Source organism: Paenibacillus sp. PL2-23 (assembly GCF_040834005.1).
Taxonomy (GTDB): Bacteria; Bacillota; Bacilli; order Paenibacillales; family Paenibacillaceae; genus Pristimantibacillus.
In genome coordinates, this window is the sequence record NZ_CP162129.1 from 7,501 (window position 1) to 65,171 (window position 57,671).

The following is a 57,671-nucleotide window of genomic DNA, read 5'->3' on the forward strand; positions in this document are numbered from 1 at the left end:
GCCAGCTCCTGGGCTTTGGCAATCGCTTTGTTCGTGCTTGTCCAGCTTACGTTCTGAACCGAATTCAGATAGACAGCCTTCTCATCCTTCAGGTTCAGCTTCACCGAAGCTTGCTTGATCACCTTGTAGGACTTGCCGGACACGTTCTCCAGCACCATGACTTTATAGTCGCCGTTGCCGAGCTGAAGGGGGAACTGCTCCGTCTTCTTGCCGGCCGGGAGGTTGTACGTATAGCTTTCCTTGCCCTTCGTAATCATAACCTTGGTCTTCACATTCGCTTTCACGTCGTAGGATACCGCTACAACCCCTTGCGCAAGCTTCGTGTTATCCAGCCAAGCTGTCGCCGACGCGCTTGCATCAGCCCCAGTTGCATGTACCGGCGCGAACAAGACGAATGCTGCAATCAACATCAGAACGAATTTTCTCATTCGACAAAACTCCCTTCGGTGGCCAGGCTGCCATCTTGTTAGAAGGCCCTATAGCTTTGCGTCCCTACCTTTCGATAGGTTTGCCATTGTCGTGTAAAGTTGTCTAGTCGTTCAATAGGGTACTAGATTTGTTCAATATAGTCCTATAAATAAACAAAAAGCATATCCATTCGGTAGCTGGCTGCCATCAATCGGAAGGCCCTGTAGCTTTGCGTCCCTATCTTTCGACAGGTTTGCCGTTATCGTGCATTGCTTCTATAGGTCTTATATTACCACGTTTTGCTAGTAAAACAAGCCTAAATTCATAGATTCTTAGGAGGTATGGACGATCGTTCACCATATCGAACACCCCATCCCAAAAAAGACCTCCAGCAAGTAAGTCGGATCTCCCCGAACCCACAAGCCGAAGGCCTAATGAGATGATGCTTAGCTAAAAAAACTACATCCCCGCCAGTGCTCTGCCTGCTGCCAGCTCTGCCTCGAACGCTGAACGATACTCCGCAATCACAGCCGTGCTGTAGCCGTTCGCCGTCAGCTTCGCGCTGGTATCCGCGAGGACTGCTTCGAACTGGACCGTGCAGCTTGCCAGCTCCTGCTCCGCCTGCGCCTTCACCGTGACTTTCCCAGCGGCGTCAGCATTCAAATAGCTGACCGCCAGCGACATCAGCGTGCTCTGGCAGCCCGCTTTCAGCGACTGGAGGGAGGCTTCCGCGCTTGCCGTAATCTGCTCGTATGTAGGCTTAACCACCGAGCCACCGCCACCGCCGCCTGCTCCAGGAATCCCGCCGACAACGCCGTTACCCGCATCCGCTTCCTTCTTCTCATCCGTCTTCTCTTCCTTGGCCTTCTCTTGCTCCGCCCGATACACGGCCGACTCTCCCGTCACCGTTCTCGTCAGGGGGTCCCAGCCAATGTCAGTTCCGATCGACTCCGCCAGGAAGCGCAGCGGCACATAGATCGAGCCCTGCAGGATGAACAACGATTGACCAGCCGGAAGCTTCTTCGCCTCCCCGTCGAAGACCAGCGAAGCCGCCTTCACCTTCATCGTCAACGTCTGCTGCTCCTTGGCAATCGCTTTGCCCGTTGCGAGCTTCAGATTCTTCTTCAGCTCCAGCAGCTCGTCCTCCGTCGGCTCCGACACCGTCACTTCATTCTTCTCGCCATTCCACACCACCTGCTTCAGCAGCGCGTAGGACAGATAACGAATCGGCACATACGTGCGGCCCTGGTGGATAAAAGAATGCTGCCCTTCCGGAAGCGACAGCTCCTGCCCGTCAAATACCAGCTTCACCGCCTGCGTCTTCACCTGCACCGTCGTCGCAGTAGTCGTCGTGGCGGCCGCCGCTTGAAGCGGCAGACTCGCAGCCAGAACCATCAACAGCAAGCCGAACATTGCCCAAGATTTCATCTTCATCGCCAATTCTCCTCTTCATCCCGTATAAGCTTGTCTATTGCAAAGCGCCGGCAATCTCCACCAAAGCCTTCGACCGAGCCTGCACCTTGGCGCTCTCGTAGGCGGTGGACCAATCCGGCAGCTCGCTGGCCAACAAGCCCGCTTCCTGATACTGCGCCTTCGCGTCGCTCACCAGCCCGGCGAACTTCGCGTCGCATTCCGCTTCTGCCAGCGCCACCTTGCCTAGAAACTGGCTCGTAATCGTCTCAATCGTCGCATCCGGATTGGAGGCGAGCTCCGCCTTAATGTCCGCGACAAGCCCGGCGCTCTTGGAGCTGCACGCAGCCCGCAGCACCTCCATATCGGCCTGCACGTTCCCGTCGATGGCCGCCTTGCGCTTGCTCGCATCATCCGGCGCGGGCGAAGCTCCCCCGCCGGCTTGGCCGCCGGAGCTTGTTGGCGCAGCCGTCGCCGCCGGAGCCGCAGGCTGCCCGGCAGGCTTGTCAAACGCTGGCGCGGGGCGCGCCGTCTCCACGCTGGCGGGGCGCTTGCTCGCCGCAGGCGCAGTCGTCTCCGCCGGGGCCGACCCCTCCTCCGCTTCGGCGCCGGAGGCTGGCTCCGATGCCGCGGGGACGGGCGAAGCGTCCGGTGCCACGGAGCTGCTCGCTAGATCAGCGGCGGATAACTGACCGTTTAGCTGGTTGACTTGATTTATTTTGGCCAGTAGACCGACCGTGCCATAAGCGGCCAGACCCAGCACAGCCAGTGACGCCACAACAATGATGGATATTCTCTGAGCTCTCGTCATGCTATGATGGCTACCTCCCTACTCTAGCTGTCCCACTATGAAACAAAAAAAGCGGCTATTCGCCAGCAGACCTGCCTCTCATGCGCGCAACCCACTTGTAGAGGCCCATGCCAATAACCGCTCCGGCGCTGTCAATCAGCACATCCTGGACCTGAGCCCCTCTCCCAATCACGAAGAGCTGATGCACCTCATCCGACACAGCGAACAATACACAGAGGAGCAGCGTCACCGCCGCGCACCGCAAGCCCTTCATGCCGAGCTTAGTCAGCGTGCCCATAACCAGAATGCCCAGCACCAGATAGATCAGGAAATGAGCATTCTTCCGCACCATATGATGAAGCTCCACTGCATTCAGCTCCACGCTCGGCACCAGAAGCTCTACGAACGCGACAAGCCGCTCGGTCACGCCGTAGCTCAGCTCGTTCGACGACGTCGCCGTCTGATGCGAGAAGCTGATAATAACAGCCATCCATAGCAGGACGACTGCTCCGTACATCCATTTGCGCATGAGACCAATCCTTCTTATTGAACGCCGTAATAGCTCACGTACCAATCCGCGAACTTCTGCAGGCCTTGCTCAATCGACGTCTCCGGCTTGAAGCCTACCGCTTGCTGCAGCTGATCCGTCGAGGCGTACGTAGCCGGCACATCGCCTGGCTTAATCGGTTCGAACACCTTGTCGAAGACCACCTCTCTGCCGGTGGCTCTGCTCAAGCACCTCTCCAACGTCTCGATGAAGGTTATCAGCTTTCAGCTGGCCTGCCAAATATTTGATTGCAAATCCAAAATACGCCATGTCCGGTTTAGCACCTTTTCTAGCAGGTACCGCGGTTAGGATTTCAAGGCGCTCGCAATTTGTTTTATGGCACTTGAGCGGGCATCCGCTTTAGATTTGGAATACTGTGCATTCCAATTCGGAAGATGGCTTGAGCCAATGCCAGCATCCTGATATTCCATCTTTGCCTGGCTTAACATTAATTGAAAGCTCTGGTCACACTTTGCTTCCGCTTTTGTCACTTTACTCAAATACTCCGCCTGAATAGCTTCAAGTGATGAATCTTTGTTGGCATTTAATTCTGCTACAATTTGACTGACTAACGAGTTGCTACTCGCTTTACAAGAAGCGGCCAGCTCGTCCATTTTGAACTCATAAGCTGTATCAATCATATTTTTTGCCTTTAGTTGATTATCGGTCAATACTTGTGACGGTGAAGGATTTGGTGTCAATTCAGGTCCATCCTCACTACTAGGCGGGGTTGTTGTGTTGGAACCCGTTGCCGTATCCTTAATCCCCGTGCTTCCAGATCTTTTATTGTCCGCCTGTATTCTCGCCCATGCTTCTTCATTCTTCTTTATCTGCTCCGGATCCGTCTCACCTACGAACTCAATCGGATACTCAGGATTCAGAATAACGAGTCCTTTGCCATACTTAATCGTTATACTGCGCAGCAATTCAATCTCTTCTGGACTCAGCTTCTCGAGCAAGAGATTGCGTATCTTTTGCTTTTCTTCATTGGACAATTCATAAGAAGCGTTTCCTTGAAGATAGGATATTTCTTTCAGAGACAATCCAGAATTTAAAAGAATAGCCGCGATATCCACCGCATCTTGACTGTTAATCTCTTGGCCTCCAATTAAATCGCTGGCTTTTTCGACAGGTTTCTTTATTACAGCAGGCAGATCAGCTGATTCAGGCTTCTCCACTTCAGTTTCAGCAGCCTCCGTTGTCTGATGCCTCTCTGCTATTTCGTTCAAGCTAATTGATTTAATATAAGAATATACGTATATTGCAAAAGACAATCCAATTAATAAGACGGCTGCAACGGTGCCGACCACCCACTTCTGCCAACGTTTCCAGCGTTTTCTTTTCTGCGCTTGTCTAACCACACTCTCACCTTCTCTCTCTTAAATTTCTCATACCAAGAATTCACTAGAGTCTACTTAAGCAGTGTTCTTGAATCTGCTTCCAGTCTAATAGCAGTCGCGTAACATCTTCTTCAATTAACTCACTTCCAGATTGGACCTCTATGAACTCCATATCACTAGACGCATAAACAGCATGTTTTGTTCCAACGGGAATATGCCAAACATCTCCTGCCTTAACGGGAATTATACGATCATTAATGACAATCTCACCTGTTCCTTTAATAAATGTCCAAACCTCGGAGCGTTTATAATGAATCTGATAACTGGAGCTTTTCCCTTCTTGCACACAGATTCGTTTGGTTAGTACTTCTTGCCCCTCCTCATACCTTGTATAATCCAGTACCTTATACCAGCCCCAGCGACGTTCTTCGTACATAGGTCTTTCTTCATAAGAACCAATTAACTCCTTAATTCGTGGACTCGCACTTTTATCCGTTACCAATATTCCATCTGGACTCGCAGCGACTACTATATTAGACAGGCCTAGCACAGTCACTGGGACATCGAGCTCATTTACAATATGTGTATTATTCGAATCTGTACTTATTATTCCTTTTCCTAAGACAGTTGTCGCCATTTCCTCAGTTAGTGTATTCCAGGTCCCAAGATCCTTCCAATACCCTTGATATGGTATGGCAATAATATCATTCGCCTTCTCCACTACTTCGTAATCAAAGCTAATCTTAGGCAAACTAGCATATTGTTTGAGAAGTTCTTCGTAATGTATGGGCCAACTCTTTGATTCAAGCAAAGAGATGATATATCCTAATTTAAATGCAAAGACCCCACAGTTCCACATGGCTTGCTGTTCAATTAGTTTCTCTGCCTGGGATTCTGTTGGTTTCTCTTTAAAACTTTTGACTCGAATATAATTATTAATACTTGTTGGATCATCGGGCACAATATAGCCATACTTCGATGACGGATACGTTGGCTTGGCTCCGATTAGAGCAAGCTCAGTATTACTATTTGTTACTAACTGCTCTAAATCCTGAATACGATTAAAGAAGTGAGGTTCGACATATGGGTCGACAGGCAATACTGCTATCACTTCATCTAGGCTTGTGTTTTTTATAGAATAAAGATATGTTGCCGCAAGAGCAATTGCCGGAAATGTATCCCTGCGCTCTGGTTCTACAAGAAGCGGCACATCTGAGGAAAGCTGGTTTTGCATGACGTCGACCTGCGCTTTACCAGTTGCAATAATCGTATGCTGTGCCAGATTGGCTTGATTAATTTGCCTCCAAACTCGCTGGACCATCGACTCATTATGATTTGAATGTGCAAGAACTTTAAGAAACTGCTTCGAACGTGCATCATTGGATAACGGCCATAACCGCTTGCCAGAACCTCCGGACAATAAGATAAGTTTCAATATTAACGACCCCCTTACTAAATTTAATGCAAAATAAAAAGTCACTTAAAAAATAACCCGGATGACTTTAAAATTACATATTATAAATGACTTCCCTTCCAATTGAGTCATAAATAATGCGTGTTTCTCTAGCCTTCTGTAGTTCGTAACAATTCCTTCCATCCAAGACAATGGGTGTTCTCATTAAGTCGCTGTAATAAGTGAGGTTTAACTTCTTTACATCGTCCCATTCCGTAAAAATAAAACAGATATCTGTATCCCTAAGCGTCTCAAATATTGAATCACAATAATTAACACCAACTGGGTATAATTTCTTAAAATTGTCCACTCCAACAGGGTCCCACGCTTTTACATTGGCGCCTTCTTCAAGCATAAATGGTATATTTACGAGAGTGGGCGCCTCTCTTAAGTCATCTGTACCTGGCTTGAAGGTTAATCCTAATACAGCAATATCCAACCCTTTCAAACTGTCAAAATATTTTCTAGACTTTTTAATAAGCTTTAATTTTTGATTTTCATTGACATCTATAGCTGCTTTCACCGTCTTTAGCTCGTAATCATGGAAGCTGGCTAACCAATGCAATGCTTTGGTGTCTTTTGGAAAACAAGAGCCGCCGTAACCTATCCCTGCATTTAAAAACTTATTACCGATTCGACTGTCATATCCCATTCCAATTGCAACATCCTCAATATTAGCCCCGATAACCTCGCATAGATTGGCAATTTCATTGATAAAGGAAATCTTTAACGCGAGAAAATCATTAGATGCATATTTAATCATTTCTGCACTTTTTCTATTTGTAATGACAAGTGGACATTCATAACTTTTATAAACTTCTCTTAACACTTCAGCAGCATAACTGTCCTCTACCCCAATTACAATTCTTGAAGCATGTAACGTATCCTTTACCGCAGAGCCTTGAGCAAGAAATTCGGGATTAGAAACAACATGTACAGTAACGTCATTCTTAAGATTTGATCTAATTAATTGTTCGATTTTATCATTCGTACCTATTGGAACAGTAGACTTGACGACAACTACGCAACTTCGTTCAATACTTTGCGCAATTTGTACAGCTACTTCATATACATAACTTAAATTTGCTGAACCATCCTTCTTTTCGGGCGTTCCGACACCTATAAATATTACCTCCGCATCCTTATATGCGGTGTTATATTCCGTTGTAAAGTGTAATCGGTCCATATTTCTAACCATTAACTCTTCAATGCCAGGTTCAAAAATGGGAGATTTCCCAGCATTCATTGTCGCTACTTTCTGTTCATTTATATCAACACAAGTAACGAAATGACCACGATCTGCCATACATACTCCTGTTACTAAGCCAACATATCCTGTTCCGGCTACTGCAATTTTCATATTTTCAGCACCTTTTAAGTAATTAAATAAACAGTGAAATTTAAATGGACTTTCAATTAATTTTTCTTAATAACAGTTGTGCTCCTGAATTTATATTTAATAATCTGTATACACCTGATTGCATACACATTCCTAAATATTAATAATGATATAAAATAGATTATAAGTCCTCCTAATAAGGAGAAAATTAGGACATATACATCGCTATCGATATAGTAATTTAGAATTTTAAGAAACAAAATTAGAAAAACAGTAGACACAATTGTTTGCCATATGCTTTTGTAATTATTTTTAATATTAATTATTTTGCGGCTATAATATACAACAATTGCACATACCATAAGCTCGGAAAGCACTGTTGTTATTCCTGCGCCGTTTTCTTGTAGCGAGGGTATGAAAAAAAAATTAGCTATTATGTTCGTTGATGCTGCTAATAATGTTGCTTTCAATATCAACGATTCTTTGTTTGCTGGAAGAAGCACAAGCTGCATGAAGAAATAGGCGATAATAGCAAAGAAAATTGCAATGCATTTTATCTTTAAGGTTAAAATTGCATCAGAATAGTGTGGACCGGCTAGTATATTAACGATATTCGTACTTAAGGTAAACATCCCTGCCATTAGCGGAACCGCGAGTATTATAATAATGTTGTATACGTCGTTAGTCATCTTTTCGTATTTTTCTTTTGTTTCATGCATATACATATATGAGAATCTTGGAAGGCATACAATTACGATGGCAAATAAAAGTTGTTTAAATATAGTGTATATTTTACTTGCTGTGCTGTATATCCCAACACTGTAATCGTTAATCATCACACCTAACATTGTTATGTCAGCAGTTGAGTAAAGTGTTGATGCCACGCTCGTAAAAAAAAGAATTAAAATGGGTACTATATGCTTTTTAAAATTACAATTAAATATAAATACTCTCGAACTATATCTCTTTGTATAAAAATAGTTTATAACACCAGCCCCAGCACTTGAAACTACTACACATAATGAATATAATACGTAATCGTTTCTATCCTTAACTAATATAAAAATCATCAATAACGCGATTATTTGAAATGCGATCGTACGAATAGTTATATATAGATAGTCTTCAAATATGGAATTAATCCAATCAGCACCAATCAGTGAAAGCGGGATTGCTAAGCTCAATACCCAAAGAAGCTTATGATAGCCATCAAAGATATCGGTAAACAGAATCAACACTGTCAATAAGCCATAGGCAAACAATGAAGTCAAGACATTGATACTGTAAACTTCTGAAACAAATTTATTAAGCGCCTCCTTATTTCCTCTTAACCGCGAACCTTCACGAACAGCATATATATGAATACCTAAAGCAGCAATCAGTGAAAAATAGGTCATAATTGAAATAGCATAATTCACTTTCCCAACATTCTCTACAAGTAATGTGCGTGAGATATAAGGGAATGTTATTAATGGAAACAACATTCCCATAGTGGTTTTGATAATATTAAGAATTGCATTTACACCAAGAGACTTTTTCATTTCTTAATTCCTTCTCTAATCCACTTTCTAAGTTTAAATAGCTTTACATATAAGTACGTACTTTTTTTAGCTAATAGCCAAATCATAAGTTTGCTATAGCTTAACCAGTTAGTGCTTATTTTATTATTTTGTTCTATCGCTTCTTGGAACACGCTGAATTCAATAAACTTTCTTAATTCCTTTGCCTTTACATAGTCATTTTGATTATTGTCTACATGTAAATAGCAGCATTTAATTCCTACCATGATATGCATATAAATCTGATAGTGTATATTATTCTTATAATCCTCATGAATGCCACTTGATTTCATGTATTCAATGATTCTATTTGAAAAAGTAACTGCATATTCCGGCATTTTAATATTAAATTTTCGTGTTGAAGAATGTGGATTTTCTTGTACCACATACACATCATTTTCATAGATTGCAATCTGATCCACCGAATTAAGCACTTTAAAATAAAACAATAAGTCCTCGCCTAACCCCATATCTGTGTCAAATGAAATGTTATTATCGGTTATTATTTCTTTGCTAAATATCTTCCCGTAAGGTCCGTGGGTTGATAACCGCATGTGCCTATCATACATCTTGTATTCATCTGATATGTGTGCATCATAATCAAGCAGGACTTTAGCAACTACTTTGCTATCAAATATGTGAACAAATTCGTGTGAATTTATTTTTTCAATTTCCTGACCTCGTCTTAAACCTCCTTGTACCACTTTGCATTTAGTTTTTTCTGCGGTCGTTACTAAAGCAAGGATAGCTCCACTATTGTAGTAATCATCAGCATCAGCAAACATAATCCAACTGCCTGTCACATGTTGAAGTCCGATATTACGGGCATTTGATACTCCTGCATTTTCAATGCTAATAACCTTCACATTATTGAAGGTACTATATTTTGATAATATATTAGCAGTTCCATCTGTAGAACCGTCATCTACAATGATAACCTCAATATTCTCATATTGTTGATTAATTAAGGAGTCTATACATTTAGCAATATTCTTTTCTTCATTGTATGCAGCAATAATAACACTTACATTTGGTAACATGACTCCACCTGCCATTACAATATAATTTTTGTTCTATAGGTATCATTCTGCCCCCATAGCAATTACACAGTTTATAATAAAGTAAAATGTCATGATTGCCTCGGTAGTTAGCATAAATCTCTTAAAATTAATAAAGTACATTCCCTACCTTTTTATGCCCAGCATATAAAAAGAAAAGCAATCTTTCTAATCTGTATATTCTTCCCAGTAATCTTGTCAAAATTAGATCTTTTCTAGAATGCAAGGAGGAGATATCACTTCCCTCTGGAGTTATTAAAGATAAATAGCATCTCCATGACAACCACCAGACAAATAGGATTGAGTGACTCTCAAGCAGTTACTTTCAAATTCACTCACAAATTAATTTAGCACTCTCTCTTGAATATTATAGACATAAAAATTCGTAAATATATCCAAATAAAAAAGGGAACTCCTATTATATTATAATTTCTATAATAGAATCGAAATGTAGATTTTATGGGAAGACCTTTTATAGATAGTAATAAAGAAGTTCTTTTTTTTCTTGAGAGTTTACTATCCCTATAAGTATTTGAGATAGGATTCCTTTCGCATGTTCCAACGTAGTTACCTGCAACATAAATTGGAATATCATGTTTTTTCATTCTGCATGAATAGTCATAATCTCCTAAAGCATGTTCATAGTAATTGTCAATCAGTCCCACGCGTTCAATTGTGATCCTATCTATTAGAAAACAGTTCCAGTTAGCAAAATCACATTTTTGAATCTTACCGTTAGGTGTTAGCAACTTTTTTCTATTAATGTTTAGTTTATTTACTAAGATACTACCACCATAAGTAAGTTCATTAGTATCCACTGACCTTGTACTACCAACAATTCCACACCTGCGATTAGCTAATTTATATGCGGTTAGCATTGTTTCAAGCATCTCATCATAGAAATCAACATCATCATTTATCATTAAGTAGAAATCATATTTTTTTGATTTTGCAGATTCCATTCCAAGATACATACCCTTGCTCCAATATAAATCACCCTTACTCTCAATAAGAGTAACATCTGGAAAAGTTCCTTTAATTGTTTCACTGGTAAGATCTGTCGAAGCATCATCACATACATAGATATCAATTTTCTTATATTGTTGTTTTAGTTTTTTAATGCAATTTATAGTCGCATCTCTTCTATTATAACAAGTTAGTATAGCAGCTATTTTCACTATAAATTCTCCCATATTTCATTTTATATTGTAAATTAACATTATATAAATCTTAACCTAAATTTTAAAACATAGTGAATCGTAATTCAATACAAAACATTAAATTCATCATTAGCTTTTACGACGCAAGCTGGAAGTTTCAGATACTTTGCTCATTATTTTATTTATTACTATAAGTATAATATATGAAACAAATAATAATAATATCGGTCTGAATAAACTTAATGGAGTGTATAAATACCACCTTGGAACTGAATATATAAAACACACCGTTGCAATTCTGTTAAATTCTTTTCTAAAGCCTCCTATATTACTGAGTATATAAAGCAAAATTAGAGTTGCTAGTACCACACCCGCCCAATCTAACCAAAAATAAAAATGTGATGGTATTAATCCACCACCTATATTAGAAAAATATAAGTCTGAATAGTAAGTTACATCACCTATATTTCTTTCTGAACCAAGAAATATAAACTTAACAAACTGCAACAATGATTCTGTCTTTTCATTTCTTTCAATTATTTGTGAAGTGGCTATATGAGTAGAAGTTGAGTAATATGCAAATACTGGTGTATTGAAAACAAAATAACTATTGAGCAGCGAGTCAAATATATTGATTATATCTATAGATTTAAAAGAATAATTTTGTCTATAGACATGAACAATAGTATTGATAAATATACCTATACCCGCCCCCATAATAACCTTTTTTATTGTTAGTTTCCTTAAGAAAATTGTTATTAATAAAAAGATTATTATTTGCAAAGATGTAATTCTACCACCATAATAAAAATCTTGTATTATAAACAGTACACAAAGAACGGTTATAATAGTCTTTCTTAACTTTAAACCTCCAGAGACTGAATACGAAAGAAGTAGTAGTAGTGTAGAGTATTCATAGATCGGTGTAATACTAACCTCATAAGAAGTGTAATTACCCCTATTCACACCAAAAAGCAAGACAAGAATCAAAACAAATATTATAAAGTAGAATAGTAATATATTGTTATATTTTTTTATTTCAAAGTTAATTAATTCACGTTTACGACCTACAATAAAGACTGATAATATGCTGGTGAATAGAAGCATGATATTAATTGATAATCCATAAATTTCAGTGGTCTTGGTCTGATTCATTGGAGTTCCTAAATTTCCACCAATTAAATACTCTCCCAAAACAATGCTATAATTGCAGTACAAAATAAATAATGTTATTATAAATAGTGGTATGTTTTTTCTCACTTTAAAACATAGAAGGAGTGAAAACAATAATGTTAGACAGGCTGAAACTTGATTACTCCACACTGTAGGCTTTAAAAGTAGTAAATAACTAACTACTAGTAGAATAACTAAACTTTTTAAAGCAAATATTTTTGAAATTCGCATTTTTCACGACCTACTTATTTTTTTACACTGAAGTATTACCTTGTTTTTAATATATTAGACTTTTTATTTTTTTTACTAGCTTATTCAAAATCATGAAATTGTATTTACAAAATAATTTTACTTTAAATGCTTGCACAGTAAATTTCAGATAACTTTTAAAATGTCTGCTTTTTAGAAGGCAGTATGCAATATAGTTTAGTCTATAATTATAAATACTAGTATTTTCTTTATAATGTTGTTCATACTTATTTAATAAGTATTCAAATCCCTGTACCTTGTTTTCAATATTTGAGGAAATAGAATCCTGGGTAATATAATAATTTACTAACGGTTCATTACAGTAAGCAATTGTATGTTTCTCAGCGATCCGAATCCACAAGTCATGATCCTGCGATGACTTTAATCCAGTATCAAATCCTCCAACAGATCGAACCACCTCTAGTCTTAACAGTGGGTAGGAGGTTGAACCAATAAAGTTTTCTAGCAATAAACGTTCAAAATCATTTGTATGAAGTCCTTCTCGCGCCAATGGCTCTTTTACTAATTTTCGATCGCCATTGGTTTGGATTTCATAGTGATCACAATACACTAAAGCTACATCTTCCTTGCATATTAGCTTATATTGCTTTTCTAGCTTAGTCGTTAGCCACTCATCATCATCATCCAAGAATGCCACATAATTTCCTGTTGCATGTCTAATCGCCGTGTTTCTCGCATGACACGCCCCCATATTTTCTTTATGAACTATATAGGTTAAAGGAAAGTTGGTGTAAGTAGATAACATTATTCGAATTTGTTCGGATAATTCAATTAACTGTGGCGCATCATTTACTATAATTATTTCTAAATTAGAGTAGGTTTGATTAACAATACTCTCAACTGCTCGCCTCAAAGTAACGACTGGACGTTTATAAGTTGTAATTACACAAGAAATTTTATCCATTATCTATACATCCTTAAAAATGCAGCTCATTTTTTTTAAATATTCAATTTCACAGTAATCAGAAATACACGTTGTACGATTTCTTACTCCTATTATTCTAGATTGGTCTTTTAAATCATATAATCTTGTATAGATTGCTCTTGTTTCTTTAAAATCATCCGAAACAATTATTCCATTAATCCCATCCGTGACTATATCAGGAATACCTGCATGATCAGTCGTTACAATAATCATACCATTTCCCATTGCTTCCAATATGGAAATTGGTTGACCTTCATTTGGATATCTAGTAAGTAAGGTGAAGATATCGCATTGTTTCAATAGATCTTTTTTCTGTTGTCCATTAACAACGCCGTGATATGTAATAAATTCCTTGAGTTCATGTTCCCTGATGTAGCTTTCAAAAAAAACTCTTTCCTTATTGTCAAAAAATTGACCGGCAAAGTTAAAATGAAGCTGCTTTTTAGCACCTTTCTCAACCCTGTCTTTCTCCAACGTTGCCATTTCTAAAACTTGCGGGTAACCTTTACTTCTTATAAAGTTACTAAGGTATAGCACTTGTAGGACTTCCTTATGAATTAATGCCTCACTCTTAACTTCAAACTCTTTATCTGACATGAGGTACTGATCATCCACACAGTTTGGAACAATATATATTTTATCTTCATCAATCATCCCTTGAAATATGCTCTTTAGAGATGAACTAAGTACAATAGTGCCTGCAATTTTTTTTATTGCTTTGTAATTTAAACTCTTTTGCCACTTTGGTAACTCATTGTCAACTAGCTCACGGTAGCGGCCACCATGAAGATGCACCAGGCATTTTCTTTTTTTCCACTCCAGCATTTTAAATAAAACTAGATCCCTTAAGTTCCCACCTTTTGTTTGGCTAATAGTGAAATAGAATAGATCAGCACTACTCTTCCATACCTTATATAGATTTTTAACAAATTGATTGTTATCTGTTAGATTCACTTTTTCAAATTCAAATTCATCAGCTAAATTGGAATGGTATAGAGTATCCACAGCCTTAGATAATCCATGAATTGGAGGGGGAAACTGTGCAATAAAGCATATTTTTCTCTTTTTCATTGACCTGCACCTTGTTCATTAATGTCTAGTTTCTTTATTACTCTTGCGGGATTACCAGCAGCCACACAATTAGCGGGAATATCTCCACTCACAACACTTCCTGCACCGATCACGGAGTTGTTTCCTATTCTACTCCCTTTAAGTATGAGACAGTTACATCCAATAAACACATTCTCACCAATTACAATTGGTTGAATACCCATCTTTTCATTTGGTGTATTTCTTCTAACTTTTGGATTAACTGGGTGGAAATCATTATCCATTATTTTTGTATTTGCTCCTATAAGTGTGTAATCACCAATGACTATACTTCTACGAGCATATATTGTTGCTCCTGATATTCCCACATGATTTCCTATCTTAACTACTGCATCAGAAGTTCGAGTTATAATGATTGTTCTCTGATACAATCCCAGTAAATTTGATAGAAACGATGAATTAATAGTAACATGATCTCCAATAGACAGCTTTTCACCAGATTTACTGTAAATAATTGGAGTCCCATTAAGTGTGAGATCTGACCCGTAACGCACTTTAATTATTCGCAGGAAGATCTTAAACCAGTTGCAATTCACTCTATTGCCTCCCGCTGCTCATAATCTCCATCACATATTTTTTTATAGATACGTCTTTCGTAAGATACTTAACTAAGTATTCTCTACCTTGTCTTGCTTTATCCTCTAACTTAATTCTTTCATCTTCCGAAGTAATTTTCTCAATTAGCTCCTTGACCCCTTCATAGTCACCAGGAATTGTGACATATCCACAATTTGCATCCTCGATAATAAGCCGTGCCTCTGAGCCTTTGTCCAGTACTCCTAACACCGGTTTGCCCGCAGCCATTATGCCATAAAGCTTACTTGGTACAGAAACTCCTTTAATTCCTTTGGCATTAATACACCAGTGTACATCACCAGCATTTAGACTATAGATTAGATCCGATTTATTCTGATAAGGTATGAATACTACATTACTTAGCGCGTACTTATTCTTTATCTGAATCAATTCTTTTCGGATTGAGCCTTCACCTACAAAAGCGAATATTATATCCTCTCTATCTCGAAACTCTTTTAATACATACATTAAATTTTCTAAATCATAATAAAGTCCTAAATTGCCCGAATACATGATTACAAACTTCTTTTCTAATCCATACTCCCTTTTAAACGCCCTTATTTTTTCGTCATTATCTGGTACAGGATAGATCTCTTTCTCATCAATCCAATTATTAATAAATACATGATTCGGAATTCTAGAGCCTTTAAATCTAGTATTTAAAGTCTCCACCATATCACGGCCAACAACAATTACCTTATCTGCACGTCTACAGCTGATTTTGTCGAGCCACAGCATCACTTTAAGAATTAGTTTATTCTTGCTATACCCAACAGCCATGGTTTGCTCAGGATTAAAGTCTTGAATGTTGTAGATGTACTTGGCTCTTTTCACCCACTTCCCCCAAAATCCAAGCAGACCTCCCAGAATGGGGGGTTGTGAGATGGAGAAAACAAAATCCATCTTTCCGACTTTCAATGTGACCACCATAGCTCCAATGAAGTAAGCTAAAATATTTTTAATTCTACTAGTTTTATTACTCTTTGAAAATTCGGGGACTCGAATACGAATTATATTTACACCGTTGATTTCTTCTCTGTAGAACAGCTTTGTCCGATATTCCTCAGCCACCTTTCCGGAATACGACGGAACAACGCATACTACAGTTATCTCAAATGCATCAAGCATTCCTTCTGCTAACTCTTTCAGAATCTGACCTGTTGAAGCCACATCAGGAATGTAATAGTGTGCATAAATTAACAGTTTTTTTTTCATATTATCCACTCTCTATCCCTTTCTATTTACAAGGGCGTTCTAATCAAACATTCTTCTTGCTTTATGTTCTTTCTCAACTTTTTTCCTATCCGCTACAACCATGAGACGTACTAACTCATCGAATGAAGTTCTTCTAGGATTCCAACCCAGCAATGTTTTTGCTTTGGTCGGGTTCCCTAACAATTGATCTACTTCTGCTGGTCGGAAGAACTTGGAATCAATCTCAACAATGATCTCACCTGTTGCTTTATTAATTCCTTTCTCATCAGCTCCTTGCCCTACCCATTCAATCTGAATGCTAACATGCTTAAATGCCAGCTCTACAAACTCCCTAACCGTATGCATTTCACCAGTAGCAATTACAAAGTCCTCTGGCCTATCATGCTGTAGAATAAGCCACATACACTCCACATAATCCTTGGCATAGCCCCAATCGCGCAATGAATCGAGATTTCCTAGTGTTAGCTTCTTTTGTTTTCCTGCTGCAATTCGAGCTGCAGCTAGAGAAATTTTACGAGTGACAAAGGTTTCACCACGGCGTTCAGATTCATGATTAAACAAGATGCCATTAACAGCGAACATATTGTAGGATTCGCGATAATTCTTCGTTATCCAGAAGCCATAGATTTTGGCAACGCCATAAGGTGAGCGTGGATAGAAAGGTGTCGTTTCACTTTGGGGAACCTCTTGAACTTTACCGTAAAGCTCCGATGTCGAAGCTTGGTATATACGAGTCTTCTCTGCAAGGCCCAAGATACGAACAGCTTCAAGAATTCGGAGCGTACCAATTCCGTCTACGTCTGCTGTATACTCGGGCATGTCAAACGATACACGCACATGTGATTGAGCAGCTAAATTATAGATCTCATCCGGTCGAATATCGTTAATTAGTCGAATAACATTAGATGTATCGGTTATATCTCCATAATGCAATTGAAAGTGATTATGATTCATCAGAGCATCTGCTTCTTCTTCCGTTAATAGATCTTCTAAACGCTCTTGATTATAAGACGAGCTTCTACGGATAACTCCGTGAACCTCATATCCCTTATCTAGCAGAAACTCCGCCAAGTAGGATCCGTCCTGTCCCGTTACTCCAGTAATAAGCGCCTTCTTCATGTTCTCCTCCATATATATAAGATCGTTCTAAGCTTTAGCCAGGTGCGATTGCAGAAACCATTCATATGCTTGTTTAATACCTACTTCTAATGCAGTGGATGATTTCCACCCAAGATTGTTTAGCTTGGATACATCCACCAGCTTTCTTGGCGTTCCATCGGGTTTGGAGGTGTTAAATGTAATAGCTCCTTCAAAACCAACTGTGCTGCTGACCAACTCTGCCAGCTCTTTTATCGAGATATCTGAACCGACGCCAATGTTTACGATTTCATCACTTTCATAATGATTCATGAGATACACGCACGCATCGGCAAGGTCATCGGAATATAGAAATTCTCGTCTTGGCGTTCCCGTCCCCCATACTTCTACGAATTCTGCATTCGCTTGCTTTGCTTCATGAAACTTACGAATGAGAGCCGGCAGTACATGGGATGACTGTAGGTCAAAGTTATCGTTAGGTCCGTATAAGTTCGTTGGCATTACGGAGATATACTTGGTGCCATATTGACGATTGTAGGATTGACACATCTTTATACCTGCAATTTTGGCGATGGCATAGGGTTCATTCGTCGGCTCTAGCTCGCCTGTAAGCAAATATTCTTCCTTCATCGGCTGTGGTGCAAACTTTGGATAGATGCATGTGCTTCCCAGGAACAATAGCTTTTTGACACCGTTTCTGTAAGCAGCATCGATAATATTATTCTGAATCATGAGATTATCACGAATGAAGTCCGCAGGATATGTGTTATTGGCAACTATGCCACCAACCTTAGCGGCAGCTAAGAACACATACTCGGGTTGCTCCATTGAGAAGAATTTCTCGACTTCTAACTGGTTGCGAAGGTCCAGCTCGGCGCTGGTCCGATAGATGAGATTCGTGTATCCTTCTTGTTCTAATCTTCTATTTATAGCCGAACCCACCAATCCGCGGTGACCGGCAATATATATTTTTGAATGAAATTTCATCCTTTAAATCTCCTTAGTTTTAGTAGGCGTTATTCGACTTCAGCATAACCTTAACAGTTTGTAGTATTAACCTCACATCTAGCGAAATGCTTCTATTTTGTATGTACTCCAAATCTAACTCCACCATTTGTCTAAAACTAAGATCATTACGCCCACTTACTTGCCACAAGCCTGTACAGCCCGGTGTTACACGCAGACGCTGTTTGTCGTAGCTGGTATATTCAGCAACCTCTCTTGGAAGTGGCGGACGCGGTCCAACAAGCGACATCTCTCCAATGAAGACATTCCATAACTGAGGAAGCTCATCTATACTTGTCCGCCGAATAAATCGACCAACCGTTGTAATCCGCGGGTCTTCCTTCATCTTAAACATTGCACCTTCAATTTCGTTCTGATCCAGCAGACTATCAAGCAGCTTCTCTGCGTTCGGAACCATTGATCGAAACTTATACATCTTGAACTGTACTTCCTTCTTACCGACTCTCATCTGATAGAAGAATACAGGAGCTGTCGGATTCTCAAGTTTGATCAGAATTGAAATAATTAAAAAAAGAGGTGACAGTACGATAAGTCCAAGTCCTGCCCCCACAACATCCATTGCTCTTTTAACCATGAGGTATCCACGCCTGCTGCGTTTTTTGATGGCTATAGCATTTTTATTGTATATAGGTTCCCCTTCTAGTACCGCTTCCACTTGATTACGAAGTGGGTTAGGCGCCATATTCCTTCACCTCTACGCTATTTAATAGTATTATTTAATGAGTTCACGTTCTACCAGCTCTTGCATAGCCGAGAGTAAGGGAAGTCTGAGTTCTTCATTATGTAATGCAAAGTCTAATGTTGTTTTGATGAACCCTAGCTTCTCCCCTACATCGTAACGGGTTCCTTCGAATGCATAAGCGTAAGTGCCTTTATGTACGTTTAAATGTTGAATAGCGTCTGTTAGTTGAATCTCACCACCGGCCCCAACCTCTTGACGTTTCAAATACTGGAAGATGTCCGGTGTCAGAATATACCGACCCATAATGGCTAGGTTTGATGGAGCGGTTCCCTGCTTAGGCTTCTCAACTAATCGGTTAATAGTAAATAGAGCACTTTCACTCGGGACCACATCTACTATGCCATATCGCTCAGTTTCTTCTATTGGAACAGGTTTTACACCAATAATAGATTTCTGATGTTGATCGAATTGCTGAATGAGCTGCTTCGTACAAGGAACTTCTGCGCGAACAATATCATCGCCAAGCAGCACTGCGAACGGCTCGTTCCCTATGAAGTTGCGCGCACACCACACGGCATGTCCTAGACCGCGTGCTTCCTTCTGGCGGATATAATGTATATCCACTCGTGAGGATCTCTGCACTTCTTCTAGTAGACCCAGTTTTCCTTTACTCAACAAATTATGTTCCAATTCAAACGCACTATCAAAATGATCTTCAATAGCACGCTTGCCCTTGCCTGTGACAATTATGATATCTTCAATACCCGACTCTATTGCTTCTTCAACAATGTATTGAATGGTCGGCTTATCGACGATAGGCAGCATTTCCTTCGGCATTGCTTTGGTCGCAGGCAGAAAACGAGTGCCTAAACCCGCCGCAGGAATAATGGCTTTTTTCACTTTAATCATCCTCATTACTCCTTTACTATTTTCTAATATATTGATTAATCAAATCCTGTAAATATTGAATGTATAGGTAGATAAAGTATCCACTCTTCCAGAAGACGGAAAAGTGGATAGTTTGTCCATCTATTAATATAAATAATATGGGGCATTTAACCCCACCTCACATCACACTAACGGCAATAAATGCCTAAGGTTACCATAACCCACAGCGTGACCGAGTGTCTGGAATGATAAAGGTACACCAGACATTACCTACTTGAGCAGAGATCAACTGCTGTCTATTATTCCTGTGATCCATAATAATAGTAATAGGCTTCTTCGCTTGCCTTCCGCTTGACGTTATTAAGCACCACACCCAGAATACGAGCGTTGACGTGCTCCAGGTGTTGGATCGCCTTCTTGGCGAGATCCCTCTTCACTCTGCCTTGATCAACGACTAGAATGGCCCCGTCGCATTTGGTTGCAATAATCTGAGCATCCGTAACCGCCAGCAATGGTGGAGTATCTATTAGAATGAGATCATACCAGCCCTTAAGCTCCTCCAGCAGCTCAACCATTCTCTTCGATCCTACCATCTCTGCTGGATTGGGAGGAATGACGCCTGCTGTCAGAATGTCCATATTCGATAGGCTCGAGTTTTGAATGGCATCCTCAATCTTACACTGCTTAGATAAGACAGAGGAGAGACCGAATCGATTGCTCAAGGAGAAGGTATGATGCGCCGTTGGCTTGCGCAGGTCCGCATCGATGAGCAGTACCTTCCGGTCTGTCTGCGCATAAGTGATGGCAAGGTTGGTAATTGTCGTAGATTTGCCTTCGCCGGGTCCGGCAGAGGTTACCATAATGACCTGAAGCTGCTCATCAATGGAGGAGTACTCAATATTGGTTCTGAGTGCCCTGAAGGATTCCGATATCGGCGATTTGGGATTCGTTAGCGTAATCAGCTGGCGTTTATTTTTCAATCGAGACACGCTCTATTTCTCCCCCTTTGTAAGTGTGAACTGCTTTCTTGGGTTGGTATTCGCCGGAACGAGCCTCCTCTGGGGATATCTTAGAGATCATGGCCAGTGTGGGCTGGCCTAAGTATTCCAATACATCTGCTTCTGTCTTAATGGTGTCGTCCAAGTATTCCATCAGGAATACGACGCCGACTGCTACCATCAGTGACACTACAAAAGCAATGGCAATGTTAAGCGGCACATTCGGTGATATAGGACTAGGCGATGCCTCGACGTCCGCCAAGTTCAATATGGTGACATTCTCCACCTTGAATATGTGCTGGATCTCTTCTTGGAATACAATCGACACCGCGTTAACTGTCTCCGCTGCTTTGCGATAATCTACATCCTGTACCTGCAGAGTCATGACCTGCGTGTTATTAACTGAGCTTACACCGATCTTGCGGGCTAGCTGCTCTGCCGTAAAGCCTAGCTCTGGATATCTTGAAGCTACCTGATCCAGAATCGCCGGCGTTTTCATAATCTCTTTGTACGTATCAATCATGCGAATATTGGTGTTAATCTGATTCAGGTCGAGCTGGCCTGTGGCAAGCTGGTTCGAGGTTTGATTCACGATTATTTTGGTAGAGGCTTCATACAACTTATCCTTCAGGAATAGACTGAATGCCGCTGCTGCTGCTGAACAAATAAGTACAAATACGAGAATCAGAGCCAATCTCTTACGAAGTATAATCATATACTGACGCAAATCCAGTTCGTTAGTCACCCTGCTATTCCTCCAATGGACATAGTCTCTTATCTGATACACATGCCTTATGCACTACGCCCTTCTTACATAATAACCGAAAATTCTCCCGATTACGACAGTTGTTTAAAAATCTTCCTCCCATCTACATGAGAGGAAGATTCTTGCAATGCTATAACTAAGTTTTAAAGAGCCTGAAATGCACGATGGATAATAACGGCCGCTTGCGCGCGTGTCGCGTTGTCATTCGGCGCGAACTTGCCGTCGTAGCCTTGCACAATCTTGTAAGCCGCCGCGAATGCTACGCCTGCTTGCAGCGAAGCGTTGATGTCGGAGGCGTCGGAGAATGCTGCCAGCGCGCCCTCCACATCGGAGACATCCTTCAGGCCTTGCACCTTCAGCGCGCGAGCGATCATGGTCGCCATCTCGGCGCGTGTAATAGAAGCGTTCGGATCGAACTTCGTTGCGGAACGTCCGTTAATAATACCTTGCTCAGCTGCAGCCGCCACATAAGGAGCGAACCAGTCGCCAGCCTTCACGTCAGCGAAGGATTCCTTCGCGCTGCCGTTCTCCAGATCAAGAGCGCGTATCAGCATCTTCGCGAATTCCGCGCGCGTCACGTTAGCGCTTGGGTCGAATACGCCCTCAGCCTTGCCGTTGATTGCGCCCTTGGCTGCTACCACATCAATGGAGCGGCCCGCCCATGCTTCCACGCTTGCTACGTCCCCGAACTCCACTTTGTTCTCCACAACAACGTAGGAGGAGAAGGTGTCGCGGGATTCCGTGATAAAGCCGCCGCCTACGCGTCCGCCATGGATTTCGAGCTTGCCATCAATGATCTTGGCCAGGGTCAATAGCTCCTCATCAAGGCCGTTGGTGTCACCAAGAGGAATCTGCAAGACAACCGACTTGTCGAAGCTTGTAGTGGACTTGCCGTCAATGGCCAGGTTGAAATCATAGACATCGGACGCTGCTGGCAATCCGCCAGTCGTCTCTTCTGACGCCTTGGACGTGTCGATCGTGAAGTCGATTGTGCCCGAGAATGTGCCGCCAACCGGCAGGTCTACTGTCAGCTCGCCGACTTTCAGCGATACCGCGTCCAGACCGGCAGCGATCGCTTGGTCGACAATCTTGGCCGACAGACCGATTGCGACGCTATTCACTGTTACGTTGCCCAGATTGATGGTCACCTTCACCTTGGCGCCCATGTCGCCGCCAAGCTCCTTAAGCGCTTTAACCGCTTCGCCAATACCCGCGATTGCAGATACGGCCGCGTTCTCGTCCAGCTGCAGAGTCGCTTTGCCGTTCGCTACCGCTACCGTATTCTGCAATACGGACAGCTTGCTCACAACAGCCTTCGTCTCCTTCACGGCTTCAGCGATCAATGCCGCTTTCTCTTCGCCGGATGCGTTCGCCAGCTTGTCCTTCAACGCGTTCAGCTTGCCTTGAAGCTCCTTTACTTCTGCAGGGATGGTTACAGTAACATCAGGGGACGATCCTCCGCCAATTGGAGGAGGCGTTGTCGGTGTCATAGACAAATATGCGCTGTACAGAGCAAGTGCTGCATTTTCGAATTTCAAATTGTCATTTACTTCTGTCTTAAGAGCGGACAATGCGCCGGCTACATCCTCTGTTGTCACATCGTAGTTCAGAAACACCGTCTCCAGTGGGTTGCTGTTATCTGGGATAGCAGCTAATGCGTCCTCCATAAGCGTATTAAAGCCTTCAGCATTCGTAAGCAATGCTTTCAGCTCCAGCAGCGTCTTGGACTTCAGAATATTCATCGCTTCCTCTTGAACAAGCAGGAAGTAGTCTACGATATGATCGATAGTAAGAGTGCTTACTCCAACAGCCGCAGCATATTCATTAAGCTCTTCGCCGTAGGCAGCTCGAAGCGCTTCGAGATCTGTCAGGTTAGGATCATAAGCCATGCCCATGGCATCAATAAAAAGCTCCTGCAGTCTTTGCTCTTTCTCCTCTTGCTCTCCCGGTTCCACGTTGGTCATAAGCTTATCGACAAAAGGCTGTGCGATTGCAGCTTTCTGCGAATTCGACAGGTTATTGATCACTGTACGAAGAGCTTGAACCTCGTCTAGTCCCCCTGTGGCAATTAGCGCATTACGAAGTTGAGTAACTTTAGTGGTTACTGTGGTATTCGGGAATGAAGCAGTCGCATAAGCGACTCCACTTATGCCCAGCTTCTCGCCAAGGCCTTTGCTGCTGAGCGGAATGCCTGCGAATGCGGACATCGCTACGCTTGCAGCAACAGTTGTTACAGCTAGCTTCTTAGATAATTTCACTTTCTCTCACCTCTAATGAATATTTGATAGGTCACTCATTGCTAGAATGAATGCCAGAAAACCCTTGATCGTATGTAAAATATAATGTCGTTCGTCATGATGCCTCATCGGTCACTTCCTCAGTAAGCCGGAGAACAGCTTCCGGAGCACGCCGCCGCCCGGTACCGGCAGACTGGGCATCGCGCCTAACGCCCGATTCGCGAGAATGGCTTCAGCGTTGCCCTTCAGGTATCCGCTCCACTCTGCTCCCATCGACTGCTCGATGGACGCGTAAGCCTCGCTTAGGCGAAACCCCCGGCGATCGGGATGATGGGCGTCCGAGGAAACGATGTGAATGCTGCCCTGCCGCAGCAGCTTCCATGCGGATTGCTCGATGCGCTTGCCGAAGCCGCCCAGCAAGGAGTGAGTCGTCACCTGGCCAATCGCGCCAAGCTCTACCAGCTCCGCCAGCCTCTCCGGGTGCTGCACGACCTCCGCATTACGCTCGGGATGGGCGATAACCGGCACAAGCCCCAGTACAGCCAGCTCATGCATCAGCTCCTCCATACCTTGCGGTATGCTGGAGGATGGCATCTCCAGCAGGATGTAACGGGAGCCTGCCAGCGTCAGCAGCTCCTCACGCCGCCAGGCGTCCAGCAAATCGTCATGAACACGAATTTCCTGGCCTGCAGCTACAGCAACTTCAATCCCTGCCAGCTCCAGCTTGCGGTTCATCTCTTCGACAAGCCTGCGGACATCGCTGGCTGGATTCAGATATCGGCCGTTGGCGTGATGGGGCGTGGCCATAAGGGTTCGGATGCCGTCCGCGGCGGCGGCGCGAGCCAGCGCCAGCGCTTCGTCGTCATGGGCTGAGCCATCATCTATGCCTGGCAGAATATGCGTATGAATATCGATCATGGCTGCCTTCTCCCCCTGTCCAATCGCCTAGCAGAATCGCTGCGGATATGCTCGTATGCCTACGACTCGAAACTCTATTAAATACGATAGATAACGAGACTATGAGACTTTCATAGCTTTTTCATTATATCCCACTATTTCCTTGGTGGTAAAGCCATTTCCTGTAAATTGTAGCAAATTTCAAATCTTTTCGTCGAACTTGTTCAGATTTTGTTCAGTATTATCGAATGGTTGCGCTTTCTACTATATAGACCTTTCTAAAGCTCTAATGGTTGCACCCTTAACAGAAAATTAATATAGAGTGCCATTAGGCAAAAATAAAGCACCCGACCCCCAAATCCGGGATCGGATGCCTGTGTCTGAAAGGCTTGTGCCGCCTCTATTCGCCTGAACGAAGCTCGCGCATATGAGGGAACAGCAGCACGTCGCGGATCGACGGGGCGTCGGTGAGCAGCATGACCAGACGGTCGATGCCGATACCGAGTCCACCGGTTGGCGGCATGCCGTATTCCAGCGCGCGGATGAAGTCGTCGTCCATCTCATGCGCCTCGTCGTTGCCCTGCTCCTTCTCCTCCAGCTGCGCTTCGAAGCGCTCGCGCTGGTCGATCGGGTCGTTCAGCTCCGTGAACGCGTTCGCGTGCTCGCGAGCGACGATGAACAGCTCGAAGCGGTCCGTGAAGCGAGGGTCGACCTCGCTCTTCTTCGCCAGCGGCGAGATGGCAACAGGATGGCCAGTGACGAATGTCGGCTGGATCAGCGTCGCTTCGCACTTCTCTTCGAAGAAGGCGTTCAGGATATGGCCGAAGGTCATATGCGGCTCCACCGGAATCCTGTGCTCCTTGGCCAGGGCATGCGCTTCCTCGTCCGTCATCTGGACGCCGAAGTCGACACCTGTCACTTCCTTGACCAGGTCCACCATGCTGACGCGGCGCCACTGCGGCGTCAGGTCGACATCATGGCCTTGATACTTGATCTTGGTCGTGCCGAGCACTTCCTGCGCGATATGCGCGATCACATTCTCGGTCAGCGCCATAATATCCTTGTAATCGGCGTACGCCTCGTACAGCTCGATCATTGTGAACTCCGGGTTGTGGCGCGTCGAGATGCCTTCGTTGCGGTAGACGCGGCCGATCTCGTAGACCTTCTCCATGCCGCCTACGATCAGGCGCTTCAGATGAAGCTCAATCGCGATCCGCATGTACAGCTGCATGTCCAGCGCGTTATGATGCGTGATGAACGGACGCGCCGCGGCGCCGCCCGCGATGGAGTGCAAGGTCGGCGTCTCCACCTCCAGGTAGCCGAGCGAATCCAGGTAACGGCGCATGGATTGAATAATGCGGGAACGTGTAATGAACGTCTGCTGCACGTCCGGATTGACGATGAGATCGACGTAGCGCTGGCGGTAGCGAAGCTCGACGTCCTTCAGTCCGTGATGCTTGTCCGGCAGCGGAAGCAGCGACTTGGTCAATACGTCGACGTCAAGCGCCTTGACGGACACCTCGCCTGTGTTTGTTTTGAACACAACGCCCTGCACACCTACAATATCGCCGATATCGAGCATGTCGAACGCCGCGAATTTGTTGGGGTCGACGGTGTCCTTGCGCACGTAGATCTGAATGCGGCCCGTCAGGTCCTGGATATGCGCGAAGCCGGCTTTGCCCATCCCGCGCTTCTGCATAATGCGGCCAGCGATGCTGACCTTGACGCCCTCGGCCTCCAGCTCCTCCTTCGTGCTGCCCTCATAAGCTTCGAGGATCGCCTTCGCGTTATGCGTTCTCTCGAACTTGCGGCCGAAAGGATCGACACCCAATTCCCGCAGCTGATCCAGCTTGTCTCTGCGAATCTTCAGAAGCTCGCTAAGCTCCTGCTCGTTGTTCTGGTTCTCGTGTTCCACTCTCGTTCATCTCCTTGACGCTGCTCACGCAATGCTTCAATAACGTTCAAAAAGCTTCCCGCAAGGAAGCTTCTGAACACGTGAATAGCGAACCTTATTTTTTGATATCGACAATCTTATATTGAATAATGCCGGCCGGAACGTTCACTTCCACTGTCGCGCCCTTCTTCTTGCCTAGAATGGCCTTGCCGACGGGGCTTTCATTCGAAATCTTGTTCTGCAGCGGATCGGATTCCGCTGTGCCGACGATCGCGTATTCCATCGTGTCGCCGAACTCCAGATCCTCGACGGTTACAATGGAGCCGATGCTGACGGTGTCCACGTCAATCTCGTCATTGTTAATAATGCGCGCATTGCGAAGCATCTTCTCGAGCGTAATGATGCGGCCCTCGATGAACGCCTGCTCGTTCTTCGCGTCCTCATATTCAGAGTTTTCGCTAATATCGCCATATCCGATGGCTACCTTAATCCGCTCGGCGACTTCACGACGTTTGACCGACTTGAGATTCTCCAGCTCCTCCTCGAGCTTCTTCAAACCCTCTTGAGTCAGAATGATTTGTTTATCGTTCATCTTACCGATTCTCCTGTCGTGTGACTAATTTTCATACGTTGTATGAATTCACTGGTAATTAATATATTACGCATGAAGACCTTCATACCTGTCTGTGCATGGTTGCTGTTGATGTGCTGTTAGATTATATTGCACGATTATATTGCAAGGTATCCCGATTGTCAATCAAAGCCAAGCCCCCGCATGTAACCGTTATAAGTCCTCTATATAAAAGGAAAGACAGCGGCAGGCGGTTATTGTCGACCACTGTCGAATAACCGCGCGCGTGTCTTGTTGGCATCGTTAATGTACAACTTCCTCGGACTGGGATGCCGCTGCTGGGGCGGTGGATGGCTTGGCATCCGCCTCCTGCTCCAAGGTGTTGATATAATTCTCGAGGATCGCCACCATGCGGTCGCGCCCCGTCTCTTCCATAATGACGTCCTTCACGCGAGCTCCGCCCGGCAGGCCCTTGAGGTACCACGCCAGATGCTTGCGCATCTCGCGCACCGCAACGGCTTCGTTCTTGAGCGCGATAAGACGATCCAGATGAAGGATCGCGACCTCCATCTTCTCGCGCGGAGAGGGATCGCCGAGCAGCTCGCCCGACTCCAGATACTGAATCGTACGGTACAGCATCCACGGATTGCCGAGGGCGCCGCGGCCGATCATAACGCCGTCCACGCCGGTATGCTCCAGCATACGCTTCGCATCCTCCGGCGCGAATACGTCCCCGTTGCCGATGACGGGAATGGAGACGGCGTTCTTGACGTCTCTTATAATGTCCCAGTTGGCTTTGCCAGTATACAATTGCTCCCGTGTGCGGCCATGGACGCTGACGGCGCTGCCGCCCGCGCGCTCGACCGCCTGGGCGTTCTCCACGGCGAAGACGTGCTCATCGTCCCAGCCTATTCTCATTTTGACAGTGACGGGCTTATCGACGGCATCCACGACAGAGGACACCATCTCATATATCTTGTTAGGGTCCAGCAGCCATCTTGCGCCCGCGTCGCACTTGGTCACCTTCGGCACCGGACAACCCATGTTAATATCAATAATATCGGCGTTGGTCCCTTTGTCGACGACCTTGGCCGCCTCCACCAGGGACTCGCGATCTCCTCCGAAGATTTGCAGGCTGAGCGGCTTCTCCCTCTCGTCTACGAATAACATCTCCATCGTCCGCTTGTTCCCGTGCAGGATGGCTTTGTCGCTGACCATCTCAGCGCACACCAAGCCTGTGCCGAATTCCTTCGCGATTAGTCGGAAAGCCGGATTGCACACGCCTGCCATCGGCGCCAGCACGACTCTGTTCTTCATCTTGATGTCTCCGATTTTCAGCATGCCGTTCCTTACTCCTCCTTCGTCGTCATTAACTCTTCATAGCTGATCCCCAGCGTCTTCGCAATGTGGTTCAGCAGCTTGGGGTCGTTCTTCCTTGTGCCGCGCTCCAGTGATCCCAGTACAGCAACCGATACGCCAAGCTCCTTGGCCAGCTCTAGCTGTGTGTAGCCCTTCAGCTTCCGAAAGGCTCTGACGCGCTGCGCCAATTGATTGTTTTCCATAACGTGATGCCATCCTCTCTCCCCCGGAGAGACGCTTCTGCCGATTCGCGCACCTGACCCGCCAGAGGATGCTCCTCCTCCAGCACATCGTTTAATGGCACAAGCACGAACGCCCGCTCCAGCATGCGCGGATGCGGCAGCGTCAGCTCCACGTGATCCATTCTGACATTATCGTATAGGAGCAGATCGAGGTCAATGGTTCTTGGTCCCCAACGTTCATGTCGAATTCTCCCGAGACGGCGCTCCAGCTCCAGCTGCTCCCGCAGCAGCTCCAGCGGCTGAAGCGATGTCGTGACGTCAATCACCATGTTGAGAAAAGCCGGCTGGTCGGTGTAGCCGACGGGGTCCGTCTCGTAGAGGGCGGATACGCGCTCCACCCCAATATGCGGATGCTCGTCGATGAGGACGATCGCCTGCCGGAGCAGCTCCTCCCGGTCGCCCATATTGGAGCCCAGGGCTATATAAGCCTTATGCTGTTCATGCTCGTACGATTCGCCCATCCGTATCCCGCTTTCTCTTCAGCTCGATAATCACGCCGTCGAAGTGAATGTCGAACGGCGGATTCGGCTTCGTGACGCGCACCGTCACATCGTTGATCCTAGTATAAGCCTCCAGCACGCTCGATGCAATGCGGCCCGCCAGCGCTTCGATCAGCTTGAACGGCGGTCCTTCCACAATCCCCTTGGTCAGCTCATGCAGCTCCGCATAGTTGATCGTCTCATTCAGATCGTCGGTGTCCGCCGCTTGAGCGAGGTCTAGCGTCAGCTCCAAATCCACATAAAACTTCTGTCCCAGCTTATTCTCCTCGGGAAACACGCCATGATAGCCGTAAAAGCGCATTCCCCGCACAATCATGCGGTCCATCGTATCGCTCCTTCCAGCGGGCCGGCAGCCACATGGCTCGCCGCTCGCGGTGGTGTGTTGGCAGTGCGGGCACTAACGCCGCAGGATGGCGTCCGCCATGAGGGCGGTGCGCTTGATCGCGCGGACGTCGTGGACGCGCACGATCTGCGCGCCGCGCGCGATGCCGAGGGCAACGGTCGCTGCCGTGCCCTCTACGACATCATCAGCCGGCAAGCCCAGCGTCTGCTGGATGAATCGCTTGCGCGAGGTGCCGAGCAGCACCGGGTAGCCGAGCGCATGCACTTCGTTCAGACGATCGAGCAGCTCGAGATTGTCGTTGTAGGTTTTGGCGAACCCGATGCCCGGGTCGAGCCAGATGTTGTGCTCGGCGACGCCCGCGCTTGCAGCAAGGTTCACGCTGCCGCGCAGGTCGGCGAGCACGTCCGGGACAAAGTCATTGTAGTCCCGGGCGTGTCGGTTATGGCTGATGATGACGGGACAGCCATATTCCGCCGCTGCGGCGGCCATGTCGGGGTCGTGCCGGAGACCCCAGATGTCGTTGATGATATGCGCGCCCGCTTCGAGCGCTTGGCGCGCTGTCGCCGCTTTGTACGTGTCGATGGACAGCGGCACGCGGGGAAGCTCCTTGCGAAGCGCATGAATCACGGGCAGCACCCGCCGAAGCTCCTCCTCTGCGCTCACTGCCTGGAAGCCCGGTCTGGTCGACTCTCCGCCAATATCCAGAATATCCGCTCCCGCCTCGACCATCTCCATCGCATGCTTCACAGCCTGCTCGACGTGGAGATACCTGCCGCCGTCCGAGAAGGAATCCGGGGTTGCGTTCAGGATGCCCATTATCAAGGTGCGCTCCCCGAGCTTCAGCTCCACGCCTCCCCCGAGATTATAGGAACGTTCATAGTTTGTTGGGTTTGTATGTATCATGCCCAGCGCCTCCCTCCTGTCGTATAACCCTGTAACTTCCGCGCTCGCCCATCTACTCATGCCTAGTATTTATTGTGCGCTCCGAATCCATAAGCAATCCTCGCACACTTATTACCCCGCAGAGGGCTATTCCACTCATTAAGCTTGCCTGGCCACTCTATTTTCCTGCATAACCCCCAAACGAGCAATGAAGTGTGTTCTGGCACACTTGTTCCGCGACAAACACCCTTTTGCCCGCTCATTAGGCGTGCTTGGCACGATAATTCCGCCTCAGACACTCGCCCAACTTCCAAACGAACTAGCCTAGCGTGTCCTCCCGGTAGAGGGCGAGCAACTGGCGGACGATGGGACCAGCCTGGCCAGCGCCAACCGCCCGGCATGCGCCCGAGGAGTCGCTTAACGTCGTGATGGGCACCAGCTCCTGAATGGAGTTCGTCATCCAGACCTCTTCCGCCTGCAGAAGCTCCTCCCACCGGTAAAACCCTTCCTGGACCTGATAGCCCGCTCCGGCTGCAAGCTCCAGCACCCGCTCGCGCGTCACGCCGGGCAGAATGCCTGTATCTATAGAAGGCGTGCAGATGACGCCCTCCTTCACCATAAACAAATTACTGACAATTCCCTCCGCCAGCCAGCCCTCCTGGGTCAGCTGCAGCCCTTCTGCGCCGGGCGAGGGGGGAGGCGTCAGCTCGCGCTTGGCGAGAATGCTGTTCATATAATGCAGCGACTTGAAGCGCACGGTGCCCTCCGGCGTATTGCGCCGGGTCCGCAGCAGACGCAGCTCGCGACCGCGCAGCAGCGCTTCGTCGTTCGCTGGAGGCAGCTCCTTCACCAGCAGCAGTGCGTTAGGCCGCACGTAGTCGCCGGTCGGCAGACCCAGCGCCCCCTCGCCAGCGCTGACGGTCAGGCGCACGTACCCGTCGTGAAGTCCATTCGCCTTCTGCAGCTCCCTCGTCCACTCAGCGACGAGCTCGGCGCTCATGTCGAACCGAATGCCGAGCTCCGCACAGCCCCCCATCAACCTCTGCATATGACGCTCCAGCAGATACGGCTTGCCGCCATACGTGCGGAACGTCTCGAACAAGCCCAAACCGTACAAAAAGCCGTGATCATATACCGAGATCACAGCTTCTTGTGCTTCCAGGAGCTTGCCGTTCCATCCAACCCAGGCAGCCGTCATTGCAGAACGCCGGACCGATGACGCAGGAAATTGCGGAGCATCGTATGCCCGTGCTGAGTAATAATGGATTCCGGGTGGAACTGCACACCTTCAATCGCATATTCCTTGTGGCGAAGCGCCATAATCTCGCCCTCAGCCGTCTCCGCGCTGATCTCCAGACAATCCGGCAGCGTCTCGCGGCGGACGATCAAGGAATGGTAGCGTGTTGCTGTGAACGGCGACTCCATCCCTTCAAAGATAGACTTGCCATCATGCACGATCGGCGATGTTTTGCCGTGCATCAGCTTCTCTGCGCGTATAACCTCTCCGCCGAATGCTTGCCCAATGGATTGATGCCCCAGGCACACGCCGAAGATCGGAATTTTGCCCTTGAAGTGGTCGATCAGCGACAGGCTGATGCCCGCTTCGTTCGGGGAGCACGGACCAGGCGAGATCAGAATATGGTCAGGCTTCAGCGCTTCGATGCCGGCCAGATCAATCTCATCATTCCGCTTGACGACAATCTCTTGCCCAAGCTCTCCCAAATATTGAACCAAGTTGTACGTAAACGAATCATAGTTGTCGATGACGAGTATCATGCTCCGCATCCCCTATCCATAACCTGAATTTGTGGCTCATCCAACATACATATTCCTGCGATTATACATGATTTTACACGATATTCGTATGCCAAGAGGGACAATTGCTGCAAAAATACATCATTCGACGCCATTCCGCCCAATTTCCGACCATCGCGAGGACATTTCCTGCACATTTGCAGCATTTTGTCTCGATTCCACCTACCGCGCTTAAAATACTGCAGATTTGCAGCAAATGGTGCACCCGCTGGAGCTATAGCAACATGTGAGATCGTTGCTGCCACGTAAAAGTAGCTAGTTTGTTCCGTAGCGACACGAGGTGTCGCTATCACAGCAAATGGTGCACCTGCTCGCGCTATTGCGACACGCGAGATCGTTGCTGCCACGTAAGACCAGCTAGTTGGCTCAGCAGCGACACGAGATGTCGCTATCGCAGCAAATGGTGCACCAACTCGCGCTATAGCGACACGCGAGATCGTTGCTGCCACGTTAGAGTAGCTAGTTGGCGCAGCAGCGACACGAGGTGTCGCTATCGCAGCAAATGGTGCACCTGTTCGCGCTTCAGCGACACGCGAGATCGTTACTGCGGCCGCTCACCCAGCCGAGCAGAGGGAGCCCCGCTACAGGGCCGCCTCCGTCTGGCGCTCGCTGTATTCGATGGCCTTCCACAGCGCCTTCGCCTTGCTGAGCGACTCCGTGTATTCCCTCTCGGGGTCCGAGTCGATGACGATGCCGGCACCCGCTTGGATATGAACTTGTCCATCCTTCAGGGCCATCGTTCTAATAATAATATTAAATTCCATATCCCCATTATAGTCAATCCATCCAAGCGAGCCTGTATACGGCCCTCTGCGGACCGGCTCCAGCTCCTCGATAATTTCCATCGTGCGAATCTTCGGCGCCCCTGTGATGGTGCCGCCAGGGAAGGTGGCCGCGATAACGTCGTAAGCGTCCTTGCCCTTCGCCAGCTCTCCCTCCACCTGAGAGACGAGATGCATGACATGGGAATAATATTCGATCACCATCAGCTCTTTCACCTGGACGGTGCCATACGTCGATATGCGTCCGAGGTCGTTGCGCTCCAGGTCAACGAGCATAATATGCTCCGCCCGCTCCTTCTCGTTCGTGCGCAGCTCCTCCGCGAAGCGCAGCTCCTCCTCCTCCGTCCGCCCACGGCGGCGGGTGCCCGCGATTGGGCGCGTCGCCAGCTTGCGGTCCCGCAGCTCTACCAGCAGCTCAGGGGAAGCCGACACCAGCTGGAAGTCGGGGCAGCGCAGGAAGCCCATGTATGGCGACGGATTCACCAGGCGCAGCCACTCATACAGCTCCTCCGGCGAGGATGCCACTTCCCGGGTCTGCCGCTGCGACAGGTTCACCTGGAACACGTCACCCTGGCCGATATAGCGCTGGATCGCCTCCACGGCGCTCATGTAGCGCTCCTTGGTCGTTGGCGATGTGATGCCCGCGAACGCCTCCAGATCCATCTGCAGCGATTCGCCCTCCATCAGCGAGAGCCGGGCGGCGCGCTTCTTCTCCGCGCGCTCCAGCGCCTTGCCCTCCTCGAACCAGGTGAGCCAATAATCCGCCATGCCCTCCGCACGCGACGCGGCGCGTTCATACACCGCCTGCAGCTCACTCTCCGACTGGCCCAACGAGACGGGGCTATGCACGACGCAATACACCACGGCTCGCTTCGCATCTACGATCCAGATTTCATTCATCCGCAGGAACAAATAGTCCGGCAAAGCCAAGTCATCCTCCGCGATAGACGGCAGCCGCTCGATGCTGCGAATGACATCGTAGCTCCAGTAGCCTGCGCAGCCTCCCAGCCATTTCGGCGCGTCCTCGCCGATGAGACGCGGACCGCAGCCGTCGCTCATCCAGGCGCGTACGACATCCAGCGGCTTGCCCTTCCATGTCTTGCGCTCCGGTGTATGCTCGTCCAGCTCATGGAAGCGAATTGACTCCGCCTGCTCGCCCTTGCCACGGATGACGCCCTCCGGATGGAGGCCCAGATACGTATAACGGCCATCCTTGCCGCTCTCCAGCACGAATGCGTACGGCGAGGCGTCCTGCCAAGCCTCCTCCCATGACACGATGCCGCCCGCCCCCTGACGGAGCGTCAGCTCCTTCACGAGCGGCAGCGTCGTATATTTCTCTTCGGCGCGCCACCGAAGCCACTGTTCCCAAGGGGTGACCATGGTCCCCGCCCTCCGATCTTCTTGCTTTATTTTCGCTCAGTATACAGAATCACGGGACAAAAGAAAAGTGCCCTCCATTCCGAAGAATGGAAGGCCCTCGATCCGCGAACCGATAGGATTCGCGAGGATATGAATTAGTTCTCGAAGTTGAACAGCGGTGTGGACAGGTAACGTTCGCCGTTGCTTGGTACGATCGCAACAACGCGCTTGCCCTTGCCCAGCTCCTTGGCTACCTTCAGAGCGGCGAAGATCGCTGCGCCGGAGGAAATACCGCACAGAATGCCCTCTTCCTTGGCCGCGCGGCGAGCGTGCTCGAACGCATCGTCGTTCTCGACGGTGATGACGCCGTCATAGATTTCGCGGTTCAGGATGTCCGGCACGAAGTTGGCGCCGATGCCTTGAATTTTGTGCGGGCCAGGGTTGCCGCCAGACAGCAGCGGGGAAGCCGCCGGCTCAACCGCGTATACCTTAACGCCAGGGAAGTTCTGCTTCAGCACTTCGCCTGCGCCGGAGATTGTGCCGCCAGTGCCGATGCCCGCGATGAACGCGTCCAGCTTGCCGTCCAGGGAATTGATTGCTTCCACGATTTCAGGGCCAGTCGTCTCGCGGTGAATCTTCACGTTCGCTTGGTTCTTGAACTGCTGCGGCATGAAGTAGGAAGCGTTCTCCTTCACCAGCTCCTCCGCCTTGCGGACAGCGCCGTTCATACCCTCGGAGCCTGGCGTCAGCACCAGCTCAGCGCCGTAAGCGCGAAGCAGGTTGCGGCGCTCGATGCTCATCGTCTCAGGCATAACAAGAACAGCCTTGTAGCCCTTGGCTGCTGCGACCATAGCAAGACCGATGCCTGTGTTGCCGCTTGTCGGCTCCACAATTGTTGTTTCTCCAGCCTTAATCAGGCCTTCCTGCTCTGCCACCTCGATCATGCTGATAGCGATGCGGTCCTTCACGCTGGCACCCGGGTTCTGGTACTCCAGCTTCACATAAATCTCTGCGCTGTCTTCAGGCACGAGACGGTTCAAACGTACGAGGGGTGTATCTCCGATCAATTCAGTTACGCTTTGCACAATTTTCGCCATGGGAAGAAAGGCCTCCTTATTCCGACTAAAATAGTTGGTTTTGATTACTACCATCTTAACAATGTGAAGCTTCGATTGTCAATAGCATCTTTCTGTGCGCCGTGTCAAGCGACGTGCTATGCTCTATGCCAAGCACAACGCCAAGCCCGTGCCTTGCGCCGCGTCAAGCCCCGTGCCATACCAAACGCTGTGCCTTGCGCCGCGTCAAGCACCGTCCCATACATCATGCCAAGCCCAGCCATCGCAGAAGCCTCCTTGCGGCCAAGCCTTCTTGCAGCCGTTACTTCATAATGACCGCATCATGCTTGGCCAGAAGCTCTTCCTCCAGCTCTTGCTGCGGCTTGGCCAGCTCCAGCACCAGGTCCCTGCGCGCCAGCTCGTACAGCCGCTCGCCCGTCGGCGCGGACGTGGCCTCCATGCCCGCCAGCTCCAGAATGGCATAGCCCTGCTCCAGCTCGATGGGGCCCGCGATCTCCGCCAGCTCCATATTGGCAGCCGCCTCCAGCACTGCGGCGTCGTAGAAGGGATCGTCCGCGTCGATCAGACCCAGGTCTCCACCGTTCTGCGAGGTGAATTCATCTATAGAATATTGGCTGGCCAGCTCCGCGAATACTTCGCCATTCTCCAGCCTGCTCATGATCCCATTCGCTTGCACCCACGTTGTTGTGACAATCCACCGCAGATGATATCGCCGCTTCTCGCCATACCGCTCCGGGTGCTCCGCTATGTATTGGTCGATCTCCTCGTCCGAGACGGGAATATCCCGCATGGCGATCCTCTCAAGCAGCAGACGGTAGCGGATTTCCTCCCACACCTGCTCCTTGGACATGCCAAGCTGCTCCTTCATGAACGTGTAGAACTGCTCCACGCTCTCATAGCCCTCCGCCGAGCGCTGCAGCTCGCGGTCGATATCCCCTTGGCCGACCGATAGTCCAGCAGACTCGGCCTCCGCATCAATCGCGTGCCTGACCATGAGCTGACGAAGCGCGGCGTCGCCGTATTGCCGGATCAGCTCCTCGGTCAGCCGCTCCTTCGTGATGCTACGGCCAGCCACCTGCGCGACGACGCCTTCCTCCTGATTCTCGATCCCCGGCCCGGCAGGCTTGTCCACGTCCCGGGCAGGACCGGCCGCTCCGGGCACCGGCCAGAGCTTAACCATCACGAAGCCGGCCAGCGCGATCATGCAGACGGCTTGCACAATAACGACCGTCTTCAGAATCTCATTACTCTTCATAGCCTGGACTGCCCTTCTCTCCTTGCTTGGTATTTCACTTCGCCTGCTCCAGAAGCCGCTCCAGCTGCTCCCGCCCGAAGACGTACGCCTCGTTGCAGAACGGGCAGACCACCTCTGCTTGCCCATCCTCCTCGATGATGGCGGCCAGCTCGGCCTCTCCAAGGCTGATCAGCGTCTGCTCCACCTTCTCCGCTGTGCACTTGCACTTGAACGTAAGCGGCATGGAATCGTGGATAACCAGATCCTCGTCGCCGACAACCCGCTTCAGCAGATCCTCCGGCCCAGCACCCTCCGCCATAAGGGTCGTAACCGTCGGCATACCGGCAATCGCTTCCTCCAGCCTCGTAATCTCCGCGTCCGTCAAGCCCGGCAGCAGCTGTACGATGAAGCCTCCCGCGTGGAGGACGCTGTTGTCATTCTCCACCAGCACGCCTACTCCGACAGCCGACGGCGTCTGCTCGGACACCGCGAAGTAATACGTGAAGTCTTCGCCAAGCTCGCCCGATACGATCGGCACGCTGCCCCGGTAAGGCTCCTTCAGCCCCAGATCCTTGGTGATATAAATATTGCCCGACGTGCCCACCGCTCCGGCCACATCCAGCTTGCCCTTGTCGTTGCTGCCGTGATGCGCCTGCGGATGGTCCACATAGCCTCGCAGCTCGCCGGCGGCATTCGCGTCGACGACAATTCCCCCAATAGGGCCGTTGCCCTTCACTTGAATGGTCAGCCGCTCGCGCCCCTTCAGCATCGCGCCCATCATCGCGCCAACCGACAGCGTGCGGCCCAGCGCCGCCGTAGCGGTCGGGAAGCTGTCATGCCGGCGGCGAAGCTCTTCTACAATATTCGTCGTGCGAACGGCGAACACGCGAATCTTGCCCTTCCACGCCGTACCCCGGACAAGCACGTCCTGAAGCTGCTCTGCCATATGATTAACCCTCCTGATTGCGTTCGTATATAATGCGAAGCCCTTCCAATGTAAGCAGCGGGTCCACTTCCTCGATCGTCTCCGACTCCGCAGCGATCAGCTCGGCCAAGCCGCCCGTCGCCACCACGCGAGGCGTGACGCCGAACTCGGCCTTGATCCGATTGACGATACCGTCCACCTGTCCCGCATAGCCAAAAATAATACCCGCCTGCATCGACGTCACCGGATTCCGGCCAATGACGCTCTTCGGCTTCGCCAGCTCGATTCGCGGCAGCTTGGCTGCGCGCTGGTACAGCGCCTCCGTCGAGATGCCGATGCCCGGCACAATCGCGCCGCCCAGGTAGCTTCCGCTGGCGTCGACGTAATCGAACGTTGTCGCCGTTCCGAAGTCCACCACGATGAGCGGAGCGCCATATTTCTCAATGCCTGCTACCGAATTGACGATCCGGTCCGCTCCGACCTCGCGCGGATTCTCGTAACGGATATTGAGGCCCGTCTTGACGCCCGGACCTACAACTACGGGATTCCTGCGCACATATTTCAGACACAGCTGCTCCAGCGTACGCATCAGCGGCGGCACTACGGAGGAGATAATGACGCCTTCGATCTGCTCCATCCGCACGCCCGCATAGCTGAACAGGTTGTGTATATTCATGCCGTATTCATCTACCGTAGCGGACCTGTTCGTGCTGAGCCGCCAATGGTAGAGCAGCTCCTTGCCGCGATAGATGCCGAGCACAATATTCGTATTGCCTACGTCAATGACCAATATCATCCCCGGCCGACCTCCTTCTTCTCGTTCAGGTCGAGACTGATGTCCAGCGCCTGGAACGAATACGTCAAGCCGCCGACAGAGATGACGTCAACGCCGCACGCCGCGATGCCGTGAATGGTATCCAGCGTCACGCCGCCTGAAGCCTCCACAATGACATGGGGCGAGCCGGCCTTGATCCGCTTCACCGCTTCCTTCATCATGTCATGCGGCATGTTGTCCAGCATAATGATGTCGGCGCCGCAAGCGAGCGCTTCCTCCACCTGCGCCAGCGACTCCGTCTCCACCTCGATCTTCATCGTATGCGGAATCTGGCCACGCGCCGCGCCCACCGCTTCGGTTATTCCGCCAGCGCCCTTGATATGATTATCCTTGATCATGACGGCGTCGTACAGACCGAACCGATGATTGGCTCCGCCGCCAACCCGCACCGCGTATTTCTCCAGCATGCGATGCCCCGGCGTCGTCTTGCGCGTATCCACCAGCCGCACCGGCAGGCCCTGCAGCGCGTCGACAAAAGCCTTCGTCTTGGTCGCGATGCCCGACAGCCTCTGCATCAGGTTCAGCGCAAGCCGCTCTCCCGTCAGAATGCTGTGCGTGCTGCCTTCCACTTCTATTATAACCGTGCCTCTCGATACGGCGTCGCCATCCTGCGCCAGAGCCCGGAACGTCAGCTCCGGATCTACGACGTCGAATACCAGCTTCGCAACGGGAATTCCCGCGATGATGCCCGTATCCTTCACATGGATAACGGCCTTCGACCTTGAGCCGCGCTTGATGGTTGTCTCCGTCGTAATATCTCCGCTGCCGATATCCTCCGCCAGCCATCTTCCAATTTGCTCGCGCAGCGCAGCATCATAGCCTCCTGCTGTCCACTCAAACATCTTCAATCCGCTCCTCGGTTATGCCTTGCGTCCGGTGCAGCACCGTATGCTTGCGCCAGACAAGATCGTCCCGTGTCGGGAAGTCCTCTCTATAATGCGCGCCCCGGCTTTCCTCGCGCTGCATCGCCGCCTCCGTCGTCAGCAAGGCGCAGGTAAGCAGGTTCGCGAATTCAAATTCCTCCGGCTGCGTCAGAATCGACTGGAAGATCGGCAGCTGACGCTTCAGCTCCTCATGCCCCTTCTTCAGCCCGTTCTCATTCCGTCTCAGCCCCGCATAGCGAACCATAATCTTCTGCAGCTTGAGCCGACGCTCCACTACAGCCTGAATAGGAGCGCTGATGCGCTCTTGCTCGTTGTGGATGCGCGGCTTCGCCTCCAGCTTCGGCAGCGACTCGATCCGCTTCACGATGCGGCGGCCGAACACAATCGCTTCGGACAGCGAGTTGCTGGCCAAGCGATTCGCCCCGTGCACGCCCGTCGAGGACACCTCGCCGCAGGCGAACAGACGCTTGATGTTCGTCTCGCCATTCAGATCGGTACGAACACCGCCCATCATATAGTGCATCGCGGGTGCAACCGGAATCCAATCCGTTGTGAGGTCGAGGCCATATTTGAGACAATATTCGTAAATCGTGGGAAAACGGTGCTTCACCATATCCGCCGATTCATGCGTAATGTCAATGTAGACGAAGGTCGACTTCGTCTCCTCCATCTCGCTGACGATGGCTCTTGCGACAACGTCGCGCGGAGCCAGCTCCAGCTGCTCGTGGTAGCGCTCCATGAACCGCTCGCCCTTCATATTCCGCAGCACCGCCCCTTCGCCGCGCACGGCCTCGGAGATCAGGAATCTCGGCGCTCCCGGGTAACAGAGCGAGGTGGGATGGAATTGTATGAACTCCATATCCCGTATGTATGCGCCCGCGCGGTACGCCATGGCCACGCCGTCCCCCGTCGCCACCTCCGGATTCGTCGTGTAGCGATAGAGCTGGCCGGAGCCGCCTGAGCACAGAATGGTCGCCTTGCCCCGCACAAATATACGCTCGCCGCCCGGCTTCTGCACGATCGCGCCGCAGCATTCTCCGTCCTCGGTCACAAGGTCAATGACAAAATGCTCGTCCCACACCTCGATGTTCGGATTCGCTACCGCCGTCTCCGACAAGGCCCGTACAATCTCGAAGCCCGTTGCATCGCCGTTAGCATGCAGGATGCGGCGCTGGCTGTGGGCGCCTTCCTTGGTCAAGGCGAACTCGCCATTCTCCTGATCGAACTGGGTGCCCATATTAATGAGGCTTTGTACGCCGCGCGGTCCCTCATGAACCAGCACGTTAACCGCCTCGTGATCGCATAGGCCCGCTCCTGCAATGAGCGTGTCCTGGCGGTGGTAGGCCGGTGAATCCTCATCGGAGAAGACGGCCGCAATGCCGCCCTGAGCGTAACGGGTATTGCTGTCGAGCAAGGATTTTTTGGTGATCATGAGCACATGATGGCGATTACTTGCCCGTATAGCGGTAAAAAGACCGGCAATGCCGGCCCCGATGACGATGACGTCTGTCTCCAGCACAGGCAGCTGGTCCAGCTCCACGTCGACCAAATATCTTGGAATCATGCTTCGGAATCCTCCAGAATGGAATAATGAGTGAGTTTGCGGGCATGAAGCAGCGCATGCTACTTCACCAGCAGCATGCGCTCCAATGACAACCGGGCTTTGTCCGCAACGGCAGGCGGCACATAAATTTGAGGCTGCATCGTCTCCAGACATTTGACCAGCTTCTTCAGGTTGTTCACCTTCATGTTGGGGCAGACCAGATATTTGGACGCGAAGTGGAATGTCTTGTCCGGGCTGTCCAGGCGCAGCTGGTATCCCGTTCCGTCCTCCGTGCCGACGATAAATTCCTTGCAGTCGGATTCCTTGCAATATTTGAGAATCGCGGTCGTGCTGCCTACGAAATCTCCCAGCTCCACAACCTCAGGACGGCATTCCGGATGCACAACGAATTGCGCGTTCGGATACTTCGCCTTCATCTCCTCGACGTCCTTGACCGTCAGCATGTCATGCGTATTGCAGTAGCCTTCCCAGATGATCATCTTCTTATCGGTATGCTGCTGCACGTAGTGGCCCAGGTTCTTGTCCGGCACCCAGATTACCTCGTCGCCCTCCACCGAATTGACGACCTTCACCGCATTGGCCGACGTACAGCAAATATCGGTCTCCGCCTTGATCTCGGCCGACGAGTTGATATACGTAACCACCTTCGCGTTGGGATGCTGCGCCTTCAGCTTGCGAAGACCGTCCACATTCACCATGTCCGCCATAGGGCAGCCCGCGCGTTCGTCAGGAATAATAACCGTCTTGTTCGGAGCCAGAATCTTCGCGCTCTCTCCCATAAAGTGCACGCCGCAGAACACGATCGTCTCCGCGTCCGTCTCAGCAGCCTTCTGCGCCAGCAGGAAGGAATCGCCGCGGAAATCCGCCACCTCCTGAATTTCGTCGCGCTGATAGTAATGAGCAAGAATAATGGCGTTGCGTTCCTTCTTCAATTGCATCAGCCGTTCACGCAGCTCGCGGTTCTGCTCCGCCTTGCGTTCCAGTGCCAGTGCTTCCACGATGACCCACTCCTCTTATAGGAAAAAAATTCTCGGTGCCAAATAAAAATATCGTTTAAGGCAATCGTTCGACCGACTTTGTGAAATGATGCACAAACTTAGGAAGCCGCTTACCTATAGTTTAAACCAAAAGGGATAAATTCATTTGATTAAGATTTAATTTACTCCTGTTAGATAGGTCTGTCAATGGATGATTGCTGATTTGGAGCAAACAAAGGGATATGGCTTACAAAAAGAAGCTTGTCCGTGGCGGACAAGCTCCTCATGGCTGGGTAAGCTCCTGGCTAGGCGAGGTTCAACTGCCAGCTCACGCCAAAGCGGTCGGATACCCAGGCGAACTTCTGGCTGAAGCCATAGCTGCCGAGCGGCATCAGCACACTGCCATCTTGGCTGAGCTTGGCGTACAGCGTATCCAGCTCCTCCTCGCTGTCGCAGGTAACGTACAGGGAGATAGCAGCTGTAAAAGTAAGTCAATGACCCCCACTTAACTAACGTTTGAAGTGGGAGCTTGTAACGACCCGATCGTACGAACGTCTTGCGACTCCGATCTTTTGGCGTTCCGAAGAACGTGGTGTTACATCCTCGAGTAAGCCTTCGCCTACCAATGGGCAGATTGACAGCTGCCCTGCAAGCCTAGTCATGCTAAGCCTGCACCTTCAAGAAGGTACTCTTTTCCCTTCAAACAGAGATTCATGGCGCCGATCCGGTCATCATTGCTTGCATATCCGCATGCCTGGCAACGAAAGCGATGCCTGCGTTTATCCCGGTTTTCTTTGGCCGTGTGGCGGCATAGGGGACACGCTTGCGAAGTGTGCTTCGGATCCACGGCTATCACCATCGATCCTGCAAGCTTCGCCTTATACGTCACCATCTGACGCAGCTGATAGAACGCCCACGATACCGTCACATACCGATACTTCAGCTTTGCCTTTTCCGCCCTGCGGCGGATCCCTGTCAAATCCTCCAGCACAAACAGCGTATTCGCCCCATATCGGGTAACGAGTGCCTTACTTACCTGATGGTTCACATCGGTCATCCAGCGGTTTTCTCGTTCTCCGATTTGCTTCAGCCTGCGGCGGGACGAAGCCGTTTGTTTGCGTTGCAGCTCGGAACGCAATCGTTGGTAGTTGGCTCGTTTGTGTTTGAGCTCCCTTCCTCGAAAAAACAGCGTTCTCCCCTCGGTGTCATACACCGTAGCTACAAAGTTGATGCCCAGATCAATCCCTGCAACGTGTTCAATCTCCTTAAGCTCAGGAGAGGCCATTTCCTTAGACACTGGAATATGCAAAAACCACTTCTGTTTTTTGCATACCAGCTTGGCTGTACCGAATGTCCATGTGCCGTCGAAATAGGTCTCCATTCCTTTGGCTTCGAAGGGAATCTTAATGCGGCCTTGCAGCGTATTGACGGAGAATAGCTTTGCGCTTAGCGAGTAATCCCGTCTCCAGACGAGATCGTATTCCGGCTTCTTAAATTGTATGCGTGTCCAAGCATGTCCGCTGCTCAAGATGGTCTTGTATTTAGCCCGTACCGTTTTCAATACCGACTGAGCCATTTGAGAGCGCAGGCCCATCGTGCTGCGCAGGGTTCGATACGTCATTCGGTGCAGGGCAGACTGCCGGCGCTCGCTCGTCTCAAACACAAGGGCAGAGACAAAATTACAGCCTTGACGATAAGCGATCATCGTTTGTTGCAGGGCCATCATTTGACTTTCTGACGGTTTGATTTTGATTTTCGCCGTCACGGTAACGATCATATGTTCGCCTCCTCGCTATGCTAATTTTAGCATAGTAGGGAGAACAAGAACACACCAAATATCATTCCGGCTAATGCCGGACGCCCATTCCTCCCCCGCTTATAGAAGACGGGAGTATCCTGGGCGATATTGATGAATGCTTCACATTGCTGTCAATGCACATATATTCCTGCCCCTTCAGCGTAAAGGTAGCCGCGATGACCGAGCCTTCTGCACCGGGGCCCTCTGGACCGTAGTACGCGACGTTTAACACCTCGGAATTCGGAAACAGCGAGACGTAGAAGTTCATCGCTTCTTCAGCCTGTCCCTCGAACATGAGGAACGTGTGGATTTTTTGCATGCTGCATACACTCCAATCATCATTTATTTGTTATGCGTTTGTCTGTCCGTCAATGGGCTTGCCTTAATTGCTGTTTGGCATAACGGGCGTAATCCCTTGCTCCACAAGCATCTGAAGGCCAAGGAACATATAATGCCAGCCATGCTGCGACTGATCGTGGAACTCCTCCATCGCTTTGCGTGTATCGGCCTCGGTCCAGCCTTCCTCCACAGGCACGTGAATGTGCTGGGTGAACACCATTTTGCACCCTTCCTCAGTCGGCTTGATCTCTACGATAATGGTATCCTCGTTCTGGCTGAACTGCGGCATCTGGAACGTAAACACCAGCTTCGTCGGCCGCTCCACGGTCACATACCGGCCAATCGCGCGATACTCCACTCCGTCCCTCTCATCGACAATCTCCCATTCCCCGCCGACACGAGGATCGCTGACCGCCGATTTGTTCGTCGCATCCATGGTCATCAGCCACTTACGCATCATAACGGGATTGATCCAAGCGTCGAACAGCTTCTCAGCCGGTACCTTGAACTCTCTTACCATGATCAGATCTGTACGAGCATTCGTTTGCTTAACCATTAGAACCTCGCTCATCCTCTCTTATTCATCTCGTTCCTTCATCTCATTAGAAGCTTCTCCGACAACTGCCCTACAAATTCAGCTGTCCTCCTCTCCTTCAAGCAGCGCTTTCTCCAGCGCATCGAACCTTGACGACCAGTAACGTTCGTAGAAGCTAAGCCACTTCATCGCCTGCGCCATCGTAGCCGACTCCAGGCTGCAGTAGTGCGTCCGGCCTTGCACAGATCGTCGGAGCAGCCCAGCATGCTCCAGCACCTTCACATGCTTGGACGCCGCCGCAAGCGACATGTCGAACGGCTCGGCAAGCTCGGATACCGTTCGGTTCCCCTGTGTCATCAGCCGCAGCATCCCCCTGCGAGTCGAATCCGACAAAGCGTGGAAGATCTGATCCAGCTTCTCTTCATTTTGCTCATCCATATATTCAACCATATGGTTAACTATACCCCGCGAGCAGGCAAAAGTCAACCGTTTGGTTGAATATCGTGCGTATGGGGCTGTTACGATCCCACGGAGAGTGTCGATTTAATGTGGACATTGAATCTTCTTGCCTCATTTGCGCCCCTCAGATGGATTTTTAATGACAGTTGAATCTAATGATTAAAAGAAAATCGATCTGAGGGCAGTTGAGAAACAAGATGAAAAGCTGTCCACAATTAATAGACACTCTCCCTCGTGTCGCTATTGCGCGTGCAGGTGCCTCATTGGCTGCAACAACGACATCCCGTGTCGTTGTTGGTCAAACTAGCTGCTCGTTCGGCCCAACTACGATCCCTCGTGTCGCTATTGCGCGTACAGGTGCCCCAGTTACTGCAACAACGACATCTCGTGTCGTTGTTGGTCAAACTAGCTACTCTTTCGGAACAACTACGATTCCTCGTGTCGCTATTGCGCGTGCAGGTGCCTCATTTGCTGCAACAACGACATCTCGTGTCGTTGTTGGTCAAACTAGCTACTCTTTCGGACCAGCTACGATCTCTCGTGTCGCTATTGTGCGTACAGGTGCCTCAGTTGCTGGAACAACGACATCCCGTGTCGTTGTTTAACAAACAAGCTACTCTTTCGGAACAACTACGATCCCTCGTTCGTGTCACCACAAAAAAAGCAGAAGCGAAGGCGACACCCTGCCTTTCACTTCTGCTTTCCCCATCCCTGCATATCCTCTACCTGCAGCAATTCCTGCCTGGCCTGCATATCCTCTACCCGCAGCATTTCCTGCTTGGCCTGCATATCCTCTACCCTCAGCATTCCCTGCTTGGCCTGCATATCCTGCATGCCAACACACAGACACCCAACAGCCTACCGCCGAGCTGGATCATAAGGCTGGCCGAGCGCCGAGGGGGCGCTGGACTTGCCGACTGCGGCAGCCAGGACGATCAGCGTCAGGACGTACGGCAGCATGTAGAATACCTCTGTCGGCAGATCCTTGGACCAATCGAACAGCTGCGCGAAGTTTTTGAGCGCCTGGGCGAATCCGAAGAATACAGCCGCACCGGCAAGCCCGTACGGATTCCACTTGCCGAAGATCAGCGCGGCCAGAGCGATGAAGCCTTGGCCGGATATCGTATTGTGGGCGAAGCTGCTTGTTGTGGTCAGCGTAATCGTCGCCCCGCCGAGACCCGCGAGGGCTCCGCTGAGCATGACGCCGATGTAGCGGTACTTCGTCACGCTGATGCCCACCGTGTCGGCTGAGCTGGGATGCTCGCCGACCGCTCGCAGACGAAGGCCGAACGGCGTCTTGAACAGCACAAAAGCGCTGATCAGCACAAGAATAATAACGATATACGTCGTCGGATACGAATGGAATACGCCTTCCCCGATGATCGGAATTTCCGATAGGAACGGGATCGTCACCTTCGAGAACACTTCGGTCAACTGGCTTGTCTGAGCGGAGCCTTCATACAGGCTGCGAGTGAAATACACCGCGCCGCCCAGCGCCAGAATATTGATGACGACGCCCACAACCGTCTGATCGGACTTGAACGTAATCGTCGCTACCGCATGGAGAAGCGATACCAGCACGCCGAATACGATCGCTGCCAGCAGTCCCATCCATGGAGAGCCGCTGCCCATGCCCGCTTGCGTCGCGTAGTCCGTGCCTACCGCTGCGGCGAATGCGCCCGTTACCATCAAGCCCTCCAGGCCAATGTTCACAACGCCCGATCGTTCCGAATACATGCCGCCCAACGCAGCGAAGATGAGAGCGGTCGAGAACACAAGCGTATTGTTAAGCAGATTGCCCAGCACATCCAATAAGTTCATGCTTACGCCGCCTCCTTCCGCTTCGCCCTGAACGGCTTAATGATATATTTCACAATGCCGTTCGCCGCTACAAAGAAGATGACGGAGCCGATGACGATCCGTATAATCTCCGAAGGCACGCCCGTGAAGTTCATACCGCCTGAGCCGTAGCTGAGGCCGCCGAACAATATCGCGCCCAGCAGCACGCCAATCGGCGTATTGCCGCCAAGCAGCGCAACCGCGATACCGTCGAAGCCATAGCCGGGAGAGCCCGCCATAATAGTCTGGTTGCCGAATACGCCGAGCACCTCGAATACGCCGGCCAAGCCCGCGAACACACCGCTGATGAACATGGACTTCACGACCGTCCGGTTCACGTTAATGCCCGCATACAGCGCCGCATCCGGGTTGTGGCCAACCGCGCGCAGCTCATAGCCTTGCTTCGTTCTCCACAGCAGCAGGTAGAAGATGAGAACGCAGGCCAGCGCGACGAAGGTGCCCCAATGCATTCTTGCCTTGTCCATCAGCTCCACCAGCCAGTCTATCGACATCGAAGCCGAATCCGGAATGGCCTTGGATTTCATCTGTCCCTTCTCCAGCAGGTAGGTCGAAACAATGTAATTCGACAGATACAAGGCTGTCCAGTTCAACATGATGGAGGAAATAACCTCGTTCACGCCCCGCGCCGCCTTCAAGTAGCCGACGATGCCGGCCCAGATCCCGCCGAACAGCGCGCCTGCGAGAATGGCGAGAGGGCCGTGAATGAACCACGGCAGATCGAAGGACACGCCCACGATCGTCGCGCCGGTCATACCCATGATGAACTGGCCTTCCACCCCGATATTAAACAAGCCCGTCCGGAAGGCGAACGCAACGGCCAGACCGGTCAGAATTAACGGAGATATCGCCCGAATCGTCTCTCCCAAATGATACGGGCTGCCCACAACACGATCGACTAGCGCTCCGTACGCCTCGATGGGATCATAGCCGCCCGCAAGCATGGCGATGGCGCCAATCAGGAGACCGAGCAGGATGGACACCAGAGGAACGATAAGCGAGGTGTTGAATATTTTTTTGAACGTATCCATAGCCGCCTATAACCCCTTCCCTGCATGCTCGACGTTGCCGGCCATCATGAGACCCAGCTGCTCGTCATTGCGGTGATCCGCATCCACTTCTCCAACCAGCCTGCCCTCGTACATCACGGCAATCCGGTCAGACAACGCGTACAGCTCGTCCAGCTCGAACGAAATCACCAGCACCGCCTTGCCCTCGTTGCGCGCCTCCACCAGCCGCTTGTGCACGAACTCAATAGCGCCGATATCCAGACCGCGAGTCGGCTGCACCGCGATGATCAGATCGGGGTCCTTGTGCATTTCCCGCGCAATAATGGCCTTCTGCTGATTGCCGCCGGACAACGCGCGCGCATACGTATGGATGCCGGACGTCCGCACGTCGAACTCCTGCACCAGCTTCTCCGTCAGGCTGTCCATTGCCTTGAAATCGATAAAACCCGCCTTGCCGTATTCCGGTTCAAAATAAGTCCCAAGAATCATATTCTCGCTGAGCGAGAAATCAAGCACCAAACCATGCTTATGGCGGTCCTCCGGAATATGGCCGACGCCTGCCGTAGATACCGCGCGCGGTGAGGCATTCGTCAAGTCGCGGCCATTCAGCTTCACGCTGCCGCCCTGCAGCTTGCGCATGCCCGTAATCGCATAGATCAGCTCGCTTTGTCCGTTGCCATCCACGCCCGCAATACCGAATATTTCCCCTGCCCGCACTTGGAAGCTGGCACCGTCGAGCGCCATATTGCCTTGCTCGCCCTTCATTTGAAGGTTCTCTACGGACAACACAACCTCGCCCGGCTCCTTCTTCGTCTTCTCGACCTTGAAGTTCACATCGCGGCCGACCATAAGCTCAGCCAGCTGGCGCTCGTTCGTCTCGCTGGTCTTCACCGTGCGGATGACCTTGCCTCTGCGGATAACCGTAACGGAATCCGATAGCGCCATAACTTCCTTGAGCTTGTGAGTAATAATGATAATGGACTTGCCCTCGGCCGCCAGGTTGCGAATAATGACGAGCAGCTCCTCGATCTCCTGTACCGTCAGCACGGCAGTCGGCTCATCGAAGATCACGATCTCGGCGCCGCGGTATAACGTTTTCAGAATTTCGACCCGTTGCTGCATGCCTACCGTAATATCTTGAATCCGCATCTGCGGACTTACTTTCAGACCATAGCGCTCGGAGATGGTTCTCACCTTCTCGTTCGCGAGCTTATAATCGATTGTCATACCCTTCTTGGGCTCGCTGCCAAGCACAATATTCTCCGAAACCGTGAAGGGCTGGACAAGCTTGAAATGCTGATGCACCATGCCGATGCCCAGCTCAATTGCCTTAGAGGCGCCGTCGATGACGGTTTTGTTGCCGTTAATCCAAATTTCGCCTTCATCCGGCTGATACAAGCCGAACAGGATATTCATAAGCGTCGATTTGCCTGCGCCGTTCTCTCCGAGCAGCGCGTGAATCTCGCCCTTCTTCAGCTCGAAGTCGATGGAATCGTTGGCCACCAAGCCAGGAAATCGCTTCGTTATGCCTTTCAGCTGTACGACAGCCCCGCTCTGATTCATGCTTTGATCATCTCCCGGGTTATCATCAGAGTTCAATATCAGAGAAACAGGACAAGACCGGCTCATGCCGGTCTTGCCTCTTGGACCCATGCCTTGCTTAGCGTGATGTCAGCCTATTCAGCAGGTACTGTAATTTCACCGCTGACGATCTTCGTTTTGTACTCTTCAACCTTCTCCAGTACATCGGCAGGCACATTCTTCGTGGATGTCTCAGGCAACCCAACCGCATTGTCCTTCAGACCCAGCTCCTGTGTCTTGCCGCCTTCCCACTTGCCGTCGATGAGATCCTTCGACACCTTATATACCGCTGTCTCTACGCCCTTCATCATCGACGTCAGCGTCACTTCGTCGCCGAATTCCAGCGATTGGTCCTTATCTACGCCGATGACCCATACATCCTTGCCACTCTTCTTGCGCTCAGTCGCCTCATTGAACACGCCGTTGCCCGTACCGCCGGAAGCGTGGAAAATGATATCTACGCCATCGTCATACATAGTAGCCGCGATGCTCTTGCCTTGGTCCGGCTTGTCAAAATTACCCGAGTATGTAACGGTAACCTTCGCGTCTGGGTTAACAGCTTCAACGCCCGCCAGGAAGCCCTTCTCGAAGCGAGTAATAACAGGGATCTCCATGCCGCCTACGAAGCCAATCTTGTTGGTTTTGGTCATTAGACCGGCAACCACACCTACCAGATAGGAGCCTTCATGCTCCGCGAATGTAACGGAGGTTACGTTCGGCGCTTCAATAACGGCGTCGATAACCGCCAGCTTCGCGTCTGGATTATCAGCCGCAACCTTCGTCAGAGCGTCGGTGAACAGGAAGCCGATACCCCAAGTCAGATTGTACCCATCACGAACGAAGCTGTTCAGGTTCGGCTCCATGTCGGCTTCGCCCTTACTCTCCAAGAACTGTGTTTTTGCTCCTGTGTCAGCGTTCAGATTCTTCAGTGCTTCCCACGCGCTTTGGTTGAACGACTTATCGTTAACCCCGCCTACGTCTGTAACCATACCAATCTTGAAGTCCTTGCCGCTTCCGTCGGATACGGCACCTCCTTCATTGTTTGTTCCGCCGTTTGTGTCTTGTCCGCAAGCGGATAGGACGAGAGAAATCGCTACGACGAGCATAAGCATAAAGCTTAACGATTTTTTCATGCTTCTGGTCTCCCCTTCATCTTATAGAATGTGTTGCAGCATAAATCGGCTTCGATATAGCCTTACCCTTACAGTATTGCTTATCCAAGCCGCTATTATTTCATTATAATGACAAAAATATTTCCGTCAACAACATTGTGTCAACTACAATAACACTTACATACCACCGCTGTGTCACGTTTATGTAATAAAGTAAATTGTTATTCACACACAAACGTCCCGCTGCTCCTCTGTGGAACACCGGGACGATGCTGTTGCTATTTCTTGTCGGGATCTTCTGGCTCGCCAGGCGCGTTATCCTGCGGCGGAGCCGCTTCGTCGCGTGGCTGGATGCGAACCTTCACATCGCCAATCTCGTCGATAATCGGAGTCGCTGCGTTCTCTGCCGGCGCGGAGCCTTCTGGATCCGAGGATCCGCTCTCGCCGATCGAGCCGTTCTCGATCAGATTCTTGATCTGATCCATCTCCAGCGTCTCTTCCGTCAGTAGCGTCTGAGCAATCAAATGCATCTCCTTGCTCTTCTCCGTCAGAAGCTTCTTCGCTCTGTCGTAGCACGCGTTAATAATCGACTGCATCTCCTGATCGATCTCATACGCGATCGCGTCGGAGTAGTTCTGCTCATGGCCAATGTCGCGGCCCAGGAATACCTGGCCCTGCGAGCTGCCGAACTGCATAGGGCCGAGCCTGTCGCTCATGCCGTATTCCATAATCATGCTGCGGACGATACCCGTCGCGGACTTGAAGTCGCTGTAAGCGCCGGTGCCGATCTCGCCAATGTATACTTCCTCCGCTACGCGTCCTGCCAGAAGCCCCGTCACCTTGTCGAGAAGCTCCTGCTTCGTGACCAGCATGCGGTCTTCCTTCGGCAGCATAATAACGTAGCCGCCCGCGCGTCCGCGAGGAATAATCGTAACCTTGTGAACCTGATCGGCATGCTCCAGGAAGAAGCCCGCGATCGTATGGCCCGCCTCGTGATAAGCGACGATCCGCTTCTCGCGGTCGCTGATGACTCGGCTCTTCTTCTCGGTGCCCACGATGACGCGGTCAATCGCGTCGTCGATGTCGACCATGTTAATTTCCTTCTTGTTGCGTCTTGCGGCGAGCAACGCCGCTTCATTCAGCAGGTTCTCCAGATCCGCTCCGCTGAAGCCTGTCGTGCGGCGGGCGATTACGTCCAGCTTCACGTCGCCAGTCAGCGGTTTGTTGCGGGCATGAACCTTCAATACCGCTTCGCGGCCCTTCACGTCCGGACGGTCAACGGTAATCTGACGGTCGAAGCGTCCTGGACGAAGCAGCGCAGGGTCAAGAATATCCGCGCGGTTCGTCGCGGCGATAATGATAATGCCTTCATTGGAGCCGAAGCCGTCCATCTCGACCAGCATCTGGTTGAGCGTCTGCTCGCGCTCGTCGTGACCGCCGCCAAGTCCGGCGCCGCGCTGGCGGCCCACTGCGTCGATCTCATCGATAAAGATAATACAAGGCGCGTTCTTCTTGGCGTTCTCGAACAAGTCCCGCACGCGGGATGCGCCGACACCGACGAACATCTCCACGAAGTCAGAGCCGGAGATGCTGAAGAACGGCACGCCTGCTTCCCCTGCAACGGCTCGGGCAAGCAAGGTTTTACCGGTACCCGGAGGACCGACAAGCAATACGCCCTTCGGAATGCGAGCGCCTACGAGGTTGAACTTGCGAGGATCCTTCAGGAAGTCGACGACCTCCACCAGCTCCTGCTTCTCCTCGTCCGCGCCGGCCACGTCCTCGAACGTAACCTTCTTCTTCTCTTCATTGTACAGACGCGCGCGGCTCTTGCCGAAGTTCATCACTTTGCCGCCGCCGCCCTGCGCCTGATTCATCAGGAAGAAGAACAGCACGATCAGCAAGATGAACGGAATAATCGACGTCAGGAACGTGACCCAGAAGCTAGGGGTATCCATCGGCTCGGCTGTATACTCGAATCCGTATTGTTCCTCCCAATCCGTCAGCTTCTCAGCCGCGTCTACGCTGATGCGGGTTGTAAAGCTCTCGTTCTCCGCATCCTCAGGCTTCTCTTTATATTCACCCTTGATGTAATACGTTTCTTTGTCGTACTTTGCAGCAATTGAGGCTACATTCCCCGATTCCATGACGGTACGAAATTCATCGTATCTGAGTTCTTTGGCGTTGTCCCCTTGACCGCTAATATATTGGAATACACCAACGGTTACCAAAAAGATGATTAAATAAAATCCAGTGTTTCGGATGATCCGATTCATCCCCTACCTCCTCTCAGACGCTTTAAATATTTTACCATAGCATGACTTTCCATCACAATAGAGGCTGCTGGAGGGGACATGTACGGCACTTGCGCGACTTATTTCTCGTAAACCTGGGGCTTCAGGATTCCAATGTATGGAAGATTGCGGTATTTCTCGGCAAAATCCAGGCCATAGCCCACAACAAACTCGTCAGGCAGCGTAAAGCCCTTGTAATGCGGCTTCAGGTCAACCGTGCGGCGAGCCGGCTTGTCGAACAGCGTGACGACCGTGACGGACCCCGCGCCTCTATGCTCCAGCACGTCGATCAGGTAGCTCAGCGTCAGGCCGCTGTCGATAATATCCTCGACGATCAGGACATCTCGTCCCTCAACCGAAACGTCGAGATCCTTAATAATCTTGACGACGCCGGAGGATTTGGTGGAGGCGCCGTAGCTCGATACCGCCATGAAGTCGATTTCCAGCGGTACCGTAATGGTCTTCACCAGGTCGGACATAAAAATAAACGCGCCTTTGAGGACGCAAATAACGAGCGGGTTGCGCCCCTCGAAATCCGCGCTCAGCAAAGCGCCAAGCTCCCTTACCTTTGCACCTATCTGCTCTTCGCTGTATAGAACTTCTTTAATGTCGTTCTGCAAAGTAGAATCCTCCCACACTTACCTATGTTTATGTGAATACCTGTGTTACTTATTCGTTGCGCGCCGCAATACGCAGCACTCTTCTGCTGTCGCTGCCAGCAAGCGCATGAGAGGACCTGCGAATGCCCGGTATCCAGAGCAGCCTGCCGTCCGCATCGCACAGCAGCGGATACTGCTCTCTTCGAGAGGGCGGTATCTTCTCGTCAACGAACATATCTTGCACTTTTTTCGAGCCATTTAATCCTAAAACCTGAATCCGGTCTCCCGGCAGCCTGCTTCGCACATGAAGCGGATAGCTGAGCCCGTCTGCATCGAAGCACGCCTCCATGCGGGAATGCGGCTTCTCGCCCGCGCCGTCCAGCCAATCCAGCCGGAAGCTCCAGCCCCCGGGCAGTCCGCAGAGCGCCTCGGTTCCCTCCGGCACAAGCAGATCGAACGGCTTCCCGGCGCTCCAGCTCGCAGAGATATCGAACCAGCGCATCGTCTCATATTCCCTGACGCACCGGACACCTCCGGACGCGTCCATCCGCCAAGTAGCGGGCGCCTCCTGGGATGCCGCCAGCCGCATCGTCTCGACGCTGCTGTAGGATACATTTTCCGTTTCCTGCGAAAGATAACTTAATATTAGTTTAATCAATCTCCTTTGTAAAGCGACGTGCAAGCCCCGCAGCTCCGCGCAGCTTATGGCGAATTGCCCGTCCTTCCGGGTCACGAGCCGATCGAACAATTCCGATGCCTGCCGCGCCATGAAGTCATCCTCCGCTCCCGCCACCTCCGCCAGCCGCTGCAGGGTAACCGGCAGCTGCGGATTGAATTGCGAGAGATAGGGAATGACATCGAGTCGTATCGTATTGCGGAGGTAGTAACGCTCCTGATTACTGCTGTCCGCGCAATAAGGTATAGCTTGCTCTTCGCAATAGCGAAGAAGGTCTGACTTGTTCATACGCAGCAGCGGTCGAATGAGTTGCACATTTTTTTGGCTGCGGATACTGCTCATGCCAGATAGACCCGTCAAGCCCGAGCCGCGAAGCAGCCGCATAAGCACCGTCTCGGCCTGATCGTCCGCGTGATGCGCCAGAGCGATTCGCTCGGCGCCGTGCAGCGCCGCCGTCTCCAGCAGGAACCTGTACCTCTCCTCCCGCGCAGTCGACTGCAGGTTCAGCCGGTTCTCTACTATATAAGCAGCCAGCTCCAGCGTAACGGTCTCGCACGCCAGTCCCAGCGCTTCCGAGTAGGCGCGCACAAGCTCCAGCTCGCGGGCGGACTCCTCCACTCGGAAGCCATGATTGACGTGGCCTACAACCAGCGTCAGCCGCTGCTCGCGCGAGAGCGAGTGAAGCATGTGCAGCAAGGCCATGGAGTCGGGACCTCCAGACACAGCGACAACGACCCGGTCTCCGGGCCGCCACAGCCTTCTGGAAGCCGCCTCCCGGGCCAGCTCCTGTACAAGCGGATGTAATAACATGATGCGCTGCCCTCCTCTAACGCTGCTTTGCTTTGCCATGACGCTATCCTGACGCTGCATGCCATTCCGGCTCGTCCACCTTCCTCTATCTCTACAGGAAGATGTTCACGACCAGCCAGAAGATCGACGCGGCCAGCAGGAAGCCTGATGTAGCGGCTAGTCCCTTGAGCCATCCCGGCAGCGACGAGCTCCGGCGCGTATCCCGCCGGTGCAGCAGGATGCGCCACGCCTCCGCGCCCTCCACGGCGTCCCCAAACTGCCCGTCCAAGGCCCGGCGCAGCCAGCCCATGACCGGCTTAAGCGCGGGATTCGCCTGAGCAACCGCCATCAGCTCGTCGATGGAGCGGTTCTGTGGAAGCAGCTCCTTCGTCAACGCATGGAGGCGCTTCGGCTCATGCAGCTGTATGCAGAGCACGGCGAAGGAGAACAGATCGTACTTCGCGTCCGCGGCTCGCGAGCCGCCATTCCAATAGCCGCGATCGTAGATTTCCGTGAACTGCCGGATGCTTTTGCCCGCTGCCGTAACGCCGCCGTAATCGACCAGCTCCACATGTCCGTAGTCCGCCACCATCACATTCTCGACCTTGAGGTCTCCGAACACCCAGCCGGCCCGGTGCAGCTTCGCCAGCTTCCCCAGCAGATTGAGGGCGACCAGCGGGAACCATTCCGCTCCCTGCTCCTTCAGGTAGCTGGCCAGCGTGGAGCCTCTGACATAGCGCATGATGTAGAATGAATATTCCCGCCCGTCCGGCCCGTACAAGTCGTCGACATCATACAGGAACGGCTCCGAGCCGGCGCCGCGCTGCTTGTCCAGCGACTTCATCACGTTAATCTCCGACTGCAGATCGACGGCATCCGCTCCAACCTTCATGGCGAACCATTCCCGTTCTCTCTGCACGAGATACACCTTGCCATTTGCCCCTTCGCCCAGCAGCCGCTCCACGCGGTATTTGCCCAGCTTCCACTTGCCAACGACGATCGCGCCGCGGCGCAGCTCCAGCTTAAACGACGTAGTCACCTAACATCCCATCCGTTTCTTCTCTTCCTCTTCGAGCGTGATCACCCGGCATGCCGTAGCTGCTGCCTCGCTCCCCGGCTTGTCCAGCCTGTCCGCCGCGGTAATACTCCACTACCTGCATAATCGCGGGACCCGTCGGCGTCGTCCCCCCCATCTGCAGCTTGGGGAAGATCGAGTGCACGCCGTTCAAGTGGCTGGTCCACGAGAGGTCCATCACACAATCATCCCCATGCCTGGAGCCGGGAAAATGGAACACCGCTATCTCACTCTTACCCTGCCTGGCCTGCAGGCTAAGCATCAAATCGCGAATAGCCTCCTCCACTGCGGCCAGCTTCGGCTTCATGCTTGCGCTGGCGTCGATGAGCAGCGCCACCTGCAGCCCGGAAGTCTCGCCCAGCTCGTCTATGACGCGTACAACCTCGCCTCGCTTCTCCGGCGGCAGCGCCTCGATGGAGCCGTTGCCGAGCACATGCTTCAGCTCCTTCTGGACAGCAAGCTGAATCGTCTGCACGACCGTCTTCCTCGTCATCATCTGCACCGTCTGCGACAGCTGCCGCATGTTCACCAATCGGCTCAAGCCGCCGCCCGCGCGCGCAATCTCCTCGATCTCCGCCGCACCTAGCTCGCCTACGTCGCCATGATCCAGCACGCCTACTACGTTGACGTTAATGCCCTCCGACTTGGCATGCGCCGCCGCCACCACGGGACTGAGGCCCACATTGGAGCAGCCGTCTGTAATGAGCAATATTTGTTTCATAACCGTTATCCCTCCGTCACAATGGAATGCTGAATATTATGTCTCTCTATCAGCTTTGCCCGTTTGGTGAGAGATAAACGCTTCTAGTCTATCAATTATGGTTCATTATAGCACAGCGCCTTCCAACTCTCACCAGCTTTTACATGCAGGGTGTACAGTTGCATTCTCGCCATAGACGCAAGAAAACCCCGAATTTGCCGCCCAGGGCGTCCGAGGTTTTCTATAAAACCAGATACAAAATGCTTAGTATTACTGTGCGTAATCACCTGAATAATTAATGAGCGACACGTCGTGCACGCCCTCGATCTGGCTCAATCGCTGGACAAACGCCGTGTTGTCGTCCCGCAGCATAATCTCGACTGTTATTTCTACAAAATCTTTACGGACGGTCTTCGACTTCAGCTTGGTGTTCAACTTGCGCATCTGCACGCGAAGCTCTCCTGTAGCTTCATCCGTATGTCTGACGATAAGCAGATACGCTTGCTCGCGAACCTTCCGTTTGGACAACCAGAAGAGAGTTAAACCAAGAATCAGGGATCCGCCAAGCGCGAGCGGATACATCTTGGCGCCGCTCGCGATACCTGCCGAGATAGCCCAGAACATATAGACAATGTCGAGCGGATCTTTCACGGCAGTACGGAACCTGACGATACTGAGCGCTC

At 50.4% G+C, this 57,671-nt stretch carries 55 protein-coding genes, 3 pseudogenes and 2 riboswitches (2 of these 60 only partly in view); all 58 genes and pseudogenes read right to left on the reverse strand.

Going from position 1 to position 57,671, the window contains the following annotated elements:
• On the reverse strand, positions 1–428 hold the 5' portion of the coding sequence (locus AB1S56_RS00030; RefSeq protein WP_340872991.1) for a transglutaminase-like domain-containing protein. Its footprint begins 382 nt before the window's first position; 428 of the gene's 810 nt are visible here — the first part of the coding sequence; the start codon lies at positions 426–428; the stop codon falls past the left edge of the window.
• A gap of 14 nt (positions 429–442) precedes the next feature.
• Positions 443–523, reverse strand: a riboswitch (cyclic di-GMP riboswitch).
• A 74-nt stretch (positions 524–597) separates the two neighbouring features.
• Positions 598–676: riboswitch (cyclic di-GMP riboswitch) on the reverse strand.
• A 191-nt stretch (positions 677–867) separates the two neighbouring features.
• On the reverse strand, positions 868–1,842 hold the full coding sequence (locus tag AB1S56_RS00035; RefSeq protein ID WP_340872990.1) for a copper amine oxidase N-terminal domain-containing protein: 975 nt from the start codon (positions 1,840–1,842) through the stop codon (positions 868–870).
• A 34-nt stretch (positions 1,843–1,876) separates the two neighbouring features.
• Positions 1,877–2,629: a hypothetical protein gene (locus tag AB1S56_RS00040; protein ID WP_340872988.1), complete on the reverse strand. Its 753-nt coding sequence runs from the start codon at positions 2,627–2,629 to the stop codon at positions 1,877–1,879.
• A 55-nt stretch (positions 2,630–2,684) separates the two neighbouring features.
• Positions 2,685–3,137, reverse strand: coding sequence for a VanZ family protein (locus AB1S56_RS00045; protein WP_340872986.1), 453 nt, complete (start codon positions 3,135–3,137; stop codon positions 2,685–2,687).
• Positions 3,138–3,151: 14 nt separating this feature from the next.
• Positions 3,152–3,421, reverse strand: a pseudogene (locus tag AB1S56_RS00050) (hypothetical protein); the annotation flags it as partial.
• A gap of 39 nt (positions 3,422–3,460) precedes the next feature.
• Positions 3,461–4,516 (reverse strand): hypothetical protein, encoded by a 1,056-nt coding sequence (locus tag AB1S56_RS00055; protein WP_340872984.1) that lies wholly within the window; start codon positions 4,514–4,516, stop codon positions 3,461–3,463.
• A 43-nt stretch (positions 4,517–4,559) separates the two neighbouring features.
• On the reverse strand, positions 4,560–5,930 hold the full coding sequence (locus tag AB1S56_RS00060; RefSeq protein WP_340872982.1) for a sugar phosphate nucleotidyltransferase: 1,371 nt from the start codon (positions 5,928–5,930) through the stop codon (positions 4,560–4,562).
• 73 nt (positions 5,931–6,003) lie between these two features.
• Positions 6,004–7,308 (reverse strand): UDP-glucose/GDP-mannose dehydrogenase family protein, encoded by a 1,305-nt coding sequence (locus AB1S56_RS00065; RefSeq protein ID WP_340872980.1) that lies wholly within the window; start codon positions 7,306–7,308, stop codon positions 6,004–6,006.
• Positions 7,309–7,364: 56 nt separating this feature from the next.
• Complete coding sequence (locus AB1S56_RS00070; RefSeq protein WP_340872979.1) at positions 7,365–8,828, reverse strand: flippase; 1,464 nt, start codon at positions 8,826–8,828, stop codon at positions 7,365–7,367.
• Positions 8,825–9,886: a glycosyltransferase family 2 protein gene (locus AB1S56_RS00075; RefSeq protein ID WP_340872977.1), complete on the reverse strand. Its 1,062-nt coding sequence runs from the start codon at positions 9,884–9,886 to the stop codon at positions 8,825–8,827. The genes AB1S56_RS00070 and AB1S56_RS00075 overlap by 4 nt, the downstream gene beginning before the upstream one ends.
• Before the next feature lie 365 nt (positions 9,887–10,251).
• Positions 10,252–11,082, reverse strand: coding sequence for a glycosyltransferase family 2 protein (locus tag AB1S56_RS00080; protein WP_340872975.1), 831 nt, complete (start codon positions 11,080–11,082; stop codon positions 10,252–10,254).
• Positions 11,083–11,193: 111 nt separating this feature from the next.
• Positions 11,194–12,468 carry a hypothetical protein gene (locus AB1S56_RS00085; protein WP_340872974.1) on the reverse strand — a complete coding sequence of 425 codons (1,275 nt, stop codon included), beginning with the start codon at positions 12,466–12,468 and terminating at the stop codon, positions 11,194–11,196.
• 46 nt (positions 12,469–12,514) lie between these two features.
• Positions 12,515–13,411, reverse strand: a complete 897-nt coding sequence (locus AB1S56_RS00090; RefSeq protein ID WP_340872973.1) for a glycosyltransferase — start codon at positions 13,409–13,411, stop codon at positions 12,515–12,517.
• A gap of 3 nt (positions 13,412–13,414) precedes the next feature.
• Positions 13,415–14,503 (reverse strand): glycosyltransferase family 4 protein, encoded by a 1,089-nt coding sequence (locus tag AB1S56_RS00095; RefSeq protein ID WP_340872971.1) that lies wholly within the window; start codon positions 14,501–14,503, stop codon positions 13,415–13,417.
• Positions 14,500–15,078, reverse strand: a complete 579-nt coding sequence (locus tag AB1S56_RS00100; RefSeq protein ID WP_340872970.1) for an acyltransferase — start codon at positions 15,076–15,078, stop codon at positions 14,500–14,502. Before AB1S56_RS00100 ends, AB1S56_RS00095 begins: the two co-directional genes overlap by 4 nt.
• 1 nt (position 15,079) lies before the next feature.
• Positions 15,080–16,333: a glycosyltransferase family 4 protein gene (locus AB1S56_RS00105; protein ID WP_340872969.1), complete on the reverse strand. Its 1,254-nt coding sequence runs from the start codon at positions 16,331–16,333 to the stop codon at positions 15,080–15,082.
• Between the two features lie 39 nt (positions 16,334–16,372).
• Positions 16,373–17,452 carry a GDP-mannose 4,6-dehydratase gene (gene gmd / locus AB1S56_RS00110; protein ID WP_340872968.1) on the reverse strand — a complete coding sequence of 360 codons (1,080 nt, stop codon included), beginning with the start codon at positions 17,450–17,452 and terminating at the stop codon, positions 16,373–16,375.
• A 27-nt stretch (positions 17,453–17,479) separates the two neighbouring features.
• Positions 17,480–18,418, reverse strand: a complete 939-nt coding sequence (locus AB1S56_RS00115; RefSeq protein ID WP_340872967.1) for a GDP-L-fucose synthase — start codon at positions 18,416–18,418, stop codon at positions 17,480–17,482.
• Positions 18,419–18,437: 19 nt separating this feature from the next.
• A complete protein-coding gene (locus AB1S56_RS00120) occupies positions 18,438–19,139 on the reverse strand; it encodes a sugar transferase (protein ID WP_340872966.1) in 702 nt (233 codons plus the stop codon).
• Between the two features lie 30 nt (positions 19,140–19,169).
• Complete coding sequence (gene galU, locus AB1S56_RS00125) at positions 19,170–20,048, reverse strand: UTP--glucose-1-phosphate uridylyltransferase GalU (protein WP_340872965.1); 879 nt, start codon at positions 20,046–20,048, stop codon at positions 19,170–19,172.
• A gap of 278 nt (positions 20,049–20,326) precedes the next feature.
• Positions 20,327–21,016 carry a CpsD/CapB family tyrosine-protein kinase gene (locus AB1S56_RS00130; RefSeq protein ID WP_340872964.1) on the reverse strand — a complete coding sequence of 230 codons (690 nt, stop codon included), beginning with the start codon at positions 21,014–21,016 and terminating at the stop codon, positions 20,327–20,329.
• Positions 20,997–21,770 (reverse strand): Wzz/FepE/Etk N-terminal domain-containing protein, encoded by a 774-nt coding sequence (locus AB1S56_RS00135; protein ID WP_340872963.1) that lies wholly within the window; start codon positions 21,768–21,770, stop codon positions 20,997–20,999. The genes AB1S56_RS00130 and AB1S56_RS00135 overlap by 20 nt, the downstream gene beginning before the upstream one ends.
• Positions 21,771–21,934: 164 nt before the next feature.
• Positions 21,935–24,049, reverse strand: a complete 2,115-nt coding sequence (locus tag AB1S56_RS00140; RefSeq protein WP_340872962.1) for an S-layer homology domain-containing protein — start codon at positions 24,047–24,049, stop codon at positions 21,935–21,937.
• A gap of 111 nt (positions 24,050–24,160) precedes the next feature.
• Positions 24,161–24,946 carry a CpsB/CapC family capsule biosynthesis tyrosine phosphatase gene (locus AB1S56_RS00145; protein WP_340872961.1) on the reverse strand — a complete coding sequence of 262 codons (786 nt, stop codon included), beginning with the start codon at positions 24,944–24,946 and terminating at the stop codon, positions 24,161–24,163.
• A 379-nt stretch (positions 24,947–25,325) separates the two neighbouring features.
• Complete coding sequence (gene lysS / locus AB1S56_RS00150; RefSeq protein ID WP_340872959.1) at positions 25,326–26,840, reverse strand: lysine--tRNA ligase; 1,515 nt, start codon at positions 26,838–26,840, stop codon at positions 25,326–25,328.
• 94 nt (positions 26,841–26,934) lie between these two features.
• Positions 26,935–27,411: a transcription elongation factor GreA gene (gene greA, locus AB1S56_RS00155; protein ID WP_340872958.1), complete on the reverse strand. Its 477-nt coding sequence runs from the start codon at positions 27,409–27,411 to the stop codon at positions 26,935–26,937.
• 282 nt (positions 27,412–27,693) lie between these two features.
• Complete coding sequence (gene dusB / locus AB1S56_RS00160; protein WP_340872957.1) at positions 27,694–28,731, reverse strand: tRNA dihydrouridine synthase DusB; 1,038 nt, start codon at positions 28,729–28,731, stop codon at positions 27,694–27,696.
• A gap of 8 nt (positions 28,732–28,739) precedes the next feature.
• Positions 28,740–28,952, reverse strand: coding sequence for a helix-turn-helix transcriptional regulator (locus AB1S56_RS00165; protein ID WP_340872955.1), 213 nt, complete (start codon positions 28,950–28,952; stop codon positions 28,740–28,742).
• The gene (gene folK / locus AB1S56_RS00170; RefSeq protein WP_340872954.1) at positions 28,904–29,452 is read right to left on the reverse strand and encodes a 2-amino-4-hydroxy-6-hydroxymethyldihydropteridine diphosphokinase; all 549 of its coding nucleotides are present in this window, start codon (positions 29,450–29,452) and stop codon (positions 28,904–28,906) included. Before folK ends, AB1S56_RS00165 begins: the two co-directional genes overlap by 49 nt.
• Entirely contained in the window at positions 29,430–29,816 is a 387-nt protein-coding gene (gene folB, locus AB1S56_RS00175; protein ID WP_340872953.1) for a dihydroneopterin aldolase, read from the reverse strand. The genes folK and folB overlap by 23 nt, the downstream gene beginning before the upstream one ends.
• 72 nt (positions 29,817–29,888) lie before the next feature.
• Entirely contained in the window at positions 29,889–30,737 is an 849-nt protein-coding gene (gene folP / locus AB1S56_RS00180; RefSeq protein ID WP_340872952.1) for a dihydropteroate synthase, read from the reverse strand.
• A gap of 298 nt (positions 30,738–31,035) precedes the next feature.
• Positions 31,036–31,914, reverse strand: coding sequence for an aminotransferase class IV (locus tag AB1S56_RS00185; protein WP_340872950.1), 879 nt, complete (start codon positions 31,912–31,914; stop codon positions 31,036–31,038).
• Positions 31,911–32,492, reverse strand: coding sequence for an aminodeoxychorismate/anthranilate synthase component II (gene pabA / locus AB1S56_RS00190; RefSeq protein ID WP_340872949.1), 582 nt, complete (start codon positions 32,490–32,492; stop codon positions 31,911–31,913). Before pabA ends, AB1S56_RS00185 begins: the two co-directional genes overlap by 4 nt.
• A 620-nt stretch (positions 32,493–33,112) precedes the next feature.
• Positions 33,113–34,693 carry an anthranilate synthase component I family protein gene (locus AB1S56_RS00195; protein WP_340872948.1) on the reverse strand — a complete coding sequence of 527 codons (1,581 nt, stop codon included), beginning with the start codon at positions 34,691–34,693 and terminating at the stop codon, positions 33,113–33,115.
• Positions 34,694–34,827: 134 nt separating this feature from the next.
• Complete coding sequence (gene cysK, locus AB1S56_RS00200) at positions 34,828–35,769, reverse strand: cysteine synthase A (RefSeq protein ID WP_340872947.1); 942 nt, start codon at positions 35,767–35,769, stop codon at positions 34,828–34,830.
• A gap of 116 nt (positions 35,770–35,885) precedes the next feature.
• Positions 35,886–36,011 carry a hypothetical protein gene (locus tag AB1S56_RS00205; protein WP_340872946.1) on the reverse strand — a complete coding sequence of 42 codons (126 nt, stop codon included), beginning with the start codon at positions 36,009–36,011 and terminating at the stop codon, positions 35,886–35,888.
• A 38-nt stretch (positions 36,012–36,049) separates the two neighbouring features.
• Positions 36,050–37,003 carry a peptidylprolyl isomerase gene (locus tag AB1S56_RS00210; protein ID WP_340872944.1) on the reverse strand — a complete coding sequence of 318 codons (954 nt, stop codon included), beginning with the start codon at positions 37,001–37,003 and terminating at the stop codon, positions 36,050–36,052.
• Between the two features lie 34 nt (positions 37,004–37,037).
• A complete protein-coding gene (hslO, locus tag AB1S56_RS00215; RefSeq protein ID WP_340872943.1) occupies positions 37,038–37,928 on the reverse strand; it encodes an Hsp33 family molecular chaperone HslO in 891 nt (296 codons plus the stop codon).
• A 4-nt stretch (positions 37,929–37,932) separates the two neighbouring features.
• Complete coding sequence (locus tag AB1S56_RS00220; RefSeq protein WP_340872942.1) at positions 37,933–38,703, reverse strand: type III pantothenate kinase; 771 nt, start codon at positions 38,701–38,703, stop codon at positions 37,933–37,935.
• Complete coding sequence (gene nadC, locus AB1S56_RS00225; RefSeq protein ID WP_340872941.1) at positions 38,700–39,584, reverse strand: carboxylating nicotinate-nucleotide diphosphorylase; 885 nt, start codon at positions 39,582–39,584, stop codon at positions 38,700–38,702. Before nadC ends, AB1S56_RS00220 begins: the two co-directional genes overlap by 4 nt.
• On the reverse strand, positions 39,577–41,190 hold the full coding sequence (gene nadB, locus AB1S56_RS00230; RefSeq protein ID WP_340872939.1) for an L-aspartate oxidase: 1,614 nt from the start codon (positions 41,188–41,190) through the stop codon (positions 39,577–39,579). Before nadB ends, nadC begins: the two co-directional genes overlap by 8 nt.
• Positions 41,191–41,249: 59 nt before the next feature.
• Positions 41,250–42,188, reverse strand: a complete 939-nt coding sequence (nadA, locus tag AB1S56_RS00235; protein WP_340872938.1) for a quinolinate synthase NadA — start codon at positions 42,186–42,188, stop codon at positions 41,250–41,252.
• 284 nt (positions 42,189–42,472) lie between these two features.
• Positions 42,473–42,655, reverse strand: a pseudogene (locus AB1S56_RS00240) (VOC family protein); the annotation flags it as partial.
• Positions 42,656–42,825: 170 nt separating this feature from the next.
• Positions 42,826–43,944 (reverse strand): RNA-guided endonuclease InsQ/TnpB family protein, encoded by a 1,119-nt coding sequence (locus AB1S56_RS00245; protein ID WP_367903408.1) that lies wholly within the window; start codon positions 43,942–43,944, stop codon positions 42,826–42,828.
• 115 nt (positions 43,945–44,059) lie between these two features.
• A pseudogene (locus AB1S56_RS00250) lies at positions 44,060–44,284 on the reverse strand (VOC family protein); the annotation flags it as partial.
• 63 nt (positions 44,285–44,347) lie between these two features.
• Positions 44,348–44,860: an SRPBCC domain-containing protein gene (locus AB1S56_RS00255; protein ID WP_340871548.1), complete on the reverse strand. Its 513-nt coding sequence runs from the start codon at positions 44,858–44,860 to the stop codon at positions 44,348–44,350.
• Positions 44,861–44,938: 78 nt separating this feature from the next.
• Positions 44,939–45,289 (reverse strand): metalloregulator ArsR/SmtB family transcription factor, encoded by a 351-nt coding sequence (locus tag AB1S56_RS00260; protein WP_340871547.1) that lies wholly within the window; start codon positions 45,287–45,289, stop codon positions 44,939–44,941.
• 699 nt (positions 45,290–45,988) lie between these two features.
• Positions 45,989–46,132, reverse strand: coding sequence for a hypothetical protein (locus AB1S56_RS00265; protein ID WP_340871546.1), 144 nt, complete (start codon positions 46,130–46,132; stop codon positions 45,989–45,991).
• Positions 46,133–46,156: 24 nt separating this feature from the next.
• Positions 46,157–47,119, reverse strand: coding sequence for an ABC transporter permease (locus AB1S56_RS00270; RefSeq protein ID WP_340871545.1), 963 nt, complete (start codon positions 47,117–47,119; stop codon positions 46,157–46,159).
• A 2-nt stretch (positions 47,120–47,121) separates the two neighbouring features.
• Positions 47,122–48,186, reverse strand: a complete 1,065-nt coding sequence (locus AB1S56_RS00275; RefSeq protein WP_340871544.1) for an ABC transporter permease — start codon at positions 48,184–48,186, stop codon at positions 47,122–47,124.
• Between the two features lie 6 nt (positions 48,187–48,192).
• On the reverse strand, positions 48,193–49,728 hold the full coding sequence (locus AB1S56_RS00280; protein WP_340871543.1) for an ABC transporter ATP-binding protein: 1,536 nt from the start codon (positions 49,726–49,728) through the stop codon (positions 48,193–48,195).
• A 113-nt stretch (positions 49,729–49,841) separates the two neighbouring features.
• Positions 49,842–50,879 (reverse strand): BMP family protein, encoded by a 1,038-nt coding sequence (locus AB1S56_RS00285; RefSeq protein ID WP_340871542.1) that lies wholly within the window; start codon positions 50,877–50,879, stop codon positions 49,842–49,844.
• Positions 50,880–51,136: 257 nt separating this feature from the next.
• The gene (ftsH, locus tag AB1S56_RS00290) at positions 51,137–53,131 is read right to left on the reverse strand and encodes an ATP-dependent zinc metalloprotease FtsH (protein WP_340871540.1); all 1,995 of its coding nucleotides are present in this window, start codon (positions 53,129–53,131) and stop codon (positions 51,137–51,139) included.
• Between the two features lie 98 nt (positions 53,132–53,229).
• Positions 53,230–53,769 carry a hypoxanthine phosphoribosyltransferase gene (gene hpt / locus AB1S56_RS00295; RefSeq protein ID WP_340871538.1) on the reverse strand — a complete coding sequence of 180 codons (540 nt, stop codon included), beginning with the start codon at positions 53,767–53,769 and terminating at the stop codon, positions 53,230–53,232.
• A 49-nt stretch (positions 53,770–53,818) separates the two neighbouring features.
• Positions 53,819–55,234 (reverse strand): tRNA lysidine(34) synthetase TilS, encoded by a 1,416-nt coding sequence (gene tilS / locus AB1S56_RS00300; RefSeq protein WP_340871537.1) that lies wholly within the window; start codon positions 55,232–55,234, stop codon positions 53,819–53,821.
• A 91-nt stretch (positions 55,235–55,325) separates the two neighbouring features.
• A complete protein-coding gene (locus AB1S56_RS00305) occupies positions 55,326–56,252 on the reverse strand; it encodes a serine/threonine protein kinase (RefSeq protein WP_340871536.1) in 927 nt (308 codons plus the stop codon).
• On the reverse strand, positions 56,236–57,009 hold the full coding sequence (locus tag AB1S56_RS00310) for a vWA domain-containing protein (RefSeq protein ID WP_340871535.1): 774 nt from the start codon (positions 57,007–57,009) through the stop codon (positions 56,236–56,238). Before AB1S56_RS00310 ends, AB1S56_RS00305 begins: the two co-directional genes overlap by 17 nt.
• A 249-nt stretch (positions 57,010–57,258) precedes the next feature.
• Positions 57,259–57,671: the 3' portion of a DUF4956 domain-containing protein gene (locus AB1S56_RS00315; protein ID WP_340871534.1), read on the reverse strand. 268 nt of this gene lie beyond the right edge of the window; only the last 413 of its 681 coding nucleotides appear in the window; its start codon lies off the right edge, out of view; its stop codon occupies positions 57,259–57,261.

Bases quoted from the DNA above. Each gene is read 5' to 3' on its own strand.
- folB (WP_340872953.1), bottom strand. From the start codon at position 29,816: ATGGACCGCATGATTGTGCGGGGAATGCGCTTTTACGGCTATCATGGC.
- dusB (WP_340872957.1), bottom strand. From the start codon at position 28,731: ATGCTGAAAATCGGAGACATCAAGATGAAGAACAGAGTCGTGCTGGCG.
- AB1S56_RS00090 (WP_340872973.1), bottom strand. From the start codon at position 13,411: ATGGATAAAATTTCTTGTGTAATTACAACTTATAAACGTCCAGTCGTT.
- AB1S56_RS00145 (WP_340872961.1), bottom strand. From the start codon at position 24,946: ATGATCGATATTCATACGCATATTCTGCCAGGCATAGATGATGGCTCA.
- AB1S56_RS00040 (WP_340872988.1), bottom strand. From the start codon at position 2,629: ATGACGAGAGCTCAGAGAATATCCATCATTGTTGTGGCGTCACTGGCT.
- AB1S56_RS00205 (WP_340872946.1), bottom strand. From the start codon at position 36,011: ATGGCTGGGCTTGGCATGATGTATGGGACGGTGCTTGACGCGGCGCAA.
- AB1S56_RS00210 (WP_340872944.1), bottom strand. From the start codon at position 37,003: ATGAAGAGTAATGAGATTCTGAAGACGGTCGTTATTGTGCAAGCCGTC.
- tilS (WP_340871537.1), bottom strand. From the start codon at position 55,234: ATGTTATTACATCCGCTTGTACAGGAGCTGGCCCGGGAGGCGGCTTCC.
- AB1S56_RS00035 (WP_340872990.1), bottom strand. From the start codon at position 1,842: ATGAAGATGAAATCTTGGGCAATGTTCGGCTTGCTGTTGATGGTTCTG.
- galU (WP_340872965.1), bottom strand. From the start codon at position 20,048: ATGATTAAAGTGAAAAAAGCCATTATTCCTGCGGCGGGTTTAGGCACT.
- AB1S56_RS00070 (WP_340872979.1), bottom strand. From the start codon at position 8,828: ATGAAAAAGTCTCTTGGTGTAAATGCAATTCTTAATATTATCAAAACC.
- AB1S56_RS00120 (WP_340872966.1), bottom strand. From the start codon at position 19,139: ATGGCGCCTAACCCACTTCGTAATCAAGTGGAAGCGGTACTAGAAGGG.
- AB1S56_RS00310 (WP_340871535.1), bottom strand. From the start codon at position 57,009: ATGAAACAAATATTGCTCATTACAGACGGCTGCTCCAATGTGGGCCTC.
- AB1S56_RS00270 (WP_340871545.1), bottom strand. From the start codon at position 47,119: ATGAACTTATTGGATGTGCTGGGCAATCTGCTTAACAATACGCTTGTG.
- cysK (WP_340872947.1), bottom strand. From the start codon at position 35,769: ATGGCGAAAATTGTGCAAAGCGTAACTGAATTGATCGGAGATACACCC.
- folP (WP_340872952.1), bottom strand. From the start codon at position 30,737: ATGATACATACAAACCCAACAAACTATGAACGTTCCTATAATCTCGGG.
- AB1S56_RS00195 (WP_340872948.1), bottom strand. From the start codon at position 34,693: ATGGTCACCCCTTGGGAACAGTGGCTTCGGTGGCGCGCCGAAGAGAAA.
- ftsH (WP_340871540.1), bottom strand. From the start codon at position 53,131: ATGAATCGGATCATCCGAAACACTGGATTTTATTTAATCATCTTTTTG.
- AB1S56_RS00115 (WP_340872967.1), bottom strand. From the start codon at position 18,418: ATGAAATTTCATTCAAAAATATATATTGCCGGTCACCGCGGATTGGTG.
- AB1S56_RS00285 (WP_340871542.1), bottom strand. From the start codon at position 50,879: ATGAAAAAATCGTTAAGCTTTATGCTTATGCTCGTCGTAGCGATTTCT.
- nadC (WP_340872941.1), bottom strand. From the start codon at position 39,584: ATGTTTGAGTGGACAGCAGGAGGCTATGATGCTGCGCTGCGCGAGCAA.
- AB1S56_RS00065 (WP_340872980.1), bottom strand. From the start codon at position 7,308: ATGAAAATTGCAGTAGCCGGAACAGGATATGTTGGCTTAGTAACAGGA.
- folK (WP_340872954.1), bottom strand. From the start codon at position 29,452: ATGGGCGAATCGTACGAGCATGAACAGCATAAGGCTTATATAGCCCTG.
- pabA (WP_340872949.1), bottom strand. From the start codon at position 32,492: ATGATACTCGTCATCGACAACTATGATTCGTTTACGTACAACTTGGTT.
- AB1S56_RS00045 (WP_340872986.1), bottom strand. From the start codon at position 3,137: ATGCGCAAATGGATGTACGGAGCAGTCGTCCTGCTATGGATGGCTGTT.
- AB1S56_RS00075 (WP_340872977.1), bottom strand. From the start codon at position 9,886: ATGTTACCAAATGTAAGTGTTATTATTGCTGCATACAATGAAGAAAAG.
- AB1S56_RS00185 (WP_340872950.1), bottom strand. From the start codon at position 31,914: ATGACGGCTGCCTGGGTTGGATGGAACGGCAAGCTCCTGGAAGCACAA.
- AB1S56_RS00255 (WP_340871548.1), bottom strand. From the start codon at position 44,860: ATGGTTAAGCAAACGAATGCTCGTACAGATCTGATCATGGTAAGAGAG.
- AB1S56_RS00265 (WP_340871546.1), bottom strand. From the start codon at position 46,132: ATGCAGGATATGCAGGCCAAGCAGGGAATGCTGAGGGTAGAGGATATG.
- AB1S56_RS00105 (WP_340872969.1), bottom strand. From the start codon at position 16,333: ATGAAAAAAAAACTGTTAATTTATGCACACTATTACATTCCTGATGTG.
- gmd (WP_340872968.1), bottom strand. From the start codon at position 17,452: ATGAAGAAGGCGCTTATTACTGGAGTAACGGGACAGGACGGATCCTAC.
- AB1S56_RS00275 (WP_340871544.1), bottom strand. From the start codon at position 48,186: ATGGATACGTTCAAAAAAATATTCAACACCTCGCTTATCGTTCCTCTG.
- greA (WP_340872958.1), bottom strand. From the start codon at position 27,411: ATGAACGATAAACAAATCATTCTGACTCAAGAGGGTTTGAAGAAGCTC.
- AB1S56_RS00220 (WP_340872942.1), bottom strand. From the start codon at position 38,703: ATGATATTGGTCATTGACGTAGGCAATACGAATATTGTGCTCGGCATC.
- AB1S56_RS00165 (WP_340872955.1), bottom strand. From the start codon at position 28,952: ATGGAAAACAATCAATTGGCGCAGCGCGTCAGAGCCTTTCGGAAGCTG.
- nadB (WP_340872939.1), bottom strand. From the start codon at position 41,190: ATGATTCCAAGATATTTGGTCGACGTGGAGCTGGACCAGCTGCCTGTG.
- AB1S56_RS00280 (WP_340871543.1), bottom strand. From the start codon at position 49,728: ATGAATCAGAGCGGGGCTGTCGTACAGCTGAAAGGCATAACGAAGCGA.
- AB1S56_RS00260 (WP_340871547.1), bottom strand. From the start codon at position 45,289: ATGGTTGAATATATGGATGAGCAAAATGAAGAGAAGCTGGATCAGATC.
- AB1S56_RS00245 (WP_367903408.1), bottom strand. From the start codon at position 43,944: ATGATCGTTACCGTGACGGCGAAAATCAAAATCAAACCGTCAGAAAGT.
- AB1S56_RS00095 (WP_340872971.1), bottom strand. From the start codon at position 14,503: ATGAAAAAGAGAAAAATATGCTTTATTGCACAGTTTCCCCCTCCAATT.
- AB1S56_RS00085 (WP_340872974.1), bottom strand. From the start codon at position 12,468: ATGCGAATTTCAAAAATATTTGCTTTAAAAAGTTTAGTTATTCTACTA.
- hslO (WP_340872943.1), bottom strand. From the start codon at position 37,928: ATGGCAGAGCAGCTTCAGGACGTGCTTGTCCGGGGTACGGCGTGGAAG.